Here is a 57,671-nt window from a genome sequence, read left to right as displayed (position 1 = left end):
TGCCGTCTGGTGTGCCCGCAAGTTTATCGGAGACGAACCGTTTGCCGTCCTGCTTGGAGACGACATCGTCCGTTCGGATGAACCTTGCCTGAAGCAGTTGATCGACCAGTATGAAGAAACGCAATCATCAGTCATCGGTGTCAAACAAGTGCCGGAAGATGAAACCGATCGCTACGGAATCATTGCACCTGGAAAACAAGAGGGCCGACGCTATCAAGTGAAGCACTTTGTTGAAAAGCCGGCTGTCGGTGAAGCGCCGTCCAACTTGGCAATCATCGGCCGTTATGTGTTCGCGCCTGAAATCATGGATCTGCTTGCCACACAGGAAGAGGGGAGAGGTGGAGAGATCCAGTTGACCGATGCCATCGAGCGATTGAACCTTGACCAGCCTGTGTACGGGTATGAGTTTGAAGGTGAGCGTTATGATGTCGGCGATCAGCTCGGCTTTATTAAAACGACCCTTGCCATTGCGATGGAAAGGGAGAACATGCGCGACGATGTTCTTGCCTTACTAGCAGAGATTATGGAAAAACAGGAATCGATGAATTCATAAAAGCAGGCGGCGGGTCTTGAGGCCCGTCGCTTTTTGTATAGAAGGGGAGAGGAAGCAAAAACTAACAGGAATACGACATCTTGCTCCTTTACCGTGTTAACACGTTATTCTGCTCTCATTTACAGGAGAATGCCCTAGTGTTATACTCCTTACGGTTTATGGAGAACGATACATAGGGAGAGTCGAACAGCATGATGATGATGGCAAAAAAATATCGTCGGGAGCCGATGCCGCCGGCACTTAGACAAGCACTCGATTACGGGTTAGTTATTCTTGGATCATTTTTCGTAGCGTTAGCCTTCAATTTATTTTTATTACCGAATAACATCGCCTCTGGAGGAGTAGCAGGCGTCAGTACGATTACGAAAGGTGTATTCGGCTGGGAGCCGGGTGTCGTCCAGTGGGTGTTGAATATCCCTCTTTTCATTATGGGCGTTGTTATATTAGGAAAAAACTTTGGTCTGAAGTCGTTCGTCGGGACCGTTACCCTGCCGCTCTTCGTTTTGATGACGAGTGAGATGGCGCCGGCAACACCCAATCCTTTACTTGGCGCGATTTTCGGTGGAATGGGCGTTGGACTAGGACTTGGCATCGTTTTCCGAGGACGGGCCTCAACAGGCGGGATCGACTTAGCTGCTCAAGTGCTGCACAAATTTACACATTTACCGCTGGGTATCAGTGTCGCTTTACTGGATGGTATGATTGTCCTGACATCGGCGATTGTTTTTTCACTGGAAGAAGGTTTGTATGCACTCATCGGGTTATTCGCAACCAGTCGGACGATCGACTTTGTCCAAGTGGGACTGAACACTTCGAAGAACGTGATGATCATTACGGAGGATGTCGATGAAGTGCGTTCGGCAATTTTTAAACAAATCGATCGTGGGGTAACTGTCCTAAGTGGAGCTGGTGGCTACACAGACCGGGAACGCCGGGTCGTCATGTGTGTCGTCCAGCAGAATGAATTCATCAAATTGACACAAACCGTAAAAACGGTTGACCCGGGGGCATTTGTCGTTGCCATGAATGCCACTGAAGTACTTGGAGAGGGTTTCAAAACCTCCTGACTCGGTTATAATATCTCTATATCTCATCAAAATACGAGAGGGGATACTGGAATGAAAAAACTATTTTCTGCCTTGATTTTAGGGCTGATCCTCGTCTTGAGTGCCTGTGGGGGCGGCGGAGACGAAGGAACGACAGATGAAAGTGCGAACGATGAAACGACAGAAGAACAAACCGGTGAAGAGTCCGGCGAAGGTACAGATGAAGGAACGGCAGACAGTGGTGACGGCGAGACGGTCGACACAGCGGCTGCAGAAAAAGTGTACCAAAACAACTGTGCCAGCTGCCACGGTGGTGAGCTTGGCGGTGGAATGGGACCAGCCTTGACTGAAGTAGGTACCAAGTATTCAGCGGATGAAATCGTAGACATCATTAAAAATGGTAAAGGCGGCATGCCTGCTCAAGGTGACGTATCAGACGAAGATGCTCAGCTGGTAGCAAGCTGGCTTGCGACAATGAAATAAGCTTCTGTTGAAAAAGTCTGGTCATGCACCAGACTTTTTTTATGTTTTCACTAAGTCTGGAACAACCTAAGAATTAGCTCTATCATCAAATAACTGACTTGTGAAAAACAAATGTAATAATTTCATGTCTAAATAAATCGAAAATTAATGTTATAATAAATGTGTTTGTAGACAAGAGAGAAGACAACTGACTTAACATTATGAGAGATACAGGTGATTTAACATGATTAATATGCAAGGAGTATATAAAACATATCCGAATGGAGTCACAGCGTTGAACGGACTGGATATCCGTATCGACCAGGGAGAATTCGTCTATGTCGTAGGTCCAAGTGGTGCCGGTAAATCAACATTTACGAAGCTGATTTACAGGGAAGAAAAGCCGACGACAGGAACAGTTCTTGTGAACGACATGGACACCTCCACAATGAAACAGCGCCGCATTCCGGCATTGCGCCGTCAAATTGGTGTCGTTTATCAGGATTTCCGTCTATTGCCGACACTTACGGTTTATGAGAACGTTGCTTTTGCGCTTGAAGTGATTGAAGAAAATCCACAAAACATCCGTCGCCGTGTCATGGACGTGCTCGATCAGGTGCGTTTGAAAAACAAAGCACGCTTCCTTCCGGATGAACTTTCTGGAGGAGAGCAGCAGCGTGTATCCATTGCCCGTGCGATCGTGAACCATCCGAAAGTGCTGATCGCTGATGAGCCGACCGGTAACCTGGACCCGGAGACATCCTGGGAGATCATGCATATCCTTGAAGAAATCAATGAAGCAGGGACAACTGTATTGATGGCGACCCACAGCCAGGAAATCGTGAACACGATCCGTAAGCGTGTCATTGCCATTGAGGACGGGATGGTCGTTCGTGACCAGAGCAACGGAGAATATGGCTACGAAATGTAAAGGCTAGAGACTGTCTCAGTTTGGAGACGGTCTTTTTCTTTTGTTTTTTGGGAAGTGTGGCACCTGCTTCCTTCTTTTTGGTGCCAGGCACTAGAAAGATGATTTTGGTGCCAGGCACCAAAAAGAGGCAGAAGGTGCCAGGCACCAAACAAAGCCTATTCCAAACCTGGCACCGAACGATGAATCACCGGTAAAAGGTACCCCACTTTTAAATTCTGTAGCTGGAAACACACATGAATTTCTCCGATTCTCGTTTCTGGTTTAATTACTGGTAGATAGATAGGTGGGGATGTCCTATAATGAAATGGACATGCTATCGTTATTTTCGGCATATGTTAACTCAGAGAACAATCCTTGATTTACGTTGAAGGCGCTTTTTTGCTAGTATAGAGGAAACATGAAATCCACAATAGAAGGGTGAATGCGATGAATATAAAACCGCGCTACGTTGCGCTGTTGATGGCGCTAGCGGTCCTATTTGGAGCGGCAGGCTCGTACATAGGAATAGAATACTTCGCTGACGGCACGAACGAACAGGCTCAATCTGAACAGTATGCAGATAAAGATGCGGAGAACTTCGGGAGTTTGTCCAAAGAGGAACAAAAGGCATTCATACAAAATATGTCCGGAAACGCCGATTTGAAAAAGGTGGAACAGGCATTTAGTACAATTCAGGAAAATTATGTAGAAGAAGTAGATAAAAACACCCTTGTTGAAGGGGCGATTCAGGGGATGCTCGATACGCTCGAGGATCCATACAGTGTGTATATGGATCCAGAAACGATGGAGCAGTTCAACCAGACGATCGAATCTTCTTTCCAGGGGATTGGTGCAGAAGTGAGCATGGTCAATGATAAGGTGACAATTGTCGCACCTATCAAAGGGTCACCCGCTGAAGAGGCCGGCTTGAAGCCGAACGATCAGATCTTGAAAGTGGATGGCGACAGTGTGGAAGGCCTTGACCTTTATGAAGCGGTTCTGAAGATCCGCGGGGAAAAAGGGTCAGAAGTGACGCTGCAAATTGACCGTCCAGGAGTCAGTGAACCATTGAACATCGACATCACCCGTGATGATATTCCATTAGAAACCGTGTACTCCGATACGAAGGAGATCAATGGCAAAAAAGCCGGTATTATTGAAATCACTTCTTTCTCTGAGAAAACTTCGGATGAATTCCATGAAGCTTTAGAGAAGCTTGAAAAGGATGACATGGACGGGCTGGTCATTGATGTGCGTGGAAATCCTGGAGGCTTGTTCACGGACGTTCAGGAAATTTTGAAAGAGTTCATTCCGAAAGATAAGCCGATTGTTCAGGTAGAAGACCGTAAAGGTGAGAAAACGCGTTATTTCTCTGAAAACGAGGAGAAAAAGCCGTACCCAATTACCGTCTTAATGGACGAAGGCAGTGCATCTGCTTCGGAGATTTTAGCTGCGACGATGCAGGAAGCGGGCGGTTATGATCTTGTCGGAACGAAGAGTTTCGGTAAGGGTACCGTTCAGCAGGCGTTACCGATGGGCGATGGCAGTACCATCAAACTGACCTTGTTTAAGTGGTTGACGCCTGATGGCAATTGGATTCATGAAAAAGGGATCGAACCGACAGTGAAAGTAAAACAACCGGAATACTTTTACACGAATCCCGTAGAAGTGGAAGAATCCCTTCAATACAATGACAATGATGAAAAAGTGAAAAACATCCAAATTATGCTGAAAGGTCTAGGGCATGATCCGGGCCGCACAGATGGATACTACAGCAAAGATACAGAAGCTGCTGTCCAGGCCTTCCAGGAAGAAGCGGGACTTGAAGTGACCGGTGTTGTTGATGAGAAGACCGGCGGCAAGCTTGAAGAAGCGATTATAAAAGAAGTGCGGGACGAGAAAAACGACAAACAAATGCAGAGAGCGGTCGAGGTCTTGTTTCAATAGGCAGGAATTTGCCGCTGGATGACGAATTATATCCGTAGTCTGTGACTGCGGATTTTTTCGTTATTGGGTAGAGACACAAGAGTGCGGCACGACTGAAAGGAGAATCATGTTGGACGTTTGGTTGATGGAAGTTGCAAAAGGAATGGGGATGATGGTCACTCTCCCATTTTTATACATAGCACTAGCGATGATTTTCATCGTATCCGGAAAACGAGTCAAAGAGGAACGAGCGGCTTTTGGCACACGAATCTTTGACCGCTTTACCGAATGGAAAGGAACGTGGGGAACGGCCCTCATAAGCGGCTTGGTTTTATCTGTGTTGGCGGTTGGTGGAGGTGTGGTATTCAGTTACCCGTTGCTTCTTCTCATAGCTGGGATTCTGCTCCTTGTCAGTTTAACTGGACGATTGAGCTGGTACTCGTCTGCTTATACGCTGGGATTAAGTTACCTGGTTTTGCTTGTCATCCCCTATTTACCTGAATCTGTGCGTAGTTACGAATGGATCGGTGTTCTCCAGGAAACGCCTCTTCACACACTGGCCGTTGTAATGGCCGTTCTTTTATTAACCGAATCGATCCTGATGCTACGTACAACAGCCTCTCTTACGTATCCCGAACGGTTGAAAGGGACGCGTGGAATGTGGATTGGCCAGCACAGGTCAAGAAGGATGACGATCGTTCCGTTTCTCGCGTTGTTTCCAGGGGGCATGATTGAACCTTTTGCCCCGTGGTGGCCGCTTGTTTCCTTTGGTGGAGAAACGTATGGGTTGATTCTTATTCCATTTGTTATGGGGTGGGAATGGAAAGCTCGCGGGCAGTCTCCTGTGGTCGCGGCAAAAACGATGGGGCGGCATGTTTTCCTACTCTCGCTCCTCGTGCTTGGACTAGCTATTGGAAGCTTTTTCATAGGTGTGCTGTCCCTTGCAGCTGTAATGATCGGCTTGATTGGCCGTGAATTTATATTCGTGCTGCACCGGATGCGCGAAGAGAGAACACCGTTCTTTTCTTCTACGAAAAAGGGCATTCGTATTCTGGGTGTCATACCGAGGAGTCCTGCTGATCAAATGGGACTCACACCTGGGGAAGTCATCGAACGAGTGAATGCAATCCCTGTAAGGACAGAAAATCAATTTTATGAAGCCCTTCAAAATTCAGGGGCGTTTACAAAAATGGAAGTACGCGATGAATGGGGAGAGAACCGCTACGTGCAGCGGGCGATGTATGAAGGTGAACACTATGAACTTGGACTTGTGTTTGTGGAACCGGCCACCCATGAAGCATCTTTGGGCATTTTCTAAATAATTGGAATCGGAACGGTTATCTGGGCCTCGAAGATAACCGTTCTATTTTTAAAGGGGGAGTTTCGGTGCAGACGTTACATATTTTGAATGGAGAAGAAATGGAAAAGGCTTTTCAACGCAAGGGACTTTTAGAAGGTGATCCCATGATTCCTTTCAATGAAGCCATGTGTGCGGGTGAGACCTGTGAAACCATATTCTCAGACCGATTTATAAAAACAAGGGCTTTGACCCATGGCGTTTCTGAAAGTGACTACAGACGGATCACTGTAGAAAAACTGGAGGCTGTGTTCCATGAAGGACGAGATCATCTTCAGTTATGGTTTGATGAAGATATGTTCTGCCAGATCAATCTTCTTACTCTCCTGGCCTGGCTTGATCAAATCGGTTATGAAGGAAAAGTCGAACTTCGTATAGTCACTCAGAAGTTCGATCCTCTCGCCTCCTATACTCTTCATGTAGATGGATATCTATCGATGTATAAACAGGTCCTTATAAACCGGTCGACTCCGGCTGAAGTTTCTCTTCCCCCGCTTAGCAAGGGCATCAAATTGTACTTGAAATACAAGGGCAGAGATAATGAGCTTGTCAGATTCATCGAACATCATCCAGATTTATCAGAGGATAAGCTTGTAAAGCGGATGATTGAAACTTTTCAGGAATATGGACTGGGAGACGTTCAGTACATGCAGTTGATCCGAAATGTAAGAGCTTCTGAGAGGTGAAGGAGGCTCTTTTTGATTGAAGGAAGATGTTCTCATTTACTGGTGACGTGCATACAATTTTCACAGTTCAGTGATGAAAATGATTCTCAAATTCATTGACAGAGTGGAAACGAGCCCATAAACTAGATAGTAGAGAAAATATAGAATTCGTGATTTTTCGTGTAGCTCCAACAGCGATAGATTTCGTGAGACATAAAGGAGAGGTCAGATTATGGATACCCTGTTGGCGAATAATTTAACTTTAGGCTATGGAGATTCCATCATCATAGATTCATTAGATATTACGATCCCGAAAGGCAAAGTCACTGTACTCATCGGTGGAAACGGTTGCGGCAAGTCCACGTTGCTTCGTTCGATGGCTCGTTTATTGCGTCCAAAATCAGGAGAAGTCGTACTGGATAGCGCAGATATTTCCAAGATGCGTACGAAAGATGTGGCGAAAAAGATGGCCATTCTTCCGCAAAGTCCGACAACTCCTGAAGGTCTCAGCGTCTATCAGCTTGTAAAGCAAGGCCGTTATCCTTATCAAGGGTTCGCCAAACGCTGGTCGGACGAAGATGAGAAAGCTGTCACGCGTGCGCTTGAAGATACGAACTTGATGGAGTTGAAAGACAGAACGGTTGATTCTCTATCCGGAGGTCAGCGTCAACGTGCGTGGATCGCGATGACTCTAGCTCAGGATACAGATATTCTTCTATTGGATGAACCGACGACTTATTTAGATATGACGCACCAGATTGATATTCTTGATTTGCTCTTCGATTTGAATCAGGACAATGGACGTACAGTAGTCATGGTGCTTCATGATATTAACTTGGCCTGCCGTTATGCCGATCATATCATCGCCGTAAAAGATAAAACGGTCTTCGCACAAGGAAAGCCTGAGGATGTTGTAACTTGTGACATGATGCAGCATGTATTCGAAATGCTTTGTGATGTAAGAGAGGACCCTCTTTTCGGTACACCGATGTGCATCCCCCATGGCAAAGGGCGCTGTTTGATCAAACAAGCGCAGGCGGAAGCTCAGGCTCAACAAAAACAAACGGTATAACTATTAAAAGCAATGTGCGCTGCACATTGCTTTTTTTCTTATCTGGAAAGGATTTCTGACTTTTTTGGTAGAAAGATACATAGAGAAGCAGGAACCTAACATGATAACATGGTATACATGTGTAAATACGATTTTATGATTGAGGGGATAATCCATGGAACGGGTGAAAGATTGGATGGATCAGGGGATCATAGCAGGGATTGCTGACCGCATTCCCCATGAACACTTGTTGCATATGCTTATGGATGGAATATCCGACTATATCTTTTTTATGGAAGTCGTCGGTGAGAGACGGTTTAAATATGTATATATGAATGATTCTGCGAAAAACCATTCCCCGATCAAAGGTGCGGGATGGGAAGGTAAATACATAGAAGACCTCCTAGGTGAGGAACAAGCCGAAGATTTAATTGAGGCCTATGAAGCGGTCGTCAGAAAAAAAGAGCCGCTGACTTACGAAGATGAAATTCTGGTCAATGGAAAACTGTTCAGAGGCCATTCTGTGCTGACTCCGACCATGGACGAGTCGGGAGAAGTGACGCACATTGTGTCGATCACGAGAAACATTACAGATGTGATTGAAAAAGAGCGCGACCTCAGCCGGATCAATGCTATGTATCGTTCCTTAATGAAGGATACGACAGATGCGATTTTAATTGTCGATACGGCGGGCAACATTTTGGAAGCGAACCATGCATTAGAAGAACTGTACGGATATACAAAAGAAGAGATGCAAACCTCTTCTTTTCCTTTTATACCCTCGAACAGGAGAGAAGAAGCGCAGGAACTTGTTCGTAAAGGGAAGGAAAGAGCGATCTCCCGGTACGAAACGGTCCGTCAAAGAAAAGACGGGACACTCGTGGATGTTTCCATCAGCATTTCTCCGATTCAGAACGAGGACGGGGAAGCGATCGGACTCAGTTCCATTGTAAGAGACATTTCCAAAGATAAGGCCGCTCAGCGGAAGCTGGAAGCGAGCAGATCCCGCTATCGATCGTTGTTCAAACATAACCCGCAGCCTATTATGACGCTTACTTTCCAAGGGCTGATTAAAAAAGCGAACCGTGCGACATTGAGCCTTTTGAAAACAGAGGAGGAGACTCTTGCGCAAACGTCTATTATCGAATGGGTGCCAGAAGAGCAGCGAACTTGGTTGAGAAAGCAGTTGTTAGAATCCTTTTTCCATAAAGGAACCCGGTTTGAAACGAGTTTTTGGATGGATGGTGAAGAACGTATTCTAAGAGTCTCTCTCGTTCCGATTATTAACGAGGGGCAGAAAGAAGGAATTTACGCCATTCTTGAGGACCGGACGGAACAAGAGAGGGCTGATGAGGCTTTAAGGCAGAGTGAGGAAAAGTTCCGTCTGATAGCGGATCATTCCAATGATTTAATATCGGTTTTCTCACCGATGGGAGAACTGGTTTACGCGTCTCCATCACAAGAGAAATTCTTAGGCAGGGCCCCGAATGAAATGACTTCAACAGAACTGCAGCAGCAGCTCGAGCCTGCTGATTTAACTAACCTTACTCATGCCTTTAAATGGAGTGAGAAGAGCAAAGAAGCGTTTACGGTTTCCCTGACATTGAAAAGTCAGAATGGAGAGCCTGTCTGGTTTGAATGCAGGGGGACGCCGGTAGTCAGTGAACAGAATCATGTCAGCCATTTCGTCATTGTGGCGCGGGATATTTCCGAGCAGAAAAATTATGAGGAGAAACTTGAGCGTTTTGCTTTTTACGACTATTTAACAGGTTTGCCGAACCGGCGACTTTTTGAAGACCGGGTCGAGCAGGCCATTGCAAAAGCAGAACGGTCGGGAGAGTCATTCGCCCTCCTTTATTTAGATGGGGACGGGTTCAAGTGCATCAACGATGAATTCGGCCATGAAATCGGAGACGAATTTTTGTGCCGTGTCGGCCAGCGGATGAAAGAGTGCATCCGGTCGGGAGATTCGGTCGGACGAATCGGCGGCGATGAATTTGCGATTCTACTGGAAGACATGGCGGATCGTGATCAAATGTATGAAGTCTCTATGAGAGCTCTCGAGAAATTGAGAGAACCGTATATAGTTAAAGGAGAGGAAATCCGTTCCTCTTTCTCCATAGGCGTTGCCTGTTATCCAGAAGGCGGACAAACCTTGGATGACCTTTTCCGGTCAGCAGACAAGGCTCTTTATAAAGGGAAGCGGGACGGAAAAAATCAGGTGCGTTTATATGAGAATCATCGATAAAAAGCGGAGCCCCTTGAGGCTCCGTCTTTTTTATTCTGGAATTTCATTAAGGTTGTTAATGGTGTGCGTTGGGTTGATTCCTAGTTCCGGCCATTTTTGCTGCTTTCGGTTCACCCAGGCTGTATGGAAGCCGTAGGAAGCTGCCCCCGTAATGTCCCAGGGATTACTTGAAAAGAAAAGGATCTCTTCTTTTTCAAATCCCAGCTGTTCGTGGGCGTAGCTGTAGGCATTCGGGTGAGGCTTGAACACTTCAATATCATCAGCGCTGAGTAAATCAAAGTCGTCTTTCAACTGATTGTTCTCTAAGAGAGGCTCTAACATCGAACGCGTCCCGTTAGAGAAAATGGTAAAGGTTTTCTCTTGATGATTTTGCTTCAAAGAAGGGACCTCATCGTAAGGCTGAAGTTGTTCATATTCGTGCATCAGGTCTTCCACGACATCAGGTTTCACATCCACATTACTATAAGCGAGGGCATCTAAAAGCGCCCACCTGGTAATGTCGGTGAATGGCTTGTATCCTTGGATCAACTGCCGGACAAGGAAATAGTGCACCTGCCGACTGCGCCACTCTTCACTCACTTTGGGACCTTGGTCAGGGAAAAATTGATGAATCTTTTTCATGACGCTATGAACGTCAAACAACGTTCCATACGCATCGAAAACATAGGCTTTATAAGTCATAGGTTCAGACTCCTTTCCATGGATTAGATTCCCCCTGGTGAATCAGGGTAAACAAGAAGTTAGGGGAGGGAGAAGAATGAATACACTGCACCATGGCTACTGGACATTTTTTGCAACAAGAAAACAAAGGTACACCGGCTGGTTTATTTTCGGGAGCCTATCACCGGATATCGTGTATTATGTCATGTTCCTTTATTTAAGTGTAAGAAGACAGGCCTGGCAGGTGATGGACGACGCCGATCCGATGCGGTCTTTATTTGGTTTAGTTCATGATTTGTTTGAGCATCCGGTCGTTTTTATTTTGCGTCATGCTGGGCATTCGTTGTTTATATGGGGGATCTTTTTTGTACTTGTTTTAATTTGGAAAGGAAGAAGTCTCTCGATGTGGACCGCTTTTTCTTATGGGTGGCTTGGGCATGTGATCCTTGATATTCTTACCCACCATGATGATGCGGTTCCTATGTTTTATCCGATTAGCAGCTATACGTTTAAAAGCCCTGTTTCCTACTGGGATGATGACCATTATGCCAACGTTTTTTCTATGGTCAATACCTTGCTGATTGCGGTTTCTCTCCTCTATCTGCTCATTAGGAAAATCAGGAAGAAACGCCGTTCACAAAAAGTTCATGACTCATGACGGCGCTTTCCTTTCTCTATCATCTAAAATTCATGATATGATTTACTTAGGAAACAAACAATATTCATGACACCATGATCATAGATAGAGAAAGGGTAAGACGATGAAGAAATTTTCAATTCTAACAACATTCGTTACGTTTCTCGCGTTGATCCTCGGAAACCTGGTCGTTGCGACAGATTCAGGGGACGCGTGTGGGACGACGTGGCCGGTCTGTAATGGAAAGATCTTTCCTGATATTACGGACTATCACGTCATTATAGAGTATTCACACCGTTTGATGGTCCCATTGCTTATCATGCTAACCGGCCTCAACGCTGTTGGTGCGATCTATAAATACCGCAAAAACAAATCTGTATTTATTTTAGCTATTCTAAGTTTGGCACTGCTTGTATTTCAGTCTATGGTAGGTGGTTTAAACGTCCTTCTTGGCACACCACCTGGGTTTACGACGTTCGATGTTACTTTCAGTCAACTGCTGTTAATCGTTCTAGTGTTGTTGAGTTACAGTCTGCATGAAAAGAAGATCGAGCTGAACCGGACGAGCTGGGCATCGGTATCCATGAGTTACCGCGCTTTCTTGATTGGTTACATCGCCTATATTGCTCAAGTCATTCTCGGAGCATTCTTTAAGCATAGCCGTGCAAGTAACGTCATGATGGACATTCCAGCGATGGAGTACTTGATCACAAGTGAATCTGTGGCGAATGCTGTGTATTCCTTACACTGGGTGGCTACCTTTGTGGTCATTGTCGCCGCGATTTGGTTCGTCATTTATGCATCAAGGTTCAAATACCATATCGCGTTATCCTGGGCCTATTTGATCTCGCTTCTGCTGAATGCAGTGGTAGGATTTATTATTGTCGTTACAGGAAACGTCGTCCTCGCTTCATCCATGCACATGCTCATTTCCACAGTGACAATGGTCATCGGAGCGTGCATCCTCGGAGGATACTGGTTCAAACTGCAAAAGAAAACAGTGAAAGCATAAAAGGAAGCTGCCGTGTAAGGCAGCTTTTTTTGAGTTTGTATGGAAATTTCTGTATGACCTGGTCTAGAACTTTGTTCCAGACCAGGTCATACAGAAAATACCAATTGAAAAATAAGCAAAAGAAAAAGAGCCGTTTGGGAACGGCTCTTTATTGGAAGAGTTGTTTGATTTCTTCTTCGCTCAGGGAAGTCAGCATGGATTCGCCTGGTTGGATGATTTGGTCAACGAGATCGCGTTTCTTTTGTTGAAGCTGATAAATGCGCTCTTCGATTGTCCCTTCGGATATCATCCGGATGACCTGCACGACTTTTTCCTGACCGATACGGTGTGCACGGCCGGCCGCCTGTTCTTCGATGGCCGGGTTCCACCAGAGGTCGTAGAGAATGACAGTATCTGCGCCGGTGAGGTTCAGACCGGTTCCTCCTGCTTTCAAGGAGATGAAAAACGCATCTTTTTCCCCTTCGTTGAAAGCTTCGACCATCTCCATTCGTTTTTCTGATTTGGTGCTGCCATCTAAGTAGAAGGCCTGTAAGCCATCTTTGGTCAGTTCATCGTGCATCTTGGTCAGCATGCTTGAAAACTGAGAGAAGATCAGCAGTCGGTGCCCACTTTCTTTCAGCTCACGCGTCAGTTCTTTCAACTGTTCAAGCTTTCCTGACTGTCCTTCGTAGTTTTCAAGGAACAGACCGGGGTGACAGCAAATTTGACGCAGTCTCGTAAGCCCAGCAAGAATTTCAAGTTTTCCTCGCTGGATCCCCTTCGTTGCAATCGTCTCCTGGATGTCGTTTTGAATCCGCTCCAAGTACGCAAGGTACACTTCTTTCTGTTCCCGTGTCAGCTCTGAATATTGGACCGTATCAATCTTATCCGGCAGCTCATCGAGCACTTCTGTTTTCATCCGGCGTAAGATGAAAGGTCGCGTCATCAGAGAGATTTTTTCCGGCTTCAACTGCAAAAACTTTTTCTTACTGGTGAAAAATCCTGGCATAATTGTACGGAACAGGGACCAGAGTTCCTGCAGCGAATTCTCAATAGGTGTGCCACTTAAGGCGAAACGGTGTCTCGATTTAATTGATCGAACGGCTACAGCTGTTTTCGTTGTTTCATTTTTGATTGCCTGCGATTCGTCTAGGACCATCGCGTGAAACTTTTGCTCTTCATAGGAAGTGATGTCCTGCCTGAGCAATGGATAAGAGGTAATCCAAACATCCTTAGCTGCCGCTTCGTTCAGTGCTTCCTGCCTCGCTGAAGGATCTCCGGTCAAAATCTGCACTGACAATTGCGGAGCAAATTTCTCAAGTTCCTTTTTCCAGTTGTACACAAGAGAGGCAGGAGCAATGATGATGGCTGGGTCAGTCATCTTCCCTTTCAACTTTTCATCCAGCAGGAAAGTGATCGTTTGAATGGTTTTCCCTAAGCCCATATCATCCGCGAGTACTCCGCCTAAGCCGTAATGGCTGAGCATCTTCATCCAGCGAAAGCCGGTCAATTGGTAGGGGCGTAAGTCCGCCTGCAGGCCTTCCGGAGGATCAATCTCAAAGGATTGAGGTGATTTCAGCCGATCGACAAGCTCTTGGAAAAGCTGATTTCTTTCTGCTTCACTTGGATTCAGCGCATCTTCCACCTGCAAGCTTCGTGCTGTTGAGACTTGAAAATGGTTGTCTTCTAAATCCTTCGTGCTTAAGTCAAGATCATCGACGAGTTTTTGAAAACGATCGAAGGATTCACTCGTTAAAGCCATGAGCGCACCATCAGACAGGCGGTAATACTTTTTCCGTTCAATGACGGCTTTAAGTGCTTCTGTAACATCGTCATCACTAATGCCCTCGATAGTAAAATTGATATCGAGCCAATTGCCGTCGCTCTCCAGTTCAACCGACGTCTGCAGTTCAAGGGGGCGATCTTCTACAAGAGAACGGACCGAAGACGACAAGTAAACGTCACTATGTTCTTTCAGCTTTGGTAAGTAGTGATAAAGGAATTGATCAAGCTTGTCTTCGTCCTCTATATAGACCATTTCTCCATCAAATTTGAACTCGGCAAGTTCAATGATCTGCATGATTTCCTGCTCTGTCTGTCGATCCCGTCTGACAATGGTTTGATTACTCAATGGCTGTTCATTGAAGGGATCGATGGTCAAGTCACCATATTGAAAGTTCACATCAAGCGTGAGTGTCCACTGTTGAAAATCCAAGTAGGTTTTAGCAACGAGCGACTCCTGCACAATTTTTTCCTGAGCGGAGCGATCAAGCTGGACATCTGCTATGGTTTCAAGTTCAGGAAGGACATACGACACAATCCCTTCCATATCATGATGGCTTACGGTGTGGCTGCCATTTGAATTGTAAGGAAGGATGGTGTAAAGCGTTTGAATAACTTCCTCCTGCTTAGCATCGACGGGATAAAAAGTTCCTTGCTTATAAAGAAGATGGTAATCCGACAGGTAATCGTAATCTTTCAAATGGTTCATGTGCATATGAAAGTGGCCTCGTTCTTCAGAAACGTAAAAAGAAAGGTCCGGGAACTCCTCTTCGAAACGGATGATTCCCACGTTTTCCCCGCGTTCCATGACCTCTGTCTGCTGCTTTTCTAAAAGAGGGAGCAGTTGGTCAGCAAGTGTGGGAGAAATTTTTAATACTTTTGGTTCGGCCGAATTCCACTGCTGCTCATAAAATTGCTCTTGTTCGTAGGCAAGCTGTAAAAGCCTTAAAATTTCTTTGTCATCAGCAGAAAAGGAGTGTTCTGCCGGATCGTACGTGAACTTCTTAGTAATGCGGTACGCTTGATTTTTGCGGATATGATCAAGCAGCTCGCGAATATTTTTAATCACATAGGGATAGTTTTCCCCGAGCTTCATTTCCAAGCCGAGACTCTTAGAACCGAGAATGGATTGAAGGTGAAGGTAATATTGGATTTGAAGAGGCTTCTTCAAATCCTCCCCGCCACGATTTTCCTGCCGCTGTCTGAACGCTTCGAACAAGCTGACCGCAAACATCCGGTCCTGATTCGTCAGACCGGACTGCGATTTCCGCCCCTTTTCTGCTAGTTTCGGTGCCAGATCCTCTAATGTCTTTTCCCGGATGGCAATCAGGACGGCAGCAATATGTTTGCAGGTATAATAGGTGGAATAAGCCGCACATTCGCACGTCGCTTCCACATCTTCGTCCTCAAAAAAGAAGACACGGACTTCATAGTCGTGTGTACCTGCAACGACCGCCCGCCATGAACGAATCGCGCTATTATGAGAAAGGCCGTACACTTTCCCCCGGTCGAAATATTGCTTCCCGCGTGTGTAAAAAGTCTGACCAGTGATTTTCTTTATATCGTTCGGTTGTAATAAGTAACTCTGCATAACTGGCATCCTTACTATCGTTTTTTTCCTATTATAACAGGTTTCAACACCCAAAGAGAATGAGAGGGTTTAGGAAGAAGTGGAAGGTCGGGTTATCCATAATATGGATGACCTGGTACACCAATATTTGGAAGGTGTTCGTATTTGTGATTGATTTTACAGGTGGGTTATGCTAACTTTCAAAGTATAATCAAAAAATTCGACGAAGTCGCTTGAGTGTGTGAGCGCTTTTTTTATGGAGTGAATCTGCCAATGTAAAACGTATATCCTACCCAGCCTAATGTATTGAAATTCTTAATAAACGGAGGATATCACGATGAGTCAAATACAAGATGAAATGAAAAAGCGCCGTACGTTTGCTATTATCTCCCACCCGGACGCCGGTAAAACAACGATGACGGAGAAAATGCTATTATTCGGAAACTTGATCCGCTCTGCAGGTACGGTCAAAGGGAAGAAATCTGGTAAGTTTGCTACATCCGACTGGATGGAAATTGAGAAACAGCGTGGAATTTCTGTCACGTCCAGTGTGATGAACTTCCCTTACAAAGATTATCAAGTAAATATTTTGGATACACCCGGACACGAAGACTTCAGTGAAGACACGTACCGCACATTGACGGCGGTCGACAGTGTTGTCATGGTTATTGATGGCACAAAAGGGATTGAGGCGCAGACGCTCAAGCTCTTTAAAGTTTGTAAAATGCGCGGCATCCCGATCTTCACTTTTATCAACAAAATGGACCGTGAAGGCCGTGAGCCGTTGGAATTGATGGAAGAAATTGAAGAAACCCTAAACATCGAAACGTATCCAATGACCTGGCCGGCAGGTATGGGCAAGCGCTTCTTAGGCGTTTTCGACCGTGAAAATGAACAATTTGTTCATTACACAGGGAACGAGGCAGAAGAATATATTCCTTACAGCGAACTTGACCAGCACCCTGAGTTGACGGAGAATGCCACGTTCCAGGAATCGGAAGAGGAAATGGAAATGGTCGCTGAAGCTGGAGATACCTTCGATATGGAAAAAGTGATGCGCGGCGATCAGACGCCTGTCTTCTTCGGAAGTGCTCTTGCTCCATTCGGGGTGGAAACTTTCTTCAATTCATTCATTGATATGGCCCCTGAACCGGCACCAAGAAAATCGACAGAAGGTATTGTTTCTCCAGATCATGAAGAATTCTCTGGTTTCATCTTTAAAATTCAGGCGAACATGAATCCGCAGCACCGCGACCGGATTGCTTTCGTTAGAATATGCTCCGGAAAGTTTGAGCGTGGGATGAACGTGACGCTCTCCCGTACAGGAAAAACGTTCAAGCTTGCTCAATCCCAGCAATTTGTGGCTTCTTCCCGTGGAACCGTAGAGGAAGGGTATGCCGGGGATATTATCGGAATCTATGATCCGAACGTCTACCGAATCGGAGATACGATCGTAACTGGTAAATCCAGCTTCGAGTACGATGAGCTTCCACAATTCCCACCTGAACTATTTAAGAAAGTAACGGCGAAGAACGTCATGAAATCCAAGCAGTTCAGAAAAGGGTTGGAACAGCTTGTGCAAGAGGGCGCCATCCAGTTGTTCAAACGCTATCGTTTCGAAGACTATATCATCGGAGCGGTTGGTGAGCTTCAATACGAAGTCTTTGAATACCGTATGAAGAACGAGTACAACGTAGATATTGAGTTGACTCCTCTAGGTGAGCGTATTCCTCGCTGGCTGCAGGAAGACCAGGTCGATGAATCGCTGTTTGATGAACGAAACATGCTTGCAGAAGATCGTGAAGGCAACCCGCTTGTCCTCTTTAAAAACGACTTCTCCCTACGTTGGTTCAAAGATAAAAATCCAGATATCGAACTGACCGACCTGTTCGAAGTGAACGAATACAACCAAACGTTGAATTCCTAATAAGCGAAGCACTTTGCGTAAAAGCAAAGTGCTTCTTTTTATTGTTGAAATGGGATAAACTGGATGACCCAAAGGCGAATGTTTGTTCGTTCGATGTTAGAATGGTAAACTGTTGTGGTAAACTAAAAAGTACTAGTATAGACAATGAACGGAGGTTTTCGTCGTGGAGGAGAAGTTTGAATTAGTTTCACAGTACTCACCTCAAGGGGATCAACCGCGAGCGATTGAGGAACTTGTTCAAGGAATTGAACGAGGAGATAAGCATCAGACATTGCTCGGGGCCACAGGTACAGGGAAGACATTTACGATGTCTAATGTCATTGAGCGGGTGAATAAACCGACACTGATCATTGCCCATAACAAAACGCTTGCTGGACAGTTATATAGTGAGTTCAAAGAGTTCTTCCCGAACAATGCTGTCGAGTATTTCGTCAGTTACTATGACTATTATCAACCAGAAGCTTATGTGCCTTCGTCAGATACGTTTATCGAAAAAGATGCGAGCATCAATGATGAGATTGATAAATTACGTCACTCAGCGACCTCTGCTCTTTTTGAGCGGAACGATGTCATCATCGTTGCTAGTGTTTCTTGTATCTATGGTCTCGGTTCTCCCGACGAATACCGCAGTCAGGTGCTATCTATAAGATCGGGAATGGAAAAAGACCGTGACGAGTTATTAAGAAATCTTGTAGATATCCAGTATGCAAGGAATGATATCGATTTTCAGCGCGGTACATTCCGGGTTCGTGGGGATTCGGTTGAAATCATCCCGGCTTCAAGAGAGGAACATGCCATGCGTGTGGAATTTTTCGGAGATGAAATCGACCGCATCCGCGAAGTCGATGTTTTGACTGGAGAAGTGATCGGTGATCGGGACCACGTCGCGATATTCCCTGCCTCACACTTCGTCACCCGTGAAGAAAAATTGAAAAAAGCGATTAAAAATATAGAAAAAGAATTGGAAGTCCGTCTGAAGGAATTGCGTGATCAAGATAAATTACTGGAAGCCCAGCGCCTTGAACAACGGACGAATTATGATCTCGAAATGATGAATGAAATGGGCTTCTGTTCCGGAATCGAAAACTATTCGAGACACCTGACATTCAGAGAAGAAGGGGCCACGCCTTATACCCTGCTTGATTATTTTCCTGATGATTTCCTCATGATGGTGGATGAGTCACACGTTACTCTTCCTCAGGTAAGGGGGATGTACAACGGGGACCGAGCGAGGAAACAAGTACTGGTGGACCATGGTTTCCGACTGCCTTCAGCCATGGATAACCGGCCGCTCATGTTTCCTGAATTCGAAAAACATATCAATCAGATTGCTTATGTTTCTGCGACCCCGGGTCCTTATGAAATCGAGCATACACCGAAAATGATTGAACAAATCATTCGACCGACCGGACTGCTGGATCCTGAAATTGACGTCCGTCCGATTCATGGTCAGATTGATGACCTTGTCGGGGAAATCAATAAACGAAAAGATAAGAATGAACGCGTCCTCGTGACGACATTAACGAAGAAAATGTCTGAGGATCTGACCGCTTACCTTAAAGACTTAGGGATTAAGGTTGCTTATTTACACTCGGAAATCAAAACACTGGAACGCATTGAAATCATACGTGACCTCAGGGTCGGTAAATACGATGTCATTGTCGGAATCAACCTGCTTCGTGAAGGACTGGACATTCCGGAAGTTTCCCTCGTCACCATCCTGGATGCTGACAAAGAAGGATTCCTGCGTTCCGACCGCTCCCTTATCCAGACGATTGGTCGAGCGGCACGTAATGAAAACGGTCGAGTGATTATGTATGCGGATAAGATGACAAAATCCATGCAGTTTGCGATTGATGAAACTTACCGACGCCGTGAAAAACAAATCGCTTATAACGAAGAGCATGGTGTCACACCGAAAACGATCAAGAAGGAAGTGCGTGACGTCATTAAAGCGACGAACGTTGCCGAAGACGAAGCTGGATATGATACAGGTAAGAAGCCTTCAGAAATGACGAAGAAAGAACGTCTGGAAATGATCGACAATTTGGAAACCGAAATGAAACAAGCCGCACGCGACCTCGATTTCGAACGGGCAGCCGAACTGCGTGATGTGCTGTTGGAATTAAAAGCGGAGGGATGAGAAGAGTATGGTCAGCAAACATATCAGTATTAGAGGAGCACGTGCTCACAACTTGAAAAATATCGATATCGACATCCCGAAAAACAAACTGGTCGTCATGACCGGTTTGTCCGGTTCGGGGAAGTCTTCTTTGGCCTTCGATACGATTTATGCGGAAGGACAAAGACGGTACGTTGAATCACTAAGTGCCTATGCCCGACAATTTTTAGGCCAAATGGACAAGCCCGATGTGGATTCCATCGAAGGCTTGTCCCCGGCAATCTCGATCGATCAAAAAACAACGAGTCGAAACCCCCGTTCAACCGTAGGTACGGTAACAGAAATCTATGACTACCTGCGCTTGTTGTTCGCCCGTATCGGTCGCCCGACCTGTCCGAAGCATGGCGTGGAAATCAGTTCACAAACGGTTCAGCAAATGGTTGACCGGGTGATGGAGTATCCAGAAAGGACGAAACTCCAAATCCTTGCCCCTGTGGTTTCTGGTAGGAAAGGTGAACATGCCAAAGTCTTTGAGCAGCTCCAAAAGGAAGGTTATATCCGCCTTCGTGTTGACGGGGAAATGCGCGAAATTTCCGAGGAAATAAATCTCGAAAAAAATAAAAAGCACTCGATTGAGGTCGTCATCGACCGAATCGTCGTGAAAGATGGTGTGGAAGGCCGACTATCTGACTCTATTGAAACAGCGCTTAAACTTGGCGGCGGCCATACAATTGTGGATGTAATCGGAGAAGAAGAGCTGATGTTCAGTGAACACCATGCATGTCCAATCTGTGGGTTCTCTGTCAGTGAATTAGAGCCAAGAATGTTTTCATTCAACTCTCCGTATGGAGCTTGTAACCGTTGTGACGGTTTAGGAACACAGCTTGAAGTGGACATTGACCTGGTTATCCCGGATTGGGGCCGCTCTTTGAATGAGCATGCGATTGCTGCATGGGAGCCACAAAGTTCTCAATACTATCCACAGCTTCTGAAAAGTGTTTCCGATCATTACGGCATTGATATGGATAAACCATTCCGTGACCTGCCTGAAGAGCATAAAGAAAAAGTACTTTATGGCAGCGGGGAAGATAAAATCTACTTCCGCTATGAAAATGACTTCGGAAAAGTACGTGAGAACGATATTTTCTTCGAGGGTGTCATTCCGAATATTGCTCGTCGATACCGTGAAACGAGCTCGGATTATATCCGTGAACAGATGGAGAAATACATGGCTCAAAAGCCGTGTCCAAAATGTAAAGGAAATCGTCTGAATGAAGAAGCGCTCGCGGTCTTAATCGATGGAAAGCATATCGGGATCACGACTGATTATTCTGTGACTGAAGCGAAAGAGTTCTTCGAAGCTCTTGAGTTGACGGAGAAAGAAGAAACGATTGCCCGGATGATTCTGAAAGAAATCTGTGAACGCCTCAGCTTCCTCGCGAATGTGGGGCTTGATTATTTAACCCTTTCTCGTTCGGCAGGGACCCTATCCGGTGGTGAGGCTCAGCGTATTCGTCTGGCCACTCAAATCGGTTCAGCCCTTACCGGCGTTTTATATGTACTCGATGAGCCTTCCATCGGTCTTCACCAGCGGGACAATGACCGATTAATCAATACACTGAAGCGGATGCGCGATCTTGATAATACGTTGATTGTCGTCGAGCATGATGAAGATACGATGCTGGCAGCGGATTATTTGATTGACATCGGCCCGGGAGCCGGGGCTCACGGGGGAGATATAGTCACTCAGGGAACTCCTAAACAGGTTATGAAAAGTCGTAAATCTTTGACAGGTCAATATCTTTCAGGCAAAAAGTTCATTCCTCTTCCAGCGGAACGTCGGAAGGCCGATGACCGCTTCCTGCGAATTAAAGGAGCAGAAGAGAACAACCTTAAAAAAGTGGATGCAGAAATCCCGCTTGGAGTGTTCACTGCCGTAACAGGAGTTTCTGGTTCCGGTAAAAGTACACTTATTAACGAGATACTGTACAAGTCCCTTTCTATGAAGCTTCACAATGGCAAGCAAAAACCAGGAAAGCATCAGACGATTGAAGGTATGGAACATCTGGATAAAGTGATTGATATCGATCAATCTCCGATCGGCCGTACTCCACGTTCCAACCCGGCTACCTATACGGGTGTGTTTGATGATATCCGTGACGTATTCGCGCAAACGAACGAAGCGAAAATCAGAGGATATAAAAAAGGCCGGTTCAGCTTCAACGTAAAAGGTGGACGATGTGAAGCCTGCCGTGGGGATGGAATCATCAAGATTGAAATGCACTTCCTCCCAGACGTTTATGTCCCTTGTGAAGTCTGTGATGGGAAAAGATATAACCGTGAAACACTGGAAGTGAAGTATAAAGGCAAGAGCATTGCCGATGTTTTGGGAATGACGATTGAAGAAGCGCTTGATTTCTTTGCTAACATTCCTAAGATTAAACGCAAGCTGCAAACGGTCGCTGATGTAGGCCTGGAATATATCAAACTCGGCCAGCCCGCCACTACTTTGTCGGGAGGAGAGGCCCAGCGTGTGAAGCTCGCAAGTGAACTTCACCGCCGCTCGAATGGAAAGTCCTTTTACATTTTGGACGAGCCGACAACCGGCCTTCATGTCGATGACATATCAAGGTTATTGAAAGTGTTGCAACGACTTGTAGACAATGGGGATTCGGTCTTGATCATTGAGCATAATCTTGATGTCATTAAAGAAGCCGATCATATCATTGATCTCGGACCAGAAGGTGGAGAAAACGGAGGACGCATTATTGCAAGCGGCACTCCGGAACATGTATCAGAGCAGGAGATCTCTTACACGGGACGCTATTTAAAACCGGTTCTTGAACGCGACAGAGCGCGGATGGATAAGAAAATGAACGCGCGTGAAACCGTAGGGAACAAGTAGATGTTTTGACGCTTGTCTCTAAATTGAGTATCGTTAAACAAGAATCGTTTGACGGGAGGAATACGAGTGGATGCCATTCAACAAAAAGTTGTTCAAGAAAAAATTGACCAACTAGCGAATAAAGAAGTTTATGTACACTTAGAAACGACAAACGGGGCTTATGCAAGTCACTTCGATGAAAATGCCTACAACGTAGGAGCTTTCATCCGAAACGCACAAGTCACTTACCAACACGGGAAAATTGTCAGCACGGGAGGGTCCTACCGTGTAGGTCTGAAACTTGACTTGGGCTGGGTTTATGCCGAAGGTTTGACAGATTTCGAAGTGGATGAGAAGGATCGACTGCTCATGGCCGGTCATGACCGTGAAGGCCGTTTAATGGTTGCTCTTGAAATCAGCGAGACCCCTTTTTCACATGAGGCGGATCCTGATGAGTAATGAAAAAGTGGTGGTCATCTTCCCGCATCCGGATGATGAATCGTTCGGAGCCTCCGGAACGATATCTAAGTTCCGTGACGAAGGCGTACCGGTAACTTACCTGTGCGGTACGCTTGGGGAGATGGGCCGAAACATGGGGAATCCTGTATTCGCTAATCGTGAGACGCTCTCTTCTTTTCGAAAAAAGGAGTTGGCTGAAGCAGCGAAACAGTTGGATATAGACGTTGAAATGCTTGGCTATAGGGATAAAACATTGGAATTTGAGCCTAGGCAGCAAGTGGCTGAGCATTTGCAGGAACGTATCGAATCATTAGGAGCTACCATTATTATTACGCATTATCCTGGATATGCTGTTCATCCGGATCATGATGCGCTCGGAGCAGCAGTGATTGAGGCTGTTACAAACATTTCGGAGGAGAAACGTCCGCAAGTGTGGATGCATGCGATTTCCAATGATTCCGAACAAGATTTAGGAAAGCCGGAGATCATCACAGATGTACGCCCTTACTGGGAAAGGAAATTGGCGGCTATCAAAGCCCACCTCTCTCAGGCTGATGGGATGATGAGCTTGATTGAAAATAATGATCAGACGGCTGAGCAATTAGAGCGGTTGAAAACAGAACGATTTTACAAGTATAACTTCCAATGAGACCGGACACCTGAGAAACGAACCAAGTTTTCTCAGGTGTTTTTTAGTTTTTGAACCCTTTCAATAGGGAAAAACGTAAGAGATAAAAAGGAGCTGATCTTATGAACGAAGAACGTATGAAAATTCTACAAATGATTGAAAAAGGCACTATTTCCGCAGAAGAAGGTGCGAAATTATTAGAAGCTGTAGAAGAACCTTCTTCGAAGGAATCAGAGCAGCGCGAGAAATCTTCGAAGTATGGAATTAGAAATTTCCTGGATGACGCCATGGAGAAAATTAAAAATGCAGATTTCGATTTAACTTTTGGAGAATACGTTGAATTCAGTGATGATACGGTTCTTCCTAATGAGACTTTTCATGATGCCGACCTTTCTATATCCAACGGCTCTTTAAAAGTCCATACCTGGGACCAGGAAGATGTGAAAGCTTCTTATCAAGTCAAAGTCTATCAAGTGGAAACAGAGGAAGAGGCGAGGAAAAGATTTCATGATGAAACCCAGGTGGAGATTAAAAATGGTCTCCTTCGCATAGCCAGCCCTTCGAAAAAGATAAAAATGAATGTAGATTTATACATTCCGAATAAAAAATATGAATTTATCAAATCACAATTAACGAATGGTCATTTGGATTTTGAGAATATCAAGAGTGATCACTTCCAGATGAAAACGTCAAATGGAGCCGTCCAAGCGAAGCAGCTCTCTGGAATGACATGTAAAATACAGACCGGCAACGGAGAGGTCCACCTGCAGGAAGGCACTTTTGATGAGTGCGAAACAGATACGATCAATGGAGCCATTACACTTTCAGGAGATATTGGAAAAGCGGATGCTTCTTCAGTCAGCAGCGCTATAACGGTCGATCACAAAGGTACGAAAGCGCACACAGGCTTTTACAAAACAACAACTGGCAGAATACAAGTATCTCTACCAACAGAAAAGAAAGTGGATGGCGTCCTGAGAACGAAATTCGGTCAAATTAAATGTGAGTTGGATAATTATAAAATTTTGAAAGACCGAAATGATGTTGCCAACAAAATGTTGGAATTCGAAGCGTACGAACAATTCGAAGAAGCATATCATATAGAAGCGGAGACGAAGACAGGCGCAGTTACTGTACAATCTCCTGTGAAACTTTGAAAAACGAACGACACATGAAAGGCAGGATGAAACTATGAAGAATTGGTTGATCCATATCGTTGTCAACGCCATCGCCATTATTGCGGTTGGAGCACTCTTTGATTCCGTAATCATTGACGGGGTGGGAGGCGCATTGCTGGCGGCACTCATTTTATCGATACTCAATGCCATCGTGAGGCCGGTCTTAGTAATCCTCACTTTACCGATTACGATTTTATCGCTCGGTCTATTCCTGTTCATCATCAACGCCATTACCTTGTGGCTGACCGATGCACTCCTGGGCAGTACTTTTGAAATTGACGGCTTCGGTATGACCATCATCGCCGCTATAATCATATCTCTGATCAACCTTGTGTTGAACAGCTTAATCAAGGATATGAAAAAATAACCCCCCCTTTACCGTATGAGTTTTCTCATACGGTATTTTTATTGTATCCCTTACCTCACTAACGCTCCCTATTCTTGAAGACTCAGTTTCGAGATTTCTGTTGAGTGTATGGGGCTGCGGGGAATGACTCGCTTTCCGCGGAGCGCGGTGAGTCTTCTCGGACTACGTCCTGTGGGGTCTCACCAAGCACTTTTCCCCGCAGGAGTCTCACCATTCCCCCACAGGGAAGCGAGTAGCTTCCCTGCCACCCCTGACGCCCAATAGCATAACGAACCCCGAAAACATCTCGATACTGAGTCTTCCACAAATCCTGCCAGGTAGGATAATATGCAAGTGCTGGTAGAGTGATTGGCTCAAGGGAAAAACTGCTAACAAACCTCCCTATCCAAGATTTATTGAAAACATGCTACAATAGGGGACAGTGATTGATGAAAGAGGAGGTTGATGGACAATGAGCAAGGTCCGTACACAAGATTTGTTAGAACAATTTGCACTTGAACTCGTTGCCGGTGCTGACGGCGTCCACCGTGAAATACATATGAGTGATATTTCTCGTCCTGGCGTAGAAATGACAGGGTATTTCAAGTTTTATCCGAAAGATCGCCTACAGCTGCTCGGTAAGACAGAACTCTCTTACTTTAATGAACTGGCAAAAGAACAAAGAAGAGAGCGAGCGGAAAAGCTTTGTACAGATGTGACACCTGGAATTGTTATTACCCGGGGAATGGATATCCCTGATGAACTTAGTGAAGCAGCCAATGAGGCGGGCGTTCCACTTATGTTGTCCCCATATAAAACGACGAGAGTGATTAGTCGCCTGACGAATTATTTGGAATCCAAGTTTGCTCCGTTTACGGCCATCCATGGTGTGCTTGTCGACATTTACGGAATTGGTGTGTTGATCACCGGTCAAAGTGGTGTCGGTAAAAGTGAGACAGCCTTAGAGCTTGTGAAGCGCGGGCATCGTCTTGTGGCTGATGATAGTGTGGAGATTCGACAAGAGGATTATGATACATTAATCGGAAACAGCCCTCCGTTGATTGAGCACCTGTTGGAAATTCGTGGACTGGGCATTATCAATGTGATGACATTGTTCGGTGCGGGTGCTGTTCGAAGCTATAAACGGATCACACTCGTCATCAACCTTGAATTGTGGGAAAAGAACAAACAATACGACCGTCTTGGTTTGGAAGAAGAAACGATGAAGATCATGGATGTTCAAGTTCCGAAAGCAACGATTCCTGTTCGTCCTGGTCGTAACCTTGCCGTCATTATTGAAGTGGCTGCGATGAACTTCCGTTTGAAACGCATGGGCGTCAATGCTGCTGAAGAATTTTCAGAGCGTCTGACAAAAGTCATCGATCAAGACCAAACGCAAGAATAAAGGAGGGAACCGCTGATGACATGTACACCTGAACCGTTGAACCCGGTCTTCCTCCAATTAGGTCCGCTTTCGATTTACTGGTATGGCTTGATTATTGCCACAGGAGCTTTTCTGGGGCTTTGGATTGCTACACGTGAGACAGAACGTCTCGGTTTGAAAAAAGACTATATGGTCGATATCGTTGTATTTGCAATTCCGGCAGCCATCGTGTGTGCTAGGATTTATTATGTCATTTTCGAATGGGATCGTTACGTTGGTGGACCATGGTGGAAAGTTTTTGCCGTGTGGGAAGGCGGAATCGCCATTCACGGGGCACTGATTGGTTCCGTGCTGACTGCCTATATTTATACGAAAATTAAAGGATTGTCCTTCTGGATGATGGCGGATATAGCTGCGCCGAGTATTATTCTCGGACAGGCGATTGGACGCTGGGGAAACTTTATGAACCAGGAAGCCCACGGCGGCCCGGTATCCGAATCATTTTATAATAACTTTATGCAGTATTTGCCCGGGTTCATCAACCAGCAAATGTGCATCGATGGTACAGTCTATCATCCGACATTCTTATATGAATCTGTGTGGAACATCATCGGATTTGTTTTGCTGTTAGTGTTGCGCCACAAATTTAATCCACGTCGTGGAGAAGTGTTCTTAAGTTATGTCATCTGGTATTCTGTCGGACGTTTCTTTGTTGAGGGCATGAGAACAGACAGCCTTTATCTATTCGGTGAGATTCGTACAGCGCAATTTATCTCCATCGTGCTTGTCATTGGGGCGGTTATTGCGATCATTTACCGGAGAAAGAATGGCATGGCGAATAAATATTATAACGGAAAGAAAGTAAAATAAGGGAGCAGGTAGCATGAAAGGGATTCTAAAACGTGGAAGTAAAAAGGGACTGGAGTTGACGTGGACGCTCGGAAAAGTCATTTTTCCCGTAACGTTAATTGTAACAATCCTTCAGTATACGCCGGTTCTCCCTTGGGTTATGGAAAAGTTGGAACCTTTGATGGGGTGGCTTGGACTTTCCGGTGAAGCTGCTGTTCCTCTTGTTTTAGGTAACTTTCTAAATCTTTACGCGGGCATTGCGGCCATCATCTCTTTTCAGTTTACGGTAAAAGAAGTGTTCATCCTTGCCGTGATGCTTTCCTTTTCCCATAACTTATTGATTGAATCGACGGTGGCTAAAAGGGTAGGCGTGAGCTGGTGGTTTGTAGCTGGCGTCCGCTTAAGTCTCGCTTTGGTTTCCGCCGCCATCATTAATGTTTTTTGGAAAGGCGGAGGAGAAACGGCGAAATATGGATTTGCTCCCGAGAAGACAGTCGATCCGAATGGATGGTCAGAGATTATTTTCCAAGGCGTACAGACCGCCTTCATGGGAATTGTGCAGCTGGCGTTGATTGTCATTCCTTTAATGATTTTCATGCAGTATCTACGTGAAAGAGGCTGGCTTGACCGCTTTTCTGGCTGGGTCGCTCCTGCGACTAGATTTCTTGGGATGGAACGCAACACATCGATGACCCTGGTTGCAGGACTGACGATCGGGCTCGCTTACGGTGCCGGCTTAATGATTCAGGCTGTGGAAGAGGACGGCGTTTCAAAAAAAGATATGTACTTAGCCATTCTCTTTCTTGTTTCCTGTCACGCGGTCGTTGAGGATACACTGATTTTCATTCCGCTCGGTATTCCTGTATGGCCGCTGCTTTTGATCCGTCTATTGACGGCGATTGTGTTAACCGCTGCCGTCGGCTTCGTTTGGAACAGACTACAACAGAAAAGAAAGGACCCATCCAATGAGCATACGTACCATTCTCTTTGATTTAGATGGAACATTGATCGATACCAACGAATTGATCATCGCTTCCTTTACCCATACGATTGAACAATATTCTGATCGCTCTTATGACCGTGAAGAAATTCTCGACTTTATCGGCCCGCCTTTACGGGAGAGCCTGCACAAAGTAAACCCTGACAAAGTGGAAGAAATGGTCGAGACCTATCGCAAACATAACATTGAAAACCATAATCGTTACGTGAAAGCCTACGAGGGCGTTGTGGAAACGATTGAGACGCTGAAGGATCAAGGTTACAAATTAGGTATTGTGACAACCAAAATGAGGAATACCGTTCATATGGGACTTGAACTGACAAACTTGGACGGATTATTCGAAACAATCATTACATTGGATGATGTGACGAATGCGAAACCTCATCCGGAGCCGATTGTGAAGGCTTTAAACCAATTGGATTCGCAGGCATCGGAAGCGATGATGGTCGGAGACAATACGCATGATATTGAAGCAGGGCAGAATGCCGGAACGAAAACGGCCGGGGTCGCCTGGACGGTTAAAGGGAGAAAAGTACTCGATGACTTGAATCCTGATTACATGCTTGATAATATGCGCGATCTATTAAAAATCACAGGAGGATGACTCTATGAGGAAAACGGAACGCTATCCAGTCAAAGGAGCCAATTCACTTTGGCACATTTATAAGACGGTCCCGTTTTTCAAAGTGGTCAAAAACTTCATCATTATACAAATGGCCCGGTACACCCCTTTTCTTTCTATGAAAAATTGGTTGTACCGGACTTTTCTCCATATGAAGGTCGGGGATCAAACGGCTTTTGCCTTGATGGTTATGGTCGATATTATGTTTCCTGAAAAAATTATGGTCGGGCGGAATTCGGTCATTGGTTACAACACCACAATTCTTGCTCATGAATATTTGATTGAAGAGTACCGCCTCGGTAATGTTGTGATCGGGGATGAAGTTTTGATTGGAGCGAATACGACGATTCTTCCTGGTGTCACCATCGGCGACCGCGCCGTTGTTTCTGCCGGTACGCTGGTGCATAAAGATGTGCCCGCAGGTGCTTTCGTCGGAGGAAACCCGATGCAACTCATCTATACGAAAGAACAGATGGAAGAACGGACACAGAACGGGGGAGAAAAATGACGTTGACACAGTCAGTTCTGCCTGCAGTAAAGAAAATCAAAGAATTTGAAGCTTTGTTGGAGAGTGAAACCGATTATATCATCCTTTTGGAAAGCCGGTTGGGTCTTTTACGAAAACTTGTCAAAATCGGGCAGAAAGCTGGAAAAAAAGTTTTTGTGCATGTAGACTTGATTCAAGGTTTGAAAGCGGATGATTATGGCATGGAATACATAGGGCAGGAAGTGAAGCCGGATGGGGTCATTTCTACGAGAGCTCATGTCATTCAGCAGGCAAAAAAGTATCATCTTATTTCTGTGCAGCGGTTGTTTTTAATAGACAGTCAGGCGATTGAACATAATGTGAAGATCATCCGTAAAACGGCTCCCGATTTTGTTGAAGTTTTACCAGGGGTCTTACCGGGAATGATAAAAGAGATCAAGGAGCATATCGGCATTCCTGTCATTGCAGGAGGCTTGATTCGTTCTAAGGAAGAAGTGGGTCAAGCGCTTGCTTCGGGTGCTTCTGCAGTCTCTACTTCACGTTCTGAACTATGGCGTTTTAACAGCGAGAATACATAACACCTTTCGTGAAGAGGCTGACGATCCACACAATAATTAGATCATACTAATGTTGTGTGGTTTTTTGTACGTCAATCGTGGTACACAGAAAGGAGATCACAGCATGACTGAATTCATGGGTGAGCTGATAGGCACCATGATCCTCATCATTTTCGGGGGAGGCGTCATCGCAGGTGCAAATTTAAAAGCAACAAAAGCAGAAGGAAACTGGGTGCTGATTACCATCGCCTGGGGACTTGCTGTAGCCATGGGCGTTTACGCTGTAGGGAGAGTAACAGGGGCTCATATCAACCCTGCCGTTACACTTGGACTGGCAACGGTCGGAGATTTCCCCTGGAGCAAAGTCCCGATGTATATTACCGCCCAGATGGCGGGTGCATTCATGGGAGCTGTCATTGTCTTCTTTCACTACCTTCCTCACTGGAAGGATACAGAAGATCAGTTGGCGATCAAGTCGATTTTTTGTACAGACCCTGCCATCCGCAGCCCGATTTCAAACCTTGTCAGTGAGATCATTGGAACATTCGTTTTAGTGATGGGCATCTTGTTTATTGGAGCCAATGATTTCACACAGGGGTTAAACCCTCTTATTGTTGGTTTGCTGATTGTAGCCATCGGGATGTCTCTCGGTGCGACAACAGGGTATGCAATCAATCCAGCCCGTGATTTGGGCCCTCGACTGGCTCATGCTATCTTACCGATTCCAGGAAAAGGGGGATCGGATTGGGGATATTCCTGGATCCCTGTTCTTGGTCCAATCATCGGTGGTGTGTATGGCGGATTGTTTTATCAGGCCATATTCCAAGCAAATGCGAACGGCTGGTTCTGGGTTGGCACCATTATCATTTTACTTATTTTACTTTCCTCCATGCGTGTGGAGCTGAAAAAAGTGCATCAATCTGAAAAAGGAGTGGAATCATGAAACAGTACATTTTATCAATCGATCAGGGTACAACAAGTTCAAGAGCGATTTTGTTCAATCACGAAGGACAGATCGTAGAAACCGCTCAAAAAGAATTCGAACAGCATTTTCCAAAGCCGGGCTGGGTAGAGCATGATGCAAACGAAATTTGGACATCTGTCCTAGCTTGTATTGCGGATGTTCTAAGAAAATCCGATATCGAAGCGAGTCAGGTTGCCGGTATTGGTATCACTAACCAACGTGAAACTACAGTCGTTTGGGACAAAAACACGGGCAAACCGATTTATAAAGCGATTGTCTGGCAGTCTCGTCAAACGCAAAGCATCTGTAATGAGTTGAAAAAACAAGGATTGGAAGAAACATTCCGGGACAAAACAGGTCTCCTGCTTGATCCATACTTTGCCGGAACGAAGGTGAAATGGATTTTAGACAATGTTGACGGAGCGAGAGAAAAAGCCGAAAACGGTGACCTCATGTTTGGAACGATTGATACGTGGCTTGTTTACAAGCTTTCTGGACAAAAAACGCATGTGACTGACTATTCCAATGCTTCTCGTACATTGATGTACAACATCCACGACTTGAAATGGGATGATGAACTCCTTGACATCTTAGGTGTACCGAAGAGTATGCTGCCGGAAGTGAAACCTTCCTCAGAGGTCTATGCGAATACTGTAGATTATCATTTTTATGGAAAAGAAGTCCCAATTGCCGGGATTGCCGGAGATCAACAGGCGGCTCTATTCGGACAAGCATGTTTCGAAAAAGGGATGGGCAAGAACACCTACGGAACTGGTGGCTTCATGTTGTTGAATACTGGAGAAGAAGCAGTCAAATCCGAAAATGGTCTGTTAACAACGATTGCCTGGGGGCTAGATGGAAAAGTAGAATACGCGCTGGAAGGAAGCATTTTCGTGTCCGGTTCAGCCATTCAATGGCTTCGTGACGGCTTGAAAATGGTAGAATCCTCCCCGCAGAGTGAAGAGATTGCCGGTCAGGTGAAATCCACGGACGGCGTTTATGTTGTTCCTGCCTTTGTTGGTCTTGGTACACCTTATTGGGACAGCGAAGCACGAGGAGCTGTCTTCGGTATTACACGTGGCACGACGAAAGCACACTTTGTACGAGCAACGCTTGAATCTCTTGCGTATCAGACGAAGGATGTCGTGGATGCGATGGTTGAAGATTCAGGCATTGAAGTGAAAAAACTTCGTGTTGACGGAGGGGCAGTTAAAAACAATTTGTTAATGCAGTTCCAAAGTGATCTGCTTGATGTGACGGTCGAGCGTCCGGAGGTCAATGAAACGACAGCTCTTGGTGCGGCTTACCTTGCCGGTCTTGCTGTAGGGTTCTGGGAGGACCGCAAAGATATTGCCAACCAATGGAAAGTAGAAAGAGAGTTCGAGCCGAGTATGAATGAAGAGAAAAGTAAGAAACTATACAAAGGCTGGCAAAAAGCTGTGGAAGCAACAAGGGTGTTCAAACAAGAAGAATAATTCCTTGAAAACATCTCCCTCTCTGATATAATGAAGCTATAAGTTAATGATAACGGTCGGAGATACGGAGAGACCACGAAGCTTTATGCAATCCGCATAAGTGTTTTCGTGGTCTCTTTTTTTTATGTTTTGAATGGGCACTCGATGAGCAATCCGACACATATTCTTTGCTGAAAAAGGGAATACCCGTATCAGACCATGAATTTGAAGACAACGGAAGAAGGAGAGATAGTATGCAATCATTTTCTAGTTACGAAAGACAAGATCAGTTTAACCGTTTAACTCAGGAAGAATGGGATGTCCTCGTTATAGGTGGAGGAATCACAGGTTCTGGAATCGCTCTCGATGCTGCGAGCCGTGGCATGAAAACAGCAGTCGTCGAAATGCAGGATTATGCAGCGGGTACGTCCAGTCGTTCCACAAAATTGGTGCACGGCGGTTTAAGATACTTAAAACAGTTCGAAGTGAAAATGGTCGCCGAGGTAGGGAAAGAAAGAGAAATCGTTTATGAAAATGGCCCCCATGTGACGACACCTGAATGGATGATGCTACCATTCCATGAAGGCGGAAACTTTGGACCGTTTTCTACAAATGTCGGACTTCGCGTATATGACTACCTTGCCGGCGTGAAAAAATCGGAGCGTCGAACGATGATGAGCGCAGAAGAAGCCCTTGAACGTGAACCACTTGTGAAAAAAGAAGGATTGAAAGGCGCAGGGTACTATGTAGAATATAAAACCGATGACGCGCGTCTTACACTTGAAGTGATGAAAAAAGCCGTAGAGTTCGGTGCATGTTCTACGAACTACGCAAGGGTCGTAGACTTCATTTACGATGACAATGGATCTATGGTTGGAGCGAAAGTAGAAGATACCGTTTCAGGTGAGCAGTATCATGTCAAAGCGAAAAAAATTATCAATGCTGGTGGGCCGTGGGTCGATGAATTGCGTGAAATCGATGGCTCTAAAAAAGGGAAAACCCTGCAGCTCACGAAAGGCGTCCACCTTGTTTTCGATCAATCGGTCTTTCCTTTAAGACAGGCGATCTATTTCGATAGTCCGGACGGTCGAATGATCTTCGCCATTCCACGTGACGGCAAAACTTATGTCGGTACGACAGATACGACGTATGATCAGGAAATCGCTCATCCCACAATGACGGAAGATGATCGTAATTATATTCTTGATGCGATGAAGACGATGTTCCCAACAGTTGATGTCACAGCAGACGATGTAGAATCAAGCTGGGCAGGACTGCGTCCACTGGTCCACGAAGAAGGGAAAGATCCGTCTGAGATTTCTCGGAAGGACGAAATCTTCGTTTCAGACTCTGGGTTGATTTCCATGGCTGGTGGAAAACTTACAGGATATCGTAAAATGGCTCAAACGGCCGTCGATCTTGTTCGTGATCAGTTGATGGAAGAGCAGGGCATTCGTTATTCAGACTCTGAAACGAAAAACATGCCGATCTCTGGTGGCGATGTCGGAGGTTCCAAAGGGTTCAAGAAATATAAAGATGAGCGCGTTCAAATCGGTGAATCTCTGGGAGTGACGAAAGAAGACGCAGAAAAATTGATCCAGCTCTATGGTTCAAATGTCGACAAAGTTTTCAACAACTTCAAGGACCGTAAAGAAGAAGCAGCACAAGAAGGGGTGGACCCCGTGGTCTTTGCCCAGCTCGTGTATGCATTAGAAGACGAAATGACGTACAAGCCTGTGGATTTCTTTATTCGCCGAACAGCAGCCTTATTCTTTAACATTCAATGGGTACGTGATCATAAAACATCTGTCATCAATTATATGGCGAAAGCCTTGAATTACAGTGAACAGCAAAAGCAAGAATACACGGAAGAGCTTGATCAATTATTAGAAGAAGCTGTCACACCTATTGAATACGTATAAATCAAAAAGACTTCTCCTTCACGGAGGAGTCTTTTTTTACATATTTTTGTAACTTTCACCGTTCTCATCCGTACTTATAGTAAAGCTTCTTTTTTTAAGGAGGATCTAAGATGTCGCTTGTTCAGAACATGATTTACCAAGATGCAAGAAGGCAACTATGGACGGGAACCCTTCTTTCATTCATATCCATTGTTTTTATCCTTGGGATGGTCACCGTTAATCCGAGTAGTTTTATTATTTCTGTCGTTTATGCAGCGATTTTTGCCATCACGGGAGCTGCGCTTTTAAAAGGCGGTTATGCCGATCTTCAAAAATCCAAAACCGTATTGGATTTTGAATCGGATCGTACACAGGACTTATTAACAAGAGTACCTGCGCGTATGTATATGGGGCAAAAAGCACTCAAATCCTTCCAAGCTGGATTATTTGATATGGAAGGTGAAAGTTACGGTGAAATCCAAGAAAAGATCCAGTGGAAACATAAAATTTTAACGATGTTTACAGCCATGTTTTCCTATGACCAGTTAAGACCAGCTGTGTACACATTTAAAAATCAGCGTGGTCAATCGCTCTACCAGATAGAAAAGAAGGGTGGTTTTCAGTGGAGAGGATATATCCAACGCAAAGATGGAGGGTATGTCGCTTATACGAAGCAAACAAAAAATAAAGGGACAGGCCAGCGCATCACTCGTTATATAGAAATGGACCAATGCCGCTGGAGTGCAGAAGGCGATGACTTCATCGGACATTATAAAATCAAGGATCATGAAGGAAGGGTATGGGCTGTCATTAAAAGAGGGGCCATCCCCCGCGAAGCGGCCGAGCGTTTCGAAAAGATGCCTGGTTACTTGGTCGAATGGAACATCCGCGACAACATCCCAGCTTCTCTCCTTGCTTTCCTGTTCCTCCTCCAATCTAAAGAAAGATAATCATTTGCCTTACTAAAGAATATGGCAAGATTGTTGAAGACTCAGCTTCGAGAGCCATTCCCCTTCGCCCCTTAACCAAGTATGGTTCTCGAAACCACTACTTAAAAATCAGCTTGTATGGATATGAGAAGTGAATGATTTAAACTCTACCTCGTTGACGTTTAGCATAAGCAAATGCTTGATCGAACGCACTATATGCCCGCATAGGAGATAAGATTTGGAAAATTATTTATGAATACAGGTGTTCGAATCATCCACTTCCCTCAACCATTCAAGCTGACCCTTTTAGAAGTGGTTTCGAGACACTTATAAGGTCAAGGGGCGGAGGGAAACGGTGAGACTCCTATGGGACGTGTGGGACAGGTGAGACCCCGGAAGGCATAGCCTGAGGAGGCTCACCGCCCGCCCCATGGAAAGCGAACCTTTTCCCGGAGCCCCTAGAACCTTACAATCATCTCGAAACTGAGTCTTCAAGAAAAGGGAGCTATTGTGGAAGTTATAGAAACTTTGGTAAGTTTAGGATCTTTCTGATTCTATACCATTTCCTTGAGATTAAGATTTTCTTAGGTTTGATGAAGCCATCCCTGAACTGGTAGAGTTCCCCATTTTCTTCGTGTATTCCAAGTACCTCGGACTTTACCTGTTGTTTCATGTATCTTCGAAAAGGGAAGGACTTGTATTTTTTCGGGTGATAATATGGTCTTGAATAAAGATGGGGATATTCATAAAGAGGGCCCTCATAAATCAACTGAAAGTCTTGGTGGTCGCGGAAATCTTCTGGAGTGACAAGAGCGCTCGTTTTAGAGAAAAGAGAGGAACCTGATCGCTTAAGAACTTCAGCCACGAATTGGGAGCAAAAGTAACTGGATTTCACATGAATGGGCTGGTTTGTCGGTACCCCTAAAAGACCTAAGTAATTGTAAAAGTAAGTTTTATAGTTTTTAGCGAACGCTTTAAGAAGACGCTCCAGCTTTTGGTATTTTCTTCTTGTCATTTTTAGTTCATAAACCGCACAAGTCGCGTAAGGATACCAACTGAATGTTCCTTCAACAAGATCTTCCTGAACGAAACCACCCCAGAAAGGGTTCGTCGGTCGGCGTCTTCCGAAACTATATAAACGTTTCATATTCTTGTCTAAAGATAGAGAGGCGTGGTTATAGGGTGCTTGGGTGAATGCTTTAATCGCCTGGTTTGTGATGGTACCTGTGTTTGATAGTAATAAGTAGACAGATTTCATAAGGCTCCCTCCAAATTGGATGTTTCTGTCAATATACTATACGAAACTATGAAAAGGAAGTTATTCATTTCTCTATCCAGCTCCGTATGGTATTCTCATATTAATCATTAAATGAATGGAAGGGAAGCGGAAGTGCGCATTTTAACGAACTTGATGAACGTTATCTTTTTTGCTGGTGTGGTTGCTCTGGTTATTTTCTTTTTAGTTCCACAAATAGAAAAAGAACTTCCTCAAGGTGTTTTTTATAAAAAAGATGTCCCGCTCCCTACAAACCTTCACCCGACGGTAGAAAAGCGTAAAAATCAACTAGTCGAAAAGGTACAGGGAGCAGGAATTAACATGGTCATTACGGAAGGTCACCGTTCCGTTCAAAGACAGGACAAGCTCTATGAACAAGGGCGTTCTTCTGATGGGCAAATCGTCACTTATGCGAGGGGTGGGGAGTCCTATCATAATTACGGCCTGGCTATCGATTTTGCGCTGGAACATGAAGATGGCCGTGTTATATGGGATACAGAATACGATGGGAATGGAAACGGACGGTCCGATTGGCTTGAAATTGTAGAAACCGCTAAAGGCCTTGGTTTTGAGTGGGGAGGCGACTGGGAAAACTTTAAGGATTATCCCCATTTGCAAATGGATTTCGGATTATCAATCAGGGAGTTGAAAAGAGGAAAACGCCCGGAAGTGGATGAGTACGCAGATGAAGAATAGATGGAAGAAGGGGGCTCCTGAGTTAGGAGCCCCCTTTTTATCATTGTTGATACTCTTCATAAGGTTTAATCATGGCATGGATGGTTTCGATATAAGGCATACTCAAACCGACCTCACTGCCAAGGCGTAGAGCTCCACCGTGTAGATGTTCAACTTCCAGAGGAAGCCCTTTTCGGCGATCCTGATGCATCGATGACGTCATTTCAGGATCCAATCCACGTAAACGTTCAAATGCCTGCTGCACTTGTGTATCTGTCAGACCAATGCGGTGGGCGTTTGCAAGGTCTTTCATCTCCTCGAGAATTCGCTCGGCAATTCGAATCGTTTGAGGGTAACTTTGTACAACGCCAATAGGTTGATTAACCGCTGTGGTAATTCCGGAAAACGCGGTAATGAACATGTATTTCTTCCACATGTCCTCTAAAATATTCGTGCTTAATGTTCCATTTAAATTTGCCTGGTTACACGCGAGCGCAAGCTCTTCACAGATGGCCTGCTGAGAGGTGTGGAGCGGTCCGAATACGAGATCATGGAAAGGGCTCGTATGAACAACATGCCCAGCCTCATCAAGGGTTGCGATGATATAGGAAAGTCCGCCTATGACAGCTTCTTCTCCCAATTCTTTTTGAAGAATACTGATATGTTCCATGCCATTTAAAACGGGATAAACTTTTGCTCCTTTATTTACCAAAGCTTTAAGCCAATCCAATGTCCCGTGAAGGTGATAACCTTTGACGGCAAGAAAAACAAGATCAGGGTTTTCAATTTCCTGTGGACTCCTTGCAATTACAGGATCTGGAACTAGGTAGTCCCCCATTTCGCTATGTAGCTTCAATCCGTTTTTCTCAATCTGCTCGGCTCTTCCTTCGCGGACGAGGTTAATGACTTCATGACCAGCTTCCTGCCAGCGTGCACCAAAATAGGCACCTAAGGCACCTGCACCTAAAACTACAATTTTCATAATCCGACACCTCCTGGGGATTTATGCTTCTAACTCCTTGCTGCGCTCTGTTGAAAAGCTTGAAGTAATAATTCTGGTCGTTTCCACAACATCTTTGATATGGTCATCTAAATATTGGATAATATCATCGAATCCAGCTTTTCTCATGATCTCATGGTAATGATCTTCACTATGGAATATAGATTGACCGAGTACGAGTTCTTCATCTTCCTCAACATCAACAACATTCAAAAATCCCATGGACCCCTGGCTGCCGGTCAATTTATTGGAAAAATAAATATTATGGTCGAGAGCTCCATGAGATTTTAAGAGATCACCAGATTTTCTACTCAATTCCACGAATTCATCCAGATCTTTTAGTTTTACTCGAAAAAGACATATGACTGTAAACATCGCTATTCCCCCTTGTGATGTAGGTAATCAGGATTTATTATCCAAGCTTGTGGACCGTCCAGCCTCAATCAAAAGAACGATGGCTGTCACTGTGTGCATAACCCATCCAATAAAAGGGATCGCTCCAATTGCGCTTGTGATCATACCGAGAATATTTCCTGCGTAGGAACGCTTGTCTCTAGCTGCGACTACGAGGGTGATCAAGTGGAAAACAAACATGAACAAAAGCGGAAGCCAGGCATTACTGAATATGAATGCGCCACCTGCTATAGGAATTGCCAGAAATGCTTCACATCCACCTGTCAGCCACTTGAGTAAAGTAGATAGTTTCATTGAGAATCTGCTCCTTATTGTGTGTTCTGTTGTGTGAAGTATAAGAGTGGGGGAATAGACCTCTATTCCTACCTTTCCACTCCTTGGGTTGCTTCGAAACATTCTACCAAAAGTACCTATTGATCTCTACTTTTATGCGTTATTTCGACAAGGTTGCTATCATTTCCTCTCTTTTTAGACGAATTTTTAATTCGATTTATTTTTCTTCTAAATGAGCAAGGGGGGAAGATAAAACAAAACCTCCGGAATTTCCGGAGGTTTTGTTTTATTTATTTTCTATTGGATGGATTCTTCGCATTAGTTTAGAGAGCTCTTACTGACTGGTTTTGGACACATGAGTCGGAGAGCCTCCGTGTAGGAAGATCGCTCCCCTGCGCCGCTTGTCTTATGCTTGTCGAGTCTCCCGGGGTGGTTCCACACTTCCGGTTGTCCAGCTCCAACGCCAAGCCCCTCGAGACATAAGTCGATGGCCTCCGTGAGGGAAGAGCGCCTCACTGCGCCCCTCGTCTTATGCTTGTCGGGGCTCCCAAGGCGTTTCCGCACTTCAATCTTACTTACTTGCTTTTTGCAGTTTCTGAATCATTTTCAGGCTGCGGCCGGTTCCGATGGCTACGGATTCAAGTGGGCTTGGGGCCATGTGTACGGGTACGGAAATTTCATTGGACAGCCAATCCTGCATGCCGTTGAGTAAGGATCCGCCTCCGGTAAGAATAACGCCGTGGTCGACGATGTCGCCGCTTAGTTCCGGTGGGCAATCCTCAAGGGTTGCGCGAATGGTTTCAAGCAGCTGGTCAAGGGATTCTTTCAATGCTCCTTGAATTTCCGTGGATTTTAGTTCGATGGTTTTTGGAAGACCTGTGACCATGTCACGACCTCTTACTTCCATCGTTACTTCCGGATGATCGATCAGTGCGTAGCCGATTTCCATTTTGATTTGCTCGGCTGTGCGCTCACCAATTAACACATTGTAAGCTTTACGCACATGCTGGATGATCTCCTCATCCATAACGTCTCCACCTGTGCGAATAGATTTGCAGGATACGACACCACCGAAGGAGATGATGGCTACTTCGCTCGTCCCGCCACCAATATCTACGACTACGTTTGCTATAGGCTCATCGACTGGAAGATCGGCGCCGATGGCAGCTGCAATTGGTTCTTCAATCAAGTGCACGTTTTTAGCGCCATAGCTTTTCACTGCATTGTGAATGGCGCGGCGTTCAACAGATGTTGAGCCGGAAGGTGTGCATATAACCACGGTCGGTTTTCTCATGGAGATCCCGGATTTTTTGGATACTTTTTTCAAAAGCTCTTTCAACATTTGTGCGGTCATATCATAGTCAGCGATGACACCATCCCTCAACGGGCGGACAGGGATGATGTTTCTCGGGGTCTTTCCAACCATTTCTTTTGCTTCTTTTCCTACTGCTACAACACTTTTCGTTTCAGTGTTATAGGCGACAACAGACGGTTCGTTAAGTAAAATTCCTTTTGATTTTGAATAGATCAATATATTAGCAGTACCAAGATCGATACCGATTTCTGCGTTTGATAACATGTAGACGTACCTCCAAAGGTGAAATAATCTATTTATAGACCTTCTCATATCATAGGAGTTTTTTGGGGGTTCAACAACAGGAAATTCGTGGTCAGGGAGAAAGTGGTGTCATAAGTCATCCCCCATGTATAATGGGACTAACGATAGACAGAGGAGTTTTTCTATGAGTTTTTTGAAACATGAAGAAATCATAAAGCGGTGTGAAAAAATAAACCAATCGTATGAAATCGCCCCTTCCTTTTTTGATGGGATTGTCGATGAATTATTGGATAGTGAAAAGGATACAGAAACCGTAATATTAAGTGGTTTTCAACGCCTTATCTCTGAAGTCGACCACGAAATCGAGCGGATGGAGGAATTCACCTCCATGAAACCGAACTGTTTTATGGGGTGTGCTTTTTGCTGCTACTTCCCAATTGTTATCACAAAAATGGAAGCGAAAATGTTGTTTCGTTCCATCGAACACTTTTCAGAAGAGCGAAAAGAAGCGATCTATGCCCATTGGGAAAATTATTATGGAAAACAACAGGACAAATTGCAAAAAGCTATGGCTATGGATTTTGAAGCACCCGAAACGAAGTTAGAATACAAAAGGTTGAATCTGCCTTGCCCGATGCTGGATCCAGAAACTCAATTATGTATGGCTTATGAAGTGAGGCCTATCCCTTGCCGTACCTATTTAAACTACAGTGATCCACAGGTTTGTGCCGATCAGCACATGCCAAAAGAACCATTCAGCTATGAGTTTCTCTATCAATTTTATTTCGGAAGTATCAACGAGTTAATACAGGCGCTCTATGAGAATGGTGAAGATGTTTTTGTTGATTATCCGATGGATGCGTGGAGTTATGATTACCTCCCAGCCTGGATCAAGCAATGGAGAGAGGGGACCTTAAGTGAAGTATAAACTCTTATCTATGAATGTGGGTCGTCCGGAAACCTATGAAACAGATAAAGGCGAGTTGAACAGTGCTTATCGGAAAACCCCTGTCAAGGGTCCTGTGCATTTAACTTATCTGAACTTTGACGGGGACGAACAAGCAGATAAAAAGAACCATGGCGGCCGTGATAAAGCTGTTTGTCTGTACCCCGCCCAGCACTATAGGCACTGGGAAAGTCATTACAACCAAGAATTTACTTTTCCTTCTTTTGGGGAGAACTTGACTGTGGATGGGATTGATGAACGTCAGATCCGGATCGGTGATGTTTTTCAGCTCGGAGGTGCAGTCCTGCAAGTATCTGAGCCGAGGAAACCATGCTATATCATAGCCCGAACCCATGGAATTGACGATTTTCCAGCTCGTGTCATGGAAAAAGGGTTCTCAGGATTTTACCTGAGAGTGTTACAGGAAGGAGAAGTGGCTCAAGGTGATTACATGATCTTAATTGAGTCTCACCCTGATGGAGTGACAGTGGAGGATGTCAACGAGGTACGTTACCACGATCGAGATAACACAGCTAAAATTAGAAGGGTTGTATCTGTTGCCCCCCTGGCCGATGGATTGAAGCAATCGCTGAGCAAGCGTCTACAAAAGTGAGAGGAGGATGAGATCGTGAATTCTTTTTCAGAACGGGCCTTGCAACTGGCTTTGGACAATGTTGAAGATGGAGGCCACCCTTTTGGAGCAGTCCTAGTCTGTGACGGAGAAATTATCGCAGAAGGTGTGAATGAACTGCATGTACGTCCGGATGTTAGTGCTCATGCTGAATTGGTAGCAATTAAGAAAGCCCAGCGAGCAAGAGGGTCCATTGATTTGAGTGATTGTACGATGTATGCGAGTGGAGAACCATGTGCGATGTGTCTAACAGCCATGTACTTTTCTAATCTCAAAAAGGTCATTTACTCCCAATCTATCGAAGATGCAAGTCGAGTTGGGCTGACCCTTTCCAAAATCGTTTATCAAGACCTTCAAAAAACGAAGGACCAACGTAAAATCGAGATGATTCATGAACCCATCCAAAAGAAAGAATTTGATGCAATGAAAGCCTATGCGGAAAAAGGATAGGAGGCAGAAAGATGGATTATGGACATTTGATTGAGGAAAAAATTAAGCAATCCATGAAAAAGGGGGATTTCGATAACCTTCCAGGAAAAGGAAAACCACTACCTAAAGATGAATTCGCCTATCTGCCTCCAGAACTTAGAAACAGTTACCGGATTTTGAAAAATGCCAACATGCTTCCTGAAGAAATGATCTTGAAAAAAGAGATGGTTGAAATTGAAGACCTCCTGGCCAAGGTTAAAGATCCTAAATTGTCTGCACACTATAAAAAAGAATGGAAAGAGAAAAAGCTTCGCTTCGACATGATGATGGAAAAGAGAAAAATGAATCAATCAGGAGCCTACAAGCAATATCAAAAAAAGATTGACCGGCGTTTCGGGTTTTGATGTTTCTTCGATTTTTGGCTTCACGTGGTCATGATTTCACAACAAGGAGGTGATGGTATGTGCGGAAGATACACCCTGTTAGCAGAAGAAGCGGAAATTTTGAAAGAGTTCGGGATAGAAAGGCCGATGGATGGGTATGAACCCCGGTACAACATCGCTCCAGGTCAAAAGGTTCTGGCGGTGATTCATGATGGTAAACAAAAGCGCGCGGGTTATATGAAATGGGGGCTCGTCCCTTCGTGGTCCAAGGACCCTAAAATTGGCTATAAAATGATTAACGCCAGAAGTGAAACCGCTCATGAAAAGCCAAGTTACAAAAGGTTGATGAGTCAAAAGCGATGCTTGATCGTAGCGGATAGTTTTTATGAATGGAAAAAGGCTGAAACAGGAAAGCAGCCCGTTAGAATTCAACCTGAAAACCGCTCTCTATTCGCCTTTGCGGGTTTGTGGGATCAATGGGAAGGGGAAGATGAATCTCTTTATACCTGCACGATTCTCACGCAGGATGCGAATGAGTTTATGGCTCCGATTCACAATCGGATGCCTGTCATCCTTCCAGAAGAAAAGCAGGATCAGTGGATTCAACCAGTGAAATGGTCCCCTTCTGATGCCAAGGGTTTTGTTGAACAACTGACTATGGACGACCTCCGTGCCTATGAAGTCAGCGACTACGTCAACTCAGCTAAAAACGAAGGCCCTGACTGCATAACCCCTATAGCTTAACTATTTCTTTATTAAAGAATATGGCAGGTTTCTTGAATACTCAGTTTCGAGACGTTTGTTGAGTGGATGGGGGATGCGGGGAATAGCTCGCTTTCCGCGGGAGCGCGGTGAGCCTCCTCGGACTGCGTCCTGTGGGGTCTCACCAAGCACTTTTTTCCCGCAGGAGTCTCGCCATTCCCCTCCGCCCCTTAACCAAGTATGGTTATCGAAACCACTACTTAAAAATCAGCTTGTATGGATATGAGAAGTGAATGATTTAAACTCTATCTCATTGACGTTTAGCATACGCAAATGCTTGATCGAACGCACTATTCGCCCGCATATGGGAGAAGATTTGGAACCTTATTATGAATAAAGGTGTTCGAATTATCCACTTCCCTCAACCATTCAAGCTGACCCTTTTAGAAGTAGTTTCGAGACACTTATAAGGTCAAGGGGCGGAGGGAAACGGTGAGACTCCTATGGGACGTGTGGACAAGTGAGACCCCGGAAGGCGTAGCCTGAGGAGGCTCACCGCCCCATGGAAAGCGAACCTTTTCCCGGAGCCCCTAGAATCACACAAACATCTCGAAACTGAGTCTTCCACAATCGGGAGCGTTTCTAAAATTGAGGTTGCATCAAAAAAGAGCTTACAGCGCCATTTGGGCTGTAAGCTCTTTTGGTATGTTGGTTTTAAGGTTAACCAGCTTGGCGTTGTTCGCGTTCTTGTTGCTTTTCTTTTTTGGCGACTTTCAGGAACTTGTTCGTCTCGGCGGCTACGACTCCGGATAGGAGTAATAGTCCGATCAAGTTCGGAAAGGCCATTAAGCCATTCATCACATCAGCGAAGACCCATACGGTGCTCAATTGGGAAACAGAACCTACAAGTACGAATGCTACGAAAACAATCTTGTAAGCGCCGATGAATCGTTGCTTCGTCAAGTAACCGAAGCACTTTTCCCCATAATAGGACCAACCGACAATGGTCGAGAAGGCAAAGAAGACCAGGCCTATGGTTACAATATAAGCTCCTACATCACCAAGGAAAATCTGGAAGGAGGTAGAAGTTAAGTCTGCGCCGTCCAATCCACCTTGATATTGACCGGCCATGACAATTGTCAAACCTGTCATCGTACATACGATAATGGTATCAATGAATACTTGAGTCATAGAAACCAGTGCTTGGCGTCCGGCATAGTCTGTGCGGGCTGCAGCAGCAGCGATCGGCGCAGATCCGAGACCTGCTTCATTGGAGAACACACCACGTGCGACACCATAACGAATGACTGTTCCGAGTAGACCGCCACCAAGAGCGCTCGCTGTAAAAGCATCGTTGAAGATGGTTCCCAAGGCTGGGATGACCATGTTGTAATTGAGAATAAGTATAATTAGTGCACCAATGACATAAAAGATAGCCATGATTGGGACAAAGAAAGCCGTGACTTTCCCAATACTTTTAATTCCTCCAAGCAATACTAATCCAGCTAACAAGGTCAACAGAATACCTGTCACCCATGGTGAAACATTGAACGTACCTTCCATGACATCAGAAACGGAGTTGGACTGGACCATGTTACCTATTCCGAATGCAGCGACAGCACCGAAGATCGCGAATAGGAAACCGAGGGGGCGTCCAAGCCACTTTGTTTTCAAACCGCGGGACAAATAATACATCGGGCCGCCGGACATTTCCCCGTTTTTACCTTCAATCCTGTATTTAACGGCTAGTACCGCTTCGGCATATTTCGTCGCCATACCAAAAACAGCGGTCACCCACATCCAGAAAACGGCACCTGGTCCCCCAAGGACAACGGCCGTTGCTACACCAGCAATATTACCTGTACCGATGGTTGCTGCAAGGGCTGTGGTTAGCGCCTGGTAATGGGATATATCCCCCTTTTCATTCTTTTTCTTCTCTTTGCTTGGTTTGAAAGCAAGCTTTAGAGCGTACGGGAGTGTTTTAAACTGAAGAAAACCTAGACGGAGTGTTAAATAAACCCCTGTTCCGACTAATAATACTAAGAGGAATGGTCCCCAGACGATTCCACTTAACTCACTTAAAAAACTGTGTAGTGCACTACCTTCACCCATCATCTTCCCCCTAACTATATTGATAGTATTAGTTTGTCCATATATTAAATATTCCGAAAATTAGAAACAAATGTCAAGGTCATTTCTGTACAAAAATGAAAAAGAGCGGTTGATTTCGACAGAAAAAGGGAAGATATTTGGGTGAACTGCTTTAGATATGCAGGATTTTCGACGCTTTCATAGAAAATAAACAGATGAGAAATACTACATTGGAGGAACACAGTTATGATTCGTGTATTATTTGTCTGCCTTGGTAACATTTGTCGTTCACCTATGGCAGAAGCCGTTTTTAAGGATCTAGTAAAAAAAGAAGGATTGGACGAAGAGATAACCGTTGATTCTGCGGGGATTGGTCATTGGCATATTGGAGCTGAACCACATGAAGGGACACGGGCAATCCTTGATGATAAAAGCATCTCTTATAAGGGGATGAGTGCAAGGCAAGTGAAGGAATCCGACTGGGATGACTTTGATTATTTGATTGCGATGGATGATAAAAACATTCAGGACTTAAAAGGAATAAGAGAAAAGAATGGGGTAGTAGTCGCTAAATTGTTGGACTATGTTCCTTATTCGAAGGAAAACGAAGTGCCTGATCCGTATTTCACAGGTAATTTTGAATATGTATATGATCTCGTCCATGATGGATGTTTTGAACTTTTAGATAAAATAAAAAACGATCATAATCTTAAGGAGGATGTTTATGGGACAGAGTAAACTTTGGAAAGGTGTACTTGTCGGGGCTTTGGTAGGAGGAATCGCTGCTCTTATGGATAGAGATACGCGCCAGTATGTAGGAGAAAAATCGCGGGCTACAGGCTCGAAGTGTCAAAGTTTCGTCAAGCAGCCTTCAGAAGCGATCCACAAAGTTAGAGTGAATTATGAGGCTTTTTCTGCCCAGGTGAATAAAGGAGTCGAAGATCTTCTGGAATTATTGGACAAGGCGGAGAGTATGCTGAATAAAGTAGGGGAAATTAATCAAGAAGTGAAAGAGCAGCTGAGAGCTGTTGACGATTCAAAAGAAGCTTCTTGATCACAAGAGGTGAGGGAATATTGTGAAGACCATCAAGAATTTTGGCAAAGAGCTGTTTACTCGCTTCGGTGAAGATGATGTCGGAGGGATGGCAGCTCAACTGTCGTATTTTTTTCTACTATCTTTGTTTCCTTTTATGATATTCCTGCTTACATTACTCGGGTATTTACATATTGACGAGGAAAGAGTGCTTGCATTCGTCAGTACCTATGCACCGCCTGAGACATTCGATTTGATTACCGAAAACGTTTCGTCCTTACTAAGCAGCGAAAATGGAAGTTTACTATCCATCGGTTTAGTCGGGACTCTCTGGGCCGCATCTAACGGGGTCAATGCCATTATGCGCGCATTCAATCGTGCTCATAACGTCAAAGAGAACCGGTCATTTTTTGTATCGCGTTTGATTGCGATTGTGCTGACAGTGGCGATGGTTTTTGTTATTGGGATCGCTTTCCTTCTCCCGGTGCTCGGGCACACGATCGGCATACAGCTGTTTTCCGTTTTCGGACTTTCTGAAAACTTTTTGACGTTGTGGAATGGGATGAGGTGGGTGATATCCTCCATCATTTTTTACATCGTTTTGTCTTTTTTGTATGTCATGGCCCCAAACAAACGGTTGAAATATCGTGATACTGTACCGGGGGCGGTGTTCGCCACATTTGGCTGGCAGTTAGTGTCTCTGATGTTTTCTTTTTATGTGAGTAGTCTAGGGAATTTCTCTGCGACCTATGGGAGTTTAGGTACAGTCATTGTGCTGATGATTTGGTTATACCTTTCCGGAGTCGTCATTATTCTGGGAGGGGAGATCAATGCCATGAGTCACCATCGTAGAACAAGAGAGACATGGGGATAGAACGTATAAAAAGGCGGGACCGATGATGGTCCCGCTTTCTTTATTTTAATAATCGGAGTCCATTCAATATTACAAGAATCGTACTCCCTTCGTGTCCAATGACACCTAATGGGAGATCGAGAATCTGCAGGAAATTGCTGACGATCAAAAGCATGATTACGGTAATGGAAAAGATAATGTTCTGCTTAATGATTTTGTTCATTTTTCTAGAAACTTGTATCGCTTCACCAATCTTCGGGAGATCATTCTTCATTAAGACCACATCAGCAGTTTCTAAGGCAACATCTGTACCTTCTCCCATCGCGACACCAACATCTGCTTCTGCGAGCGCCGGCGCATCATTGATTCCATCCCCGACCATCGCAACATGGGAGAAATGATCTTTTAAGGTTTTGATTTCCTGAAGTTTTTGGTCAGGCATACATTCAGCGATATAGTTATCCATCCCCACTTCTTCGGCAATCGCTTTTGCTGTCCGGTCATTGTCACCTGTCAACATGATGGTATAAATATCATGTGCTCTTAAAGTTGCGATGGCTTTTTTCGCTTCTTTTCGTACGGTATCTTTCAAGGCAAAAAGGGCGACGATTTTTTCACTCTTTGCCACGAAAATAACCGTCTTTCCTTCTGAGGCAAGGACTTCAGCATGGTTCTCTTTATAGGCCGTTGCTTTTTCTTTTCCGACCAGATCTGCTTTACCGACTTTCCATTCCTTGTTTTCATAAAGGCCGCTTACACCCATACCGCTATGATCCTTGACGTTTTCGACGGTAGAAAATGTACAGTCATTTTTTTTCGCATAGCTTACAATCGCCTGAGCGAGTGGATGATTGGATTCATTTTCAATGGAAGAGACGACAGAAAGGATGGAGTGTTCCATGTCACTTTCTAGCGGAAGAAAGTCAGTGACCTCCGGCTCTCCTTTTGTAAGCGTACCTGTTTTATCGAAGGCGATCGCTTTTAGATGAGAAAGGTGTTCGAGATGAACGCCCCCTTTAAATAAGATCCCCTGACGTGCTCCTTTCGATATAGCTGATAAAGTGGCAGGCATAATGGAAGCGACCAGGGCGCATGGAGATGCTACGACAAGTAGAATCATGGCCCGGTAGATGGTCTCCATCCACGTCCACCCAAACAGAAAGTGAGGGAGAAATAACATAAGGCCAACGACCGCTAATACGATTTTTACATACGTACTTTCAAATCTTTCAATAAACAATTGTGAGGGAGATTTCTCACTTTGTGCGTTTTGAACCATGGCGATGATCTTTTGAAAGAGCGTTTCATTGGATGGTTTAGTCACAGAGACAACAAGACTTCCATCAATGTTCATCGTTCCTGCAAACACTTCTCCTGTCTCTTTTTTATTTACAGGGAGTGATTCACCAGTAATGGCACTTTCATTTAATGTCGAACTTCCTTTCACAATACTTCCATCGGCAGGGACACGTTCTCCAGGTTTGATTAAAATTTGATCACCGACTTGAAGTGTTTTTACAGGCACCCACTCATATCCTGAGTTTGTAATGAGAAAAGCTTCTTCCGGCTGCAGACTCATCAAAGAAGAGATTTCTTTATGGCTTTTGTTCATGGTGTATGTTTCCAGCGCTCCGCTGAGAGCGAATATGAAAATGAGAATGGCTCCTTCTGTCCAGTACCCGATCGAAGCCGAGCCTATAGCGGCTAGAATCATGAGCAATTCTACATTGAGTGATTTTTCTTTTACCGTTTCTTCTAATCCTTCTTTCGCTTTGGCAAAACCACCAATGAGAAAGGCGGTCACATATATACTCACAAAAACAGAAGGTGTCCAATGATGTTCGCCATACCAAGCCAGTAAAATAAGGAATCCACTGATTATGGCTGCGATCAATTCAGCGTGTTCCTTAAAGCTAGAAATCGATGGTAATTTCCACCACTTCATGGCAGAGAAGGTTCGTGATTGATTCATACAATTTTCAACTCCTTTTTATAATTGAGAATGAAAGTCAATTACAGTTGATTAAAAGGGCTAGTTATTTAAAATTATTTTAATTTAATATATGTTATTATCATACCATGAAAGGGTGATTATACAAGTGGAAATAATGGAATATGTAAAAAAGGATTCAGGCAGTTGATATTACAGGTGTCAAGTTGCTATATTAGACAGGTGCAAAAAACATATGGAAGGTGGAAATAACGAATGCGCAAAGGTCTTTTATTTATACTTATGCTTATGCTTGCTGCATTCCTCGCTGCTTGTGGTTCCAGTGAGGACGGAGAGAGCGGTTCAGATAGCAATGGGAGCGAAGAAGCTTCCGATAGCAAATGGAGCGAAATTCAGGAAAAAGGGGAGATTGTTGTCGGTACTTCCGGTACGCTTTTCCCAGCTTCTTATTATCCAGAAGAATCTGATGAGATGACTGGATATGACGTAGAAATTATGAGAGAAGTAGCTGACCGTCTCGGTCTTGAGTTGAAATTTGAAGAATACGGAGTCGATGGATTACTTTCTGCCATCAACAGTGGCCGTATAGATGCCGTGATTAACGACATGGAAGTAACAAAAGCCCGTCAAGAACAGTTTACGTTTAGTGAACCATATAAGTATTCTTATTCCACAATGATTGTCCGTGAGTCTGACTTATCCGGGATTGAAAAATTGGAGGACCTCGAAGGAAAAACACATGGTGGTGGAGCGACTACGGTGTTCTCCCAAATCGCTGAACACTTTGGTGCTGAGACGAAAACATACGGTAATGTAACCAATGATGTTTATTTGCGTGATGTGGAAAACGGAAATACAGACTTCATCATCAATGATTACTACTTACAGTCCCTTGCATTAAAAGCACTGCCTAATATCGAAGTTCAACTACACCCGGACTTGAAGTTCCATCCGACGAACTCCGCTATTGTTATGCCGAATGATGCCTCCGAAATGAAGAAAGAAATCGATGCCGTATTGCAGGAAATGCATGAAGATGGAACCCTTACGAAGCTTTCTGAAGAGTTCTTCGGTGGCAAGGATGCTTCTAAAAAACCAGAAGCGGATATCCGTGAAATCGAAGGACTAGAACTGTAAGGAGATCCTTATGTTAGGTATCGAAATAAACGAAATTCAAATCGAGAAGCTTTTTAACGCAGAGCGCGCCTGGGCGAATCTTCCTTTCATTCTTGAAGGTGTGCCTTTAACCTTGCTTGTTGCTTTAAGTGGTATGGTGGTAGGGCTCATTCTGGGCTTCTTTTTAGCCCTTGCGAGAGGATCGGACCGTGTCTGGCTGAGATGGCCTGCCCGATTTTATATATCTTTCATGCGAGGCACACCGATCCTCGTGTATTTATTCGTTTTGTATTTCGGTCTTCCTGTTGTAGGCATTAAAATGCCGGCAACCGTTGCTGCCATCATCGGATTTGGAACAAACAGTGCAGCCTATATAGCAGAAATCAATCGAGCTTCTTTGAACAGTGTTCCGAATGGTCAATGGGAATCATCCCGTGCTCTGGGATTTACGTATTGGCAGGCGATAAGGAGAATTATCATGCCTCAGGCAACGAGAATTGCCATCCCGCCTCTTGGGAATGTCTTTCTTGATTTGCTGAAAGCCACATCGCTTGCTGCCATGATTTCTGTTCCTGAGATTTTGAACAAAGCACAAATTGCAGCAGGACGTACGGTCGATTCAATGACGATGTATATTACAGCAGCCCTTGTGTATTGGCCGCTTACTATGATTTTTTCCGCTCTTCAAGATTATTTGGAGAAGCGTCACAACCGATATCTATAAACCATGTAGCCAGAGCTTTTCATTCAGCTCTGGTTTTTTTGTCTTTCCGTATTTTTTCATATTTGGCAGCTGTGGAACGTGAACAGGTGTCAGGCAAGAACGTTAGTAAGCTCATGCCCGGGACCATTCTTATTAATTAATGTAAAGGAGAAATCTACCACCGTGGACGGAACTGAAAAATAGTCTTGATTCGGAACGCTTCCTCCTTTATGATGGTCCTTGTGCATTTAAATCGTAACGATTATTGATTAACATATGTTTCAAAAAGGGAAGGCTATAATACAGACGTTTTTACTTTGACGTACATATCCATTATAATTTAATTCGTAATGATTATTATTTCGAGAGGGATTGACCATGGGAAATGAAACAATAGTAAAGTTAGAAAATGTATCTTTTAAATATGATAGAGAATGGGTCGTTAAAGACGTAAACTTGGACATTCAATCAGGCCAGTTCCTCGGTCTTGTCGGCCCGAATGGTTCAGGTAAGTCCACATTAATTAAATTGATGCTGGGTCTTGTTAAGCCGGATCATGGTTCCATTCGCTTATTCGGTCAGACTTTGAAGCACTATCAGGATTGGCAGGAGATTGGATTTGTCTCACAAAAAGCTAACAGTTTCAATTCTGGTTTTCCTGCGACGGTGATTGAAGTTGTAAAGACCGGGCTGGTCTCCCGAATTGGAGCATTTAAATTCTTTAATAAAAAACATAAAGAGAAAGCATTGGAAGCATTGAGAGTCGTAGAAATGGAGGAATACGCCTACTCTAATATCGGAGAATTGTCCGGAGGGCAGCAGCAGCGGGTGTTTATTGCAAGGGCCTTAGTGAGTGACCCCTCCTTATTAATTCTGGATGAACCGACGGTCGGGGTAGATGCGAAGCACGTCACAGAGTTTTATGATTTGCTTGGTAAACTGAATAAAGAGCAGGGAATCACCCTCTTGATGGTCACTCATGATATCGGGACCATTACCGATCATGCATCGCACGTCATTTGTATGAATAAAACGGTCCATTTCCACGGTGCTTCAGAAGATTATAAGGAATTTAGTGAAGAGGACCTCAACCAGCTCTATGGTCATTCCGTCCAGCAGCTGACCCATAATCACACACATCATGAGGTGACCCACAATGATTGATAGTTTTCTACAATATGAATTCTTACAAAATGCCGCTATAACAGGAATATTAATCGGTATCGTTGCTCCTTTATTGGGAGTGTTCATTGTGGTCAGACGCCTGTCGTTAATTGCTGATGCCTTATCCCACATTACGTTAACCGGGATTGCTGCAAGTTTGCTGCTTGAAAAAAGAGTGACGGCTGTCAATGAATGGAATCCGATTTACATGGGGATGGCCTTTTCCGTGTTCGGAGCGATATTGATTGAGCGTCTTCGAAAGGTGTATAAACACTATGAAGAACTTGCCATTCCTATTATTCTTTCCGGTGGGATCGGTGTCGGTGTGATTCTCATTTCTCTTGCAGATGGATTTAATACGGACTTATTTAGCTATTTATTCGGAAGTGTAACAGCTGTCAGCCGTGATAGTATGTGGACCGTGCTGGTGATTACTTCCATTGTTATTCTTATTGTCATTCTGTTTTATAAGGAACTTTTCGTGCTGTCGTTCGACGAGGAACACGCCTCTGTGTCTGGGGTAAATGGAAGATGGATTCATTTGCTGTTTATCGTCATGGTTGCACTGGTCATCGCGTCCTCTATGCAGGTAGTTGGGATTTTACTTGTATCAGCTTTGATGACTTTACCAGTGGCTTCAGCGATCCGGATTGCAAAGAGTTTCAAGCAGACGATTGGTCTATCCATCGCTTTTGGGGAAACCTCTGTCCTGATCGGTCTCTTTTCGTCCTATCATCTTAGTGTACCTCCAGGTGGAACGATTGTCGTGACAGCCATTTTGATTTTAATTATGTCGATTCTTTACAAACGAGTCCGAGCTCAACAATGGATAAAGGGTGAAGCATAATGAATGTAGAAACAGCTTTGCAGAGACTAAAGGAAAAAGGATATAAAAGAACGAAGCAAAGAGAACGTATTTTAGAGATTTTTGTGAAACAAGACCAGTATATTGCAGCGAAAGAAATTCTTAAGGAAATACAGAACCATTTTCCTGGTGTGAGTTATGATACGATCTATCGAAATCTTTATATGCTGACAGACGTTGATATTTTAGAAGCTACAGAGCTTGGCGGAGAAAAGCATTTTCGTTTAGGGTGTGATACACATGGCCATCACCATCACTTCATTTGCACCACATGTGGAAAAACGAAATCGATTGAATTCTGCCCGATGGATAGTATTAATGAGAACCTGAATGGATATGATGTTGAAAACCATAAGTTCGAAATATACGGCAAATGTCCGCAATGTAACTGATTTATGCCTTGGTTTGAAAAAGAACCTGCGTCTTGCGCGCGGGTATCTTTTTTTGCGCTTATCAAAAAGTAATGGTTACTGTTTACAAAGTGTAATGGTTACGATATAATCTGTTTGGAAAGACGAGGAGGTCGACGAATGAAGAAACTAGCAATCATGTTATCTTTTATACTTACCATTTTATTGATTACTGCTTGTGGAAATGAAGAGACGGCAACCGAGCAGGGTAATGAAAAAACAGGTGACGATAACGGAGAACTAAACGTTTATACTACGGTTTATCCTTTACAGTTTTTTACTGAAAAAATAGGTGGAGAGACAGTCAACGTACATTCCATTTTGCCTCCGGGTTCAGACGCACACACTTATGAGCCGACGACCAAGGAAATGGTGAAGATGGCAGAAGCGGATCTCTTTGTTTATAATGGGGCTGGTTTAGAAGGTTACGCAAAGAAAATTTCTGAATCAATTCAGCCAGAGGGTGTAGAAATCCTGGAAGCAGCAGGGGACCTTGACTTGAAAGAACATGTTCATAATCATGGAGAAGGTGCCGAGGGAGAAGATCATCACGGTGAAGATGAGCATGCACATGGAGAAGATGAACATGGTCATGAAGAAGATGAACATGCTCATGAAGAAGATGAACATGCCAAAGGAGAAGATTCCCATGACGGCCACGGCCACGGTGAAAAAGACCCTCACGTTTGGTTGGATCCTGTACGTGCTGTACAAATGGCAGAGGGAATCAAAAATCAGTTGATTGAAATGAATCCAGAAGAAGAAGAACTTTATGAAGAAAACTATGAAGAACTTCAAGCGAAACTGATGGATTTAGATCAGGCATTTCATGAGCGTGTAGAATCTAAAGCTAAAAGTAAAATTATTGTTTCCCATGCAGCCTATGGTTATTGGGAAGAGGCTTACGGCATAGAGCAGATTGCTGTTTCAGGCCTAAGTCCGACAAATGAGCCCTCTCAAAAAGACCTTGAAAATATCGTTCAAGTTGCCGAGTCAAACAATCTTGAATACGTGGTTTTTGAACAGAACATCACTCCGAAAGTTTCAGAAGTGATCCAAAATGAAATCGGAGCAGAAGCGCTCCGTTTTCACAACTTGTCTGTTTTAACGAAAGAAAATGTTAAAAACGATGAAGATTACTTCAGCTTAATGGAACAAAACCTTGATGTACTGACACAAGCTCTTTCAAAATAAAAAAGCTGTGGACAACATGTCCACAGCTTTTTTATATCTGCTCTTCCATCCTTTCGTTCCAAGGAAAAGCTCAAGCTTCTTGCAGTGAAGGTGCACCTGGATCTTTTTTGTAAAGAGTAGCTGTAAAAACGAAGATCAAAAGAGTGACGATGACGTAGAAAAACGATAGATTTGGCCAAAGATCCAAGAAAAAACCAGACAAGAAAGGACCTAGAATACTTCCGACACTAAATGCCATTCCGCATAATATGTTTCCAGCAGAAAGAAGGTTTTTTGGAAGTAAGTCTGTCATAAATGAAATGCCTAAAGAGAACAAGGAACCCACAAATAAACCGCCTAATGCGAAAGTGGCGAAGAGAGCGACCACAGAGTTTTCAAAGAGAGCAGCCGCAAGGAAGGCGACGATTCCCCCAGCTACGACGGTTAAGATGACTTTTTTTCTTCCAATCCGATCACTTAATGCGCCCAAAGGAATTTGAGAAAATAAACTGGCTGCAGCAAAACACGGAATGATTAAGGATAATAAGTTAACATCATGTCCAATCCTCATCCCGTACACGGGAAAGATTCCATGAAGGGTTGCTTCCAGAAATCCATAGGCAAGAGGCGGCAAAAAAGCAACCCAGGCCAGACGAATGGCTTTAGCAAACCTTTTGATTGAACTCGTTCCATAGACTGTGGTATGGTCTTTTTCAGGTGTTTCATTTCTCACCCAAATCATGAATAACCAGACGATAAAACTTAAGGATGAGGAAATGATAAATGGGACATAGATACCAAATGTCAACAAGTTGGTCATCAGTGGTCCAAGCGTAAAGCCGACACTAAAAAACAGGCCGTAATAAGCGATGCTTCGACCACGGTTGTGTTTTTCTGCTGTGGCTGTAATCCAGGTTTGAGTTCCAAAGTGAAGGATTTGGTCACCGATTCCAATGGTGACTCTTAAAATGAACCAGAACCATAGCGCCTGCCAGAATGGAAATAAGGCAAGAGACACAACAACCAGAGCCCCTCCAATCATAATCATTGGTTTATAACCAATACGTTGCAGAGGTCTTTCCATGAATGGAGAAGAAAGTAAAATACCTATGTAAAGCCCGGTAGCATGCAATCCATTGATAGAGGAAGAAATGCCGTTCTGTTCAAGGATGACAGCAATCAATGGAAGGAGCATCCCCTGGGAAAATCCTGATATGGTTACAAGACCTATCAAAATCCAGAATCGTGTTTGTTTGGATACCATAACTGACGGCCCCCTTTTTTCATACTTCCTTATCGTATAAGAAATCAATAGGAGGGGACAAGTTTTTCTTTCTCATAAGAAGGTTATTTCCTTACTGAAAACGGTTATTATAAAACTAAAGGCGCAGCATATTGTCAAAGGAGTGAATGTATGATGGACTTTTATTTAAAGGAAAACGGTGTACGCACGTCATTTGAGTACGGTCAAATGAACATTTCAGGTGATGAGACGTTCGGTTTCCGCCCATATCAGCTTATGGTTGCATCGATTGCGGGTTGCAGCATTGGAGTTTTCAGGAAGATTTTAGATAAACAACGCACGGATTATGAAGATATTAAAGTGACGGCTGAGGTAGAGAGAAATCCTGATGAGGCCAATCGTATTGAAAAGATCTATCTTCATTATGTTATTAAAGGGTATCACTTGAACCAGGACAAGTTGTTAAAGAATCTGGAGATCTCCCAGAAAAATTGTTCTATGGTTCAATCGGTTCAAAATAGTATAGAAGTTGAAGAAACGCTTGAGTGCATTCAATTAAGCAAGTAAAATGAAAGAGCCTTATCCTGAATTTGGATAAGCGCTCTTTTTTTTGTGCTTTATTCTATTGCGTATAAGCTCCCGTTTGTGGAAGACTCAGTTTCGAGACTTTTGTTGAGTGGATGGGGCTGCGGGGAATAGCTCGCTTTCCGCGGGAGCGCGGTGAGCCTCCTCGGACTGCGTCCTGTGGGGTCTCACTAAGCACTCTTTTCCCGCAGGAGTCTCGCCATTCCCCTTCGCCCCTTCGCCCCTTTGCCATATAAGTATCTCGAAACCACTACTTAAAAAATCAGCTCGTATGGTTATGGGAAGTGGATGATCTAAACTCTACCCAATGGACGTTTAGAAAACGTAAATACTTGATACAAAGCCCTTTACGTTTGCCTAGGTGGGAAGGATGAGATCCTTACTTATAAGTGCAGGGGTTCTATAATCCACCTATCAAAATCATAAAAGCTGCCCTTTTAGTGTTGGTTTCGAGAATCTATTCCATGGCAAAGGGTCGGAGGGAAACGGTGAGACTCCTATGGGAAGTGTGGGACAGGTGAGACCCCGGAAGGCGTAGCCTGAGGAGGCTCACCGCCCGCCCCATGGAAAGCGAACCTTTTCCCGGAGCTCCTAGAACCACACAAAAGCCTCGAAACTGAGTCTTCAAGAAACCTGCCATATAGTGAA

The 57,671-nt window shown here is 44.5% G+C and carries 54 protein-coding genes (1 of these 54 running past the window's edge); 44 read left to right on the top strand and 10 right to left on the bottom strand.

Going from position 1 to position 57,671, the window contains the following annotated elements:
* The 9 genes from galU to VKA52_RS03300 form a co-directional block, all read left to right on the top strand.
* Window positions 1–553, top strand: partial view of a UTP--glucose-1-phosphate uridylyltransferase GalU gene (galU, locus tag VKA52_RS03340; protein ID WP_326314178.1) — the 3' portion only. The gene continues 329 nt to the left of window position 1, outside the view; only the last 553 of its 882 coding nucleotides appear in the window; the start codon falls outside the window, past its left edge; the stop codon is at window positions 551–553.
* Window positions 554–780: 227 nt separating this feature from the next.
* Complete coding sequence (locus VKA52_RS03335; RefSeq protein ID WP_442788821.1) at window positions 781–1,620, top strand: YitT family protein; 840 nt, start codon at window positions 781–783, stop codon at window positions 1,618–1,620.
* Window positions 1,621–1,671: 51 nt separating this feature from the next.
* The gene (locus tag VKA52_RS03330; RefSeq protein WP_326314176.1) at window positions 1,672–2,082 is read left to right on the top strand and encodes a c-type cytochrome; all 411 of its coding nucleotides are present in this window, start codon (window positions 1,672–1,674) and stop codon (window positions 2,080–2,082) included.
* 223 nt (window positions 2,083–2,305) lie between these two features.
* On the top strand, window positions 2,306–2,992 hold the full coding sequence (gene ftsE / locus VKA52_RS03325) for a cell division ATP-binding protein FtsE (protein ID WP_326314175.1): 687 nt from the start codon (window positions 2,306–2,308) through the stop codon (window positions 2,990–2,992).
* A gap of 426 nt (window positions 2,993–3,418) precedes the next feature.
* Window positions 3,419–4,918 carry a S41 family peptidase gene (locus VKA52_RS03320; RefSeq protein ID WP_326314174.1) on the top strand — a complete coding sequence of 500 codons (1,500 nt, stop codon included), beginning with the start codon at window positions 3,419–3,421 and terminating at the stop codon, window positions 4,916–4,918.
* A 109-nt stretch (window positions 4,919–5,027) separates the two neighbouring features.
* Entirely contained in the window at window positions 5,028–6,215 is a 1,188-nt protein-coding gene (locus VKA52_RS03315) for a PDZ domain-containing protein (protein WP_326314173.1), read from the top strand.
* A 68-nt stretch (window positions 6,216–6,283) separates the two neighbouring features.
* Window positions 6,284–6,940 carry an AraC family transcriptional regulator gene (locus tag VKA52_RS03310; RefSeq protein WP_326314172.1) on the top strand — a complete coding sequence of 219 codons (657 nt, stop codon included), beginning with the start codon at window positions 6,284–6,286 and terminating at the stop codon, window positions 6,938–6,940.
* Between the two features lie 211 nt (window positions 6,941–7,151).
* Window positions 7,152–7,991 (top strand): ABC transporter ATP-binding protein, encoded by an 840-nt coding sequence (locus VKA52_RS03305; protein ID WP_146816949.1) that lies wholly within the window; start codon window positions 7,152–7,154, stop codon window positions 7,989–7,991.
* Between the two features lie 154 nt (window positions 7,992–8,145).
* Window positions 8,146–10,218 carry a PAS domain S-box protein gene (locus VKA52_RS03300; RefSeq protein WP_326314171.1) on the top strand — a complete coding sequence of 691 codons (2,073 nt, stop codon included), beginning with the start codon at window positions 8,146–8,148 and terminating at the stop codon, window positions 10,216–10,218.
* A gap of 30 nt (window positions 10,219–10,248) precedes the next feature.
* Here VKA52_RS03300 and VKA52_RS03295 read toward each other — a convergent pair whose 3' ends face one another.
* Window positions 10,249–10,899: a haloacid dehalogenase type II gene (locus VKA52_RS03295; protein WP_326314170.1), complete on the bottom strand. Its 651-nt coding sequence runs from the start codon at window positions 10,897–10,899 to the stop codon at window positions 10,249–10,251.
* A 76-nt stretch (window positions 10,900–10,975) separates the two neighbouring features.
* Here VKA52_RS03295 and VKA52_RS03290 point away from each other — a divergent pair, with 76 nt between their 5' ends.
* Both VKA52_RS03290 and VKA52_RS03285 read left to right on the top strand, forming a co-directional pair.
* Window positions 10,976–11,536: a zinc dependent phospholipase C family protein gene (locus tag VKA52_RS03290; RefSeq protein ID WP_326314169.1), complete on the top strand. Its 561-nt coding sequence runs from the start codon at window positions 10,976–10,978 to the stop codon at window positions 11,534–11,536.
* A 103-nt stretch (window positions 11,537–11,639) separates the two neighbouring features.
* Entirely contained in the window at window positions 11,640–12,527 is an 888-nt protein-coding gene (locus VKA52_RS03285; RefSeq protein ID WP_326314168.1) for a COX15/CtaA family protein, read from the top strand.
* Between the two features lie 148 nt (window positions 12,528–12,675).
* Here the strand turns inward: VKA52_RS03285 and VKA52_RS03280 are convergent, their stop codons facing one another.
* Entirely contained in the window at window positions 12,676–15,879 is a 3,204-nt protein-coding gene (locus tag VKA52_RS03280) for a DEAD/DEAH box helicase (RefSeq protein ID WP_326314167.1), read from the bottom strand.
* Window positions 15,880–16,195: 316 nt separating this feature from the next.
* Between VKA52_RS03280 and VKA52_RS03275 the strand changes: the two genes are divergently transcribed.
* From VKA52_RS03275 to VKA52_RS03195, 17 genes are all read left to right on the top strand, one after another.
* On the top strand, window positions 16,196–17,785 hold the full coding sequence (locus tag VKA52_RS03275; protein WP_326314166.1) for a peptide chain release factor 3: 1,590 nt from the start codon (window positions 16,196–16,198) through the stop codon (window positions 17,783–17,785).
* Between the two features lie 163 nt (window positions 17,786–17,948).
* Entirely contained in the window at window positions 17,949–19,928 is a 1,980-nt protein-coding gene (uvrB, locus tag VKA52_RS03270) for an excinuclease ABC subunit UvrB (RefSeq protein ID WP_326314165.1), read from the top strand.
* A gap of 7 nt (window positions 19,929–19,935) precedes the next feature.
* On the top strand, window positions 19,936–22,812 hold the full coding sequence (gene uvrA, locus VKA52_RS03265; RefSeq protein WP_206948016.1) for an excinuclease ABC subunit UvrA: 2,877 nt from the start codon (window positions 19,936–19,938) through the stop codon (window positions 22,810–22,812).
* Between the two features lie 66 nt (window positions 22,813–22,878).
* Window positions 22,879–23,250: a YojF family protein gene (locus VKA52_RS03260; protein ID WP_160911483.1), complete on the top strand. Its 372-nt coding sequence runs from the start codon at window positions 22,879–22,881 to the stop codon at window positions 23,248–23,250.
* Window positions 23,243–23,899, top strand: a complete 657-nt coding sequence (gene bshB2, locus VKA52_RS03255) for a bacillithiol biosynthesis deacetylase BshB2 (RefSeq protein ID WP_326314164.1) — start codon at window positions 23,243–23,245, stop codon at window positions 23,897–23,899. The genes VKA52_RS03260 and bshB2 overlap by 8 nt, the downstream gene beginning before the upstream one ends.
* Window positions 23,900–24,000: 101 nt before the next feature.
* Complete coding sequence (locus VKA52_RS03250; RefSeq protein WP_160911487.1) at window positions 24,001–25,035, top strand: DUF4097 family beta strand repeat-containing protein; 1,035 nt, start codon at window positions 24,001–24,003, stop codon at window positions 25,033–25,035.
* A gap of 34 nt (window positions 25,036–25,069) precedes the next feature.
* A complete protein-coding gene (locus VKA52_RS03245) occupies window positions 25,070–25,423 on the top strand; it encodes a phage holin family protein (RefSeq protein ID WP_326314163.1) in 354 nt (117 codons plus the stop codon).
* A gap of 451 nt (window positions 25,424–25,874) precedes the next feature.
* Window positions 25,875–26,807, top strand: a complete 933-nt coding sequence (gene hprK, locus VKA52_RS03240; RefSeq protein WP_160911491.1) for an HPr(Ser) kinase/phosphatase — start codon at window positions 25,875–25,877, stop codon at window positions 26,805–26,807.
* Window positions 26,808–26,822: 15 nt separating this feature from the next.
* A complete protein-coding gene (gene lgt / locus VKA52_RS03235) occupies window positions 26,823–27,656 on the top strand; it encodes a prolipoprotein diacylglyceryl transferase (RefSeq protein WP_160911493.1) in 834 nt (277 codons plus the stop codon).
* Window positions 27,657–27,669: 13 nt separating this feature from the next.
* The gene (locus tag VKA52_RS03230) at window positions 27,670–28,626 is read left to right on the top strand and encodes a nucleoside recognition domain-containing protein (protein WP_160911495.1); all 957 of its coding nucleotides are present in this window, start codon (window positions 27,670–27,672) and stop codon (window positions 28,624–28,626) included.
* A complete protein-coding gene (ppaX, locus tag VKA52_RS03225; RefSeq protein WP_160911497.1) occupies window positions 28,601–29,239 on the top strand; it encodes a pyrophosphatase PpaX in 639 nt (212 codons plus the stop codon). The genes VKA52_RS03230 and ppaX overlap by 26 nt, the downstream gene beginning before the upstream one ends.
* A gap of 4 nt (window positions 29,240–29,243) precedes the next feature.
* Window positions 29,244–29,765 carry an acyltransferase gene (locus VKA52_RS03220; protein WP_326314159.1) on the top strand — a complete coding sequence of 174 codons (522 nt, stop codon included), beginning with the start codon at window positions 29,244–29,246 and terminating at the stop codon, window positions 29,763–29,765.
* Window positions 29,762–30,322, top strand: coding sequence for a glycerol-3-phosphate responsive antiterminator (locus tag VKA52_RS03215; protein ID WP_326314158.1), 561 nt, complete (start codon window positions 29,762–29,764; stop codon window positions 30,320–30,322). The genes VKA52_RS03220 and VKA52_RS03215 overlap by 4 nt, the downstream gene beginning before the upstream one ends.
* Before the next feature lie 103 nt (window positions 30,323–30,425).
* Window positions 30,426–31,244: an MIP/aquaporin family protein gene (locus tag VKA52_RS03210; RefSeq protein ID WP_206948008.1), complete on the top strand. Its 819-nt coding sequence runs from the start codon at window positions 30,426–30,428 to the stop codon at window positions 31,242–31,244.
* A complete protein-coding gene (gene glpK / locus VKA52_RS03205; RefSeq protein ID WP_206948007.1) occupies window positions 31,241–32,740 on the top strand; it encodes a glycerol kinase GlpK in 1,500 nt (499 codons plus the stop codon). The genes VKA52_RS03210 and glpK overlap by 4 nt, the downstream gene beginning before the upstream one ends.
* A gap of 233 nt (window positions 32,741–32,973) precedes the next feature.
* The gene (locus tag VKA52_RS03200; protein WP_326314157.1) at window positions 32,974–34,641 is read left to right on the top strand and encodes a glycerol-3-phosphate dehydrogenase/oxidase; all 1,668 of its coding nucleotides are present in this window, start codon (window positions 32,974–32,976) and stop codon (window positions 34,639–34,641) included.
* Window positions 34,642–34,751: 110 nt separating this feature from the next.
* Window positions 34,752–35,570, top strand: a complete 819-nt coding sequence (locus VKA52_RS03195) for a hypothetical protein (RefSeq protein ID WP_326314156.1) — start codon at window positions 34,752–34,754, stop codon at window positions 35,568–35,570.
* Window positions 35,571–36,066: 496 nt separating this feature from the next.
* Here the strand turns inward: VKA52_RS03195 and VKA52_RS03190 are convergent, their stop codons facing one another.
* On the bottom strand, window positions 36,067–36,807 hold the full coding sequence (locus tag VKA52_RS03190; RefSeq protein WP_326314155.1) for a hypothetical protein: 741 nt from the start codon (window positions 36,805–36,807) through the stop codon (window positions 36,067–36,069).
* Between the two features lie 153 nt (window positions 36,808–36,960).
* On the opposite strand from VKA52_RS03190, the gene VKA52_RS03185 reads away from it, so the two are divergent.
* Window positions 36,961–37,521, top strand: coding sequence for a M15 family metallopeptidase (locus VKA52_RS03185; RefSeq protein WP_326314154.1), 561 nt, complete (start codon window positions 36,961–36,963; stop codon window positions 37,519–37,521).
* Window positions 37,522–37,561: 40 nt separating this feature from the next.
* Here the strand turns inward: VKA52_RS03185 and VKA52_RS03180 are convergent, their stop codons facing one another.
* The 4 genes from VKA52_RS03180 to mreBH form a co-directional block, all read right to left on the bottom strand.
* Complete coding sequence (locus VKA52_RS03180; protein WP_326314153.1) at window positions 37,562–38,482, bottom strand: ketopantoate reductase family protein; 921 nt, start codon at window positions 38,480–38,482, stop codon at window positions 37,562–37,564.
* Between the two features lie 21 nt (window positions 38,483–38,503).
* A complete protein-coding gene (locus VKA52_RS03175) occupies window positions 38,504–38,875 on the bottom strand; it encodes a DUF1428 family protein (protein ID WP_206947912.1) in 372 nt (123 codons plus the stop codon).
* Between the two features lie 27 nt (window positions 38,876–38,902).
* A complete protein-coding gene (locus VKA52_RS03170) occupies window positions 38,903–39,208 on the bottom strand; it encodes a hypothetical protein (protein WP_326314152.1) in 306 nt (101 codons plus the stop codon).
* 550 nt (window positions 39,209–39,758) lie between these two features.
* Window positions 39,759–40,766 (bottom strand): rod-share determining protein MreBH, encoded by a 1,008-nt coding sequence (gene mreBH, locus VKA52_RS03165; RefSeq protein WP_160914258.1) that lies wholly within the window; start codon window positions 40,764–40,766, stop codon window positions 39,759–39,761.
* A gap of 163 nt (window positions 40,767–40,929) precedes the next feature.
* On the opposite strand from mreBH, the gene VKA52_RS03160 reads away from it, so the two are divergent.
* Genes VKA52_RS03160 through VKA52_RS03140 form a run of 5 tightly spaced genes read left to right on the top strand, consistent with a single transcriptional unit; the run spans window position 40,930 to window position 43,878 of the window.
* Window positions 40,930–41,673 carry a YkgJ family cysteine cluster protein gene (locus VKA52_RS03160; RefSeq protein ID WP_326314151.1) on the top strand — a complete coding sequence of 248 codons (744 nt, stop codon included), beginning with the start codon at window positions 40,930–40,932 and terminating at the stop codon, window positions 41,671–41,673.
* A gap of 10 nt (window positions 41,674–41,683) precedes the next feature.
* The gene (locus VKA52_RS03155) at window positions 41,684–42,304 is read left to right on the top strand and encodes an MOSC domain-containing protein (protein WP_202412478.1); all 621 of its coding nucleotides are present in this window, start codon (window positions 41,684–41,686) and stop codon (window positions 42,302–42,304) included.
* Between the two features lie 15 nt (window positions 42,305–42,319).
* Window positions 42,320–42,772 (top strand): nucleoside deaminase, encoded by a 453-nt coding sequence (locus VKA52_RS03150; RefSeq protein WP_326314150.1) that lies wholly within the window; start codon window positions 42,320–42,322, stop codon window positions 42,770–42,772.
* Between the two features lie 11 nt (window positions 42,773–42,783).
* On the top strand, window positions 42,784–43,155 hold the full coding sequence (locus VKA52_RS03145; protein WP_160914266.1) for a J-domain-containing protein: 372 nt from the start codon (window positions 42,784–42,786) through the stop codon (window positions 43,153–43,155).
* Window positions 43,156–43,212: 57 nt separating this feature from the next.
* On the top strand, window positions 43,213–43,878 hold the full coding sequence (locus VKA52_RS03140) for an SOS response-associated peptidase (RefSeq protein WP_160914268.1): 666 nt from the start codon (window positions 43,213–43,215) through the stop codon (window positions 43,876–43,878).
* Between the two features lie 678 nt (window positions 43,879–44,556).
* Here VKA52_RS03140 and VKA52_RS03135 read toward each other — a convergent pair.
* On the bottom strand, window positions 44,557–45,948 hold the full coding sequence (locus VKA52_RS03135; protein WP_206947904.1) for an alanine/glycine:cation symporter family protein: 1,392 nt from the start codon (window positions 45,946–45,948) through the stop codon (window positions 44,557–44,559).
* Window positions 45,949–46,173: 225 nt separating this feature from the next.
* On the opposite strand from VKA52_RS03135, the gene VKA52_RS03130 reads away from it, so the two are divergent.
* The 3 genes from VKA52_RS03130 to VKA52_RS03120 are packed head-to-tail and all read left to right on the top strand — an operon-like array spanning window position 46,174 to window position 47,834.
* A complete protein-coding gene (locus tag VKA52_RS03130) occupies window positions 46,174–46,665 on the top strand; it encodes a low molecular weight protein-tyrosine-phosphatase (RefSeq protein ID WP_160914272.1) in 492 nt (163 codons plus the stop codon).
* Window positions 46,652–46,981: a YtxH domain-containing protein gene (locus VKA52_RS03125; RefSeq protein WP_160914274.1), complete on the top strand. Its 330-nt coding sequence runs from the start codon at window positions 46,652–46,654 to the stop codon at window positions 46,979–46,981. The genes VKA52_RS03130 and VKA52_RS03125 overlap by 14 nt, the downstream gene beginning before the upstream one ends.
* 22 nt (window positions 46,982–47,003) lie before the next feature.
* Entirely contained in the window at window positions 47,004–47,834 is an 831-nt protein-coding gene (locus VKA52_RS03120; protein ID WP_160914275.1) for a YihY/virulence factor BrkB family protein, read from the top strand.
* 40 nt (window positions 47,835–47,874) lie between these two features.
* Here the strand turns inward: VKA52_RS03120 and VKA52_RS03115 are convergent, their stop codons facing one another.
* On the bottom strand, window positions 47,875–49,785 hold the full coding sequence (locus VKA52_RS03115; RefSeq protein WP_442788820.1) for a heavy metal translocating P-type ATPase: 1,911 nt from the start codon (window positions 49,783–49,785) through the stop codon (window positions 47,875–47,877).
* Window positions 49,786–50,019: 234 nt separating this feature from the next.
* Between VKA52_RS03115 and VKA52_RS03110 the strand changes: the two genes are divergently transcribed.
* The 6 genes from VKA52_RS03110 (at window position 50,020) to VKA52_RS03085 (ending at window position 55,216) form a co-directional block, all read left to right on the top strand.
* Complete coding sequence (locus tag VKA52_RS03110; protein WP_326314149.1) at window positions 50,020–50,901, top strand: transporter substrate-binding domain-containing protein; 882 nt, start codon at window positions 50,020–50,022, stop codon at window positions 50,899–50,901.
* A gap of 10 nt (window positions 50,902–50,911) precedes the next feature.
* Entirely contained in the window at window positions 50,912–51,604 is a 693-nt protein-coding gene (locus tag VKA52_RS03105) for an amino acid ABC transporter permease (protein WP_160914281.1), read from the top strand.
* 357 nt (window positions 51,605–51,961) lie between these two features.
* A complete protein-coding gene (locus tag VKA52_RS03100) occupies window positions 51,962–52,747 on the top strand; it encodes a metal ABC transporter ATP-binding protein (RefSeq protein ID WP_160914283.1) in 786 nt (261 codons plus the stop codon).
* The gene (locus VKA52_RS03095) at window positions 52,740–53,594 is read left to right on the top strand and encodes a metal ABC transporter permease (protein ID WP_160914285.1); all 855 of its coding nucleotides are present in this window, start codon (window positions 52,740–52,742) and stop codon (window positions 53,592–53,594) included. Before VKA52_RS03100 ends, VKA52_RS03095 begins: the two co-directional genes overlap by 8 nt.
* Window positions 53,594–54,004 (top strand): Fur family transcriptional regulator, encoded by a 411-nt coding sequence (locus tag VKA52_RS03090; protein ID WP_160914286.1) that lies wholly within the window; start codon window positions 53,594–53,596, stop codon window positions 54,002–54,004. Before VKA52_RS03095 ends, VKA52_RS03090 begins: the two co-directional genes overlap by 1 nt.
* A 138-nt stretch (window positions 54,005–54,142) precedes the next feature.
* A complete protein-coding gene (locus VKA52_RS03085; protein WP_326314148.1) occupies window positions 54,143–55,216 on the top strand; it encodes a metal ABC transporter solute-binding protein, Zn/Mn family in 1,074 nt (357 codons plus the stop codon).
* Window positions 55,217–55,286: 70 nt separating this feature from the next.
* Here VKA52_RS03085 and VKA52_RS03080 read toward each other — a convergent pair whose 3' ends face one another.
* The gene (locus tag VKA52_RS03080; RefSeq protein ID WP_326314147.1) at window positions 55,287–56,459 is read right to left on the bottom strand and encodes an MFS transporter; all 1,173 of its coding nucleotides are present in this window, start codon (window positions 56,457–56,459) and stop codon (window positions 55,287–55,289) included.
* A gap of 153 nt (window positions 56,460–56,612) precedes the next feature.
* Here VKA52_RS03080 and VKA52_RS03075 point away from each other — a divergent pair, with 153 nt between their 5' ends.
* Window positions 56,613–57,005 carry an OsmC family protein gene (locus VKA52_RS03075; protein WP_160914330.1) on the top strand — a complete coding sequence of 131 codons (393 nt, stop codon included), beginning with the start codon at window positions 56,613–56,615 and terminating at the stop codon, window positions 57,003–57,005.
* The last annotated feature ends 666 nt before the right edge of the window (window positions 57,006–57,671 follow it).

It is taken from the genome of Halobacillus sp. HZG1 (assembly GCF_035818575.1).
Lineage (GTDB): Bacteria > Bacillota > Bacilli > Bacillales > Halobacillaceae > Halobacillus > Halobacillus litoralis.
The sequence above is the reverse complement of the archived record's forward strand: the minus strand, read 5'-3'. Positions and strand labels throughout refer to the sequence as shown.

Bases quoted from the DNA above. Each gene is read 5' to 3' on its own strand.
- VKA52_RS03335 (WP_442788821.1), top strand. From the start codon at position 781: ATGCCGCCGGCACTTAGACAAGCACTCGATTACGGGTTAGTTATTCTT.
- VKA52_RS03330 (WP_326314176.1), top strand. From the start codon at position 1,672: ATGAAAAAACTATTTTCTGCCTTGATTTTAGGGCTGATCCTCGTCTTG.
- ftsE (WP_326314175.1), top strand. From the start codon at position 2,306: ATGATTAATATGCAAGGAGTATATAAAACATATCCGAATGGAGTCACA.
- VKA52_RS03320 (WP_326314174.1), top strand. From the start codon at position 3,419: ATGAATATAAAACCGCGCTACGTTGCGCTGTTGATGGCGCTAGCGGTC.
- VKA52_RS03305 (WP_146816949.1), top strand. From the start codon at position 7,152: ATGGATACCCTGTTGGCGAATAATTTAACTTTAGGCTATGGAGATTCC.
- VKA52_RS03300 (WP_326314171.1), top strand. From the start codon at position 8,146: ATGGAACGGGTGAAAGATTGGATGGATCAGGGGATCATAGCAGGGATT.
- VKA52_RS03295 (WP_326314170.1), bottom strand. From the start codon at position 10,899: ATGACTTATAAAGCCTATGTTTTCGATGCGTATGGAACGTTGTTTGAC.
- VKA52_RS03290 (WP_326314169.1), top strand. From the start codon at position 10,976: ATGAATACACTGCACCATGGCTACTGGACATTTTTTGCAACAAGAAAA.
- VKA52_RS03285 (WP_326314168.1), top strand. From the start codon at position 11,640: ATGAAGAAATTTTCAATTCTAACAACATTCGTTACGTTTCTCGCGTTG.
- VKA52_RS03280 (WP_326314167.1), bottom strand. From the start codon at position 15,879: ATGCAGAGTTACTTATTACAACCGAACGATATAAAGAAAATCACTGGT.
- VKA52_RS03275 (WP_326314166.1), top strand. From the start codon at position 16,196: ATGAGTCAAATACAAGATGAAATGAAAAAGCGCCGTACGTTTGCTATT.
- uvrA (WP_206948016.1), top strand. From the start codon at position 19,936: ATGGTCAGCAAACATATCAGTATTAGAGGAGCACGTGCTCACAACTTG.
- bshB2 (WP_326314164.1), top strand. From the start codon at position 23,243: ATGAGTAATGAAAAAGTGGTGGTCATCTTCCCGCATCCGGATGATGAA.
- VKA52_RS03250 (WP_160911487.1), top strand. From the start codon at position 24,001: ATGAACGAAGAACGTATGAAAATTCTACAAATGATTGAAAAAGGCACT.
- VKA52_RS03245 (WP_326314163.1), top strand. From the start codon at position 25,070: ATGAAGAATTGGTTGATCCATATCGTTGTCAACGCCATCGCCATTATT.
- hprK (WP_160911491.1), top strand. From the start codon at position 25,875: ATGAGCAAGGTCCGTACACAAGATTTGTTAGAACAATTTGCACTTGAA.
- lgt (WP_160911493.1), top strand. From the start codon at position 26,823: ATGACATGTACACCTGAACCGTTGAACCCGGTCTTCCTCCAATTAGGT.
- VKA52_RS03230 (WP_160911495.1), top strand. From the start codon at position 27,670: ATGAAAGGGATTCTAAAACGTGGAAGTAAAAAGGGACTGGAGTTGACG.
- ppaX (WP_160911497.1), top strand. From the start codon at position 28,601: ATGAGCATACGTACCATTCTCTTTGATTTAGATGGAACATTGATCGAT.
- VKA52_RS03220 (WP_326314159.1), top strand. From the start codon at position 29,244: ATGAGGAAAACGGAACGCTATCCAGTCAAAGGAGCCAATTCACTTTGG.
- VKA52_RS03215 (WP_326314158.1), top strand. From the start codon at position 29,762: ATGACGTTGACACAGTCAGTTCTGCCTGCAGTAAAGAAAATCAAAGAA.
- VKA52_RS03210 (WP_206948008.1), top strand. From the start codon at position 30,426: ATGACTGAATTCATGGGTGAGCTGATAGGCACCATGATCCTCATCATT.
- glpK (WP_206948007.1), top strand. From the start codon at position 31,241: ATGAAACAGTACATTTTATCAATCGATCAGGGTACAACAAGTTCAAGA.
- VKA52_RS03200 (WP_326314157.1), top strand. From the start codon at position 32,974: ATGCAATCATTTTCTAGTTACGAAAGACAAGATCAGTTTAACCGTTTA.
- VKA52_RS03195 (WP_326314156.1), top strand. From the start codon at position 34,752: ATGTCGCTTGTTCAGAACATGATTTACCAAGATGCAAGAAGGCAACTA.
- VKA52_RS03190 (WP_326314155.1), bottom strand. From the start codon at position 36,807: ATGAAATCTGTCTACTTATTACTATCAAACACAGGTACCATCACAAAC.
- VKA52_RS03185 (WP_326314154.1), top strand. From the start codon at position 36,961: ATGAACGTTATCTTTTTTGCTGGTGTGGTTGCTCTGGTTATTTTCTTT.
- VKA52_RS03180 (WP_326314153.1), bottom strand. From the start codon at position 38,482: ATGAAAATTGTAGTTTTAGGTGCAGGTGCCTTAGGTGCCTATTTTGGT.
- VKA52_RS03175 (WP_206947912.1), bottom strand. From the start codon at position 38,875: ATGTTTACAGTCATATGTCTTTTTCGAGTAAAACTAAAAGATCTGGAT.
- VKA52_RS03170 (WP_326314152.1), bottom strand. From the start codon at position 39,208: ATGAAACTATCTACTTTACTCAAGTGGCTGACAGGTGGATGTGAAGCA.
- mreBH (WP_160914258.1), bottom strand. From the start codon at position 40,766: ATGTTATCAAACGCAGAAATCGGTATCGATCTTGGTACTGCTAATATA.
- VKA52_RS03160 (WP_326314151.1), top strand. From the start codon at position 40,930: ATGAGTTTTTTGAAACATGAAGAAATCATAAAGCGGTGTGAAAAAATA.
- VKA52_RS03155 (WP_202412478.1), top strand. From the start codon at position 41,684: ATGAATGTGGGTCGTCCGGAAACCTATGAAACAGATAAAGGCGAGTTG.
- VKA52_RS03145 (WP_160914266.1), top strand. From the start codon at position 42,784: ATGGATTATGGACATTTGATTGAGGAAAAAATTAAGCAATCCATGAAA.
- VKA52_RS03140 (WP_160914268.1), top strand. From the start codon at position 43,213: ATGTGCGGAAGATACACCCTGTTAGCAGAAGAAGCGGAAATTTTGAAA.
- VKA52_RS03135 (WP_206947904.1), bottom strand. From the start codon at position 45,948: ATGGGTGAAGGTAGTGCACTACACAGTTTTTTAAGTGAGTTAAGTGGA.
- VKA52_RS03130 (WP_160914272.1), top strand. From the start codon at position 46,174: ATGATTCGTGTATTATTTGTCTGCCTTGGTAACATTTGTCGTTCACCT.
- VKA52_RS03125 (WP_160914274.1), top strand. From the start codon at position 46,652: ATGGGACAGAGTAAACTTTGGAAAGGTGTACTTGTCGGGGCTTTGGTA.
- VKA52_RS03115 (WP_442788820.1), bottom strand. From the start codon at position 49,785: ATGAATCAATCACGAACCTTCTCTGCCATGAAGTGGTGGAAATTACCA.
- VKA52_RS03110 (WP_326314149.1), top strand. From the start codon at position 50,020: ATGCGCAAAGGTCTTTTATTTATACTTATGCTTATGCTTGCTGCATTC.
- VKA52_RS03105 (WP_160914281.1), top strand. From the start codon at position 50,912: ATGTTAGGTATCGAAATAAACGAAATTCAAATCGAGAAGCTTTTTAAC.
- VKA52_RS03100 (WP_160914283.1), top strand. From the start codon at position 51,962: ATGGGAAATGAAACAATAGTAAAGTTAGAAAATGTATCTTTTAAATAT.
- VKA52_RS03095 (WP_160914285.1), top strand. From the start codon at position 52,740: ATGATTGATAGTTTTCTACAATATGAATTCTTACAAAATGCCGCTATA.
- VKA52_RS03090 (WP_160914286.1), top strand. From the start codon at position 53,594: ATGAATGTAGAAACAGCTTTGCAGAGACTAAAGGAAAAAGGATATAAA.
- VKA52_RS03085 (WP_326314148.1), top strand. From the start codon at position 54,143: ATGAAGAAACTAGCAATCATGTTATCTTTTATACTTACCATTTTATTG.
- VKA52_RS03080 (WP_326314147.1), bottom strand. From the start codon at position 56,459: ATGGTATCCAAACAAACACGATTCTGGATTTTGATAGGTCTTGTAACC.
- VKA52_RS03075 (WP_160914330.1), top strand. From the start codon at position 56,613: ATGGACTTTTATTTAAAGGAAAACGGTGTACGCACGTCATTTGAGTAC.